Consider the following 54,189-nt stretch of genomic DNA (forward strand, 5'->3'; position numbering starts at 1 on the left):
GCTTTGGGTATCTCCACGATGGCTTTCAACTTGAACGGTTTCAACTTCAACCAATCGATTATCGACTCTCAAGGTCGTGTCATCAATACTTGGGCTGATGTGATCAACCGCGCTAACTTGGGTATGGAAGTAATGCACGAGCGCAATGCTCACAACTTCCCTCTCGACTTGGCTGCTGGTGAAACCACTCCCGTAGCTTTGGTTGCTCCTTCGATCAACGGCTAAGTTTTAGCTTTTGATTGACAAAAAGCGCTCCTAGAAATAGGGGCGCTTTTTGTTTGGGGGAAAATAAAAATATTTTTATCGGCATAAACTCCTCTCAACTATTTTATTAAGGTACATTGCTCTAAGTGACAGTAGAGCATATTATCTGTGTTCGCCCTACCTCCTCGCTGGCTGAAATCCCTGCACAAAACTCACCCAGCGTGGTACTTTATCACCTGTAATATCTAGGATGGGAATGTTGAAACTTCTGACAGCGGGGCGACCTACTTCACCAGCCGAAAAAGTCACATTCGTAGGTTCCGACTTACCTAAACCATAGGCACTAGCTATTTGATTAGCAAGTCGGCAGGTTATTTCAAAACTTCCCATATTAATCCTGCCAGCTCCAGCCGCGTAATTCCAAGTAATACCCGGTGTTAAATTCTCTTGTTGACACATAAAGTGGGTGACTTCAAACATTTTGGCAATGTGAACGTCATATCGCCTTAAGCGTCCTCCATACGCCGATGCTGTGGTATCGCTTTCTGGTACTACAATCGATCCAAATCCTTCGTCAAAACCAAGCTTCATCGGCAGCGCTGTGGAACTTGTAAGCGGTTGACTCGCTTGGGGTTGTACGCGAGTCGATGACATCTCTACTGGTTTGACAAATTGACTATTAGCGCGAACGAAACAACCTTGCGCTGCACCAGCAGGGTAGCTTTTTCCTACAAAAAGCCAAGGTAAACCCCTGGTATCGTTGAAAGTACCAGCAGCATTACTAGGAAAGCTTTCAAAACGCTGTCCCTGTTTTAAGGCACCAACTAAAGACCAATTAAAAAACTCAAATGGAGTGCGGTTGTCAGCACGCATAAGTTCTTCAAAAGAAGAATTTGTCATGCGACAATTTAACCCATTTGGGTCTGGATCTACGACTTCCCAATAAGTATGATAAGCTCTTCCCATATAATCCCCTTGATTATTAGGACTAGGGAGAGGTGCTGTAGAACCCAGCGTAGCTGTTCCTAAGGCCAGAAGAGTGGAAAGAGTAATAGTTTTTAATTTTTTTAACATGAGTATCACTTTTCAAACACTACATCTATTGGTCATCAAATAGCGATCGCACGTCTTCCACAATCTCGACCCTCCTCATGGGATGAAAAGCCGATTCACACCCATATAGGCATTAATATTAAGTACAATCTCAATTAGACGTTCAACACAAAGTTCTCGATATAATCGACAAACATTCCGGTGAGATATAAGAAAACGCTTTCCCTGAATGCGACGCAGGAAGACCCAGGTAGCCCCATGTAATGTTTCTGGTAGCCACAGCTCGTCTGGATAGCGAAATTTATCTACGGTATATCCCTTATAACTCCATTCCTGACCAATGCTTTTGCTATAGTCCCTGACAAAGTGTTCCTGCTTGGTAAACACGTCCACTCCATCAGTCCGAGGATCGGCATCGGCATTATCTACAAATTGCAAGCCCAGCAATCTCCACTGCATTGATCGGCTTGCATTAAACTTCCTCAAGTCGGTTCTTGACCGATTAAAACCGTCAAGACTGACATAATTTTCATTGTTACGCTACCATCGGGAGCCGACACGCTGATTTGTTCCCCTAAAACCGCTTCATCTTGACTGCAATTACGCGCACACTTTTTTGACGTTGGGCAACAGGCTAACCTGATCCCACCACGTCCGTAGTTTTGGCGTTTGAGCCGTAATCACTTCAAATTCTGGAGTTTGGGAAAGGTAGATAAAGATAGGAATCAGATAGAAATCAGCAATGCTCGCTTGGCTGCCGAGCAGATAGGGGCTAGGCGTAGCTAGCGACTCGATCGCCTCTATAGCCTTTTGTGCAGGCGCGATCGCATTTTTGACTTTAGCCTCATCTGTGTTACCCCCCTGACTCGGCACAATCAATCGCTGAATCACAATGGTGGTAATCGCAGGGCCATAGAAATAGCTATCAATAATCGCCATGATTTGACGCATCCGAGCTTGAAGCATTGGATCGGAAAAGCTAAATTTGCGATCGCCTAAAGTGGCATCCAGGTATTCGGTAATAGCAGCCGTTTCATAAAGCAGTTCGCCATTTACTTCTAGGGTGGGAATTTTCCCAAAGGGATTCTTAGCCAGGTACTCTGGGGACTGGCTTTCACCATTGAAGATATCAACGCTTTGGAGGGTATAGTCTGCGCCTATTTCCTCAAGCAGCAGCCGGACGGTACGGACATAGGTACTGACGGGTGTTCCCCAAACAATAAGTTTTGACATGATTTATCGCTCCTGAATCAAAAATTTAGCCGTAGTTAAGAATACTTTACTCGCCCCAATTCCTAACGATTGACGGTACTCATATCGGGGTAGCGATCGCCCACTGCAATGCCTAATGGCAGGGCTTTGGCGAGCTGGTCTAGTTCTGCTGGAGTCAGCGTCACAGCAGCCGCTGCAATGTTTTCTTCTAAATAGGTGCGGCGTTTGGTGCCTGGAATTGGCACAATGTCGTCGCCCTGCGCTAACACCCAAGCCAGGGCTAACTGTCCAGCTTTGATACCCTTAGCGGCGGCCATCTGCTCTATCTGCTCGACTAATTCCAGATTTTGCTGGAGATTATCGCCTTGAAAGCGAGGATATCGCTCGGCCCGATAGTCTCCCTCAGATAATGTGTCGAGGCTCTTGATTTTGCCTGTGAGAAACCCGCGCCCCAGAGGGCTATAAGGCACAAACCCAATCCCTAGCTCTCGGCAGGTGGGCAAAATCTCGGATTCTGGCTCCCGGCTCCACAGCGAATATTCAGTCTGGAGTGCCGAAATAGGATGCACTGCTTGGGCACGGCGGATCGTGGCGCTCGCGGCTTCGGAAAGGCCAAGGTAGCGAACTTTCCCGGCTTGCACTAGCTCTGCCATTGCACCTACGGTTTCTTCGATGGGAGTGTTTGGATCGACTCGGTGCTGATAGTAAAGATCGATCGTATCTACGCCCAGACGCTTGAGGCTGGCATCACAGCAAGAGCGGACATATTCGGGTTTGCCATTCACGCCCTTAAAGCTGCCGTCGCTACCGCGTACATTGCCAAACTTGGTGGCGATAATGACTCGATCTCGATGCCCTTTAATTGCTTTGCCTACCAACTCCTCGTTGTGACCGACACCGTACATATCAGCCGTGTCGAGGAAAGTCACGCCTAGCTCTAAGGCGCGATGAATGGTGGCGATCGATTCTGACTCATCGGCTATGCCGTAGAACTCGGACATACCCATACAGCCCAGTCCTAGTTCCGAAACCACTAATCCTTGATTACCGAGTTTTCGCTGTTTCATGATGTTTTCCTATTACTCTCAATTTCTGGACGTGTCGGACGGACGATCATTTCATTCACATCACAATCACCGGGCTGCTTAATGACAATGGCATCTGTATCAATGGCGATCGCATAAAGTTCATTCATCCTAGAACGTTTGAGATATCTCGGTTCTTAGCGACTGCTGACTCCATCAGTCGTGCGTCCGCTCATTTCACTCGCGTCGATGCGGTAGATTGCGATCACTTCGGAACGTCCCTGAGCATCAATCCAGGTTCGATTGATAGCAGGTGAGAGCGTTGGATTGCGCTCTTTGATCAAGTGCATTGCCCGATCGATGTCTTCCTGAACTGTGAGGCGCGAGGCTCGACCATTCACAATCACGCTGCGCCAATGAAGCGGATCGTGTATTTCTTCAACCTGTAGGCAGATTTCTGGATTCGCCTCTATGTCATGAGTCTTCATGCCTTCGGTTGTAAACAGGTAGATGTCCGAACCTTCGAGATAATAATTCATTGGCATCACGTAGGGTTTGCCTTCGTGTATGCAGCCCAGATGACCGTATCCTACTTGGTGTAGCAGCTCGTGTATTTCTTTTGAGCTCATTTCATCAATATCTAACATTACTTTTCTCTTAAAAATTCAGTTGATTGCTAGTATTTAACACAAATAGTTTTCGCTTTACATCTGTCGTTAGATGGTATCGATATGTGAAAGTCAATGATTGGAGTTAGCAGCCTGTTCAGAAAGCGCTCGCCTCACAAATCTTCTGCCCGCTTAATTGATGCTTTTTTACCCGCAGCTACGCTAGCAACAACCAAACAGGCCGTGACTAGGGCGATCGGCTCCAGGGTTTCACCAAGCAAAATTGCCGAAGCCAGGAGCGTCAAAAATGGTTGCAATAACTGAATTTGACCTACCCGAGCAACTCCACCCATTGCCATACCATGATACCAGGCAAAAAATGCGATAAATTGACTAATAACACTTACATAAGCAAAACCGAACCAGGCTATCGGTGAAGCTATCAACCCTTGTTTAAAGACCACAAATATTGTTGGCAAAACCTCGAAAGGAGCTACAATCACCAATGCCCAACAGATCACTTGCCATCCACCTAAACTCAAAGCTAATCGCCCACCTTCAGCATAGCCCAAAGCAGCAGCAATTACAGCTCCAAACAAAGCTAAATCTGCGGGATGAAGCTGGCCAGCGCCACTAATAATTCCAAAAACAACAACGGTTGTACTACCGACAATGCTCGCAATCCAAAAGCTGAAATCAGGGCGATCGCCAGCTCGCAAAAACCCTGCTATCGCTGTTGCTAAAGGCAACAATCCTAACACCACAGCACCGTGCGCGGCAGGTACTTGCTGCATTGCCCAAGCCGATAGTACCGGAAATCCCAAAACAACTCCCAATCCGACAACTAATAAACTCCCAAGTTGCTGTTTTGAGGGAATGGGTTGATGCGTTATCCGCAGAGTAAATGCTGCTAGTATAGCTGCTACTAATCCGCGTCCTAAACCTACAAAAAGCGGGTCTAAATCTATCACAGCGGCTCTGGTTGCTGGTAATGTCAAGCTAAATCCAACTACGCCCAAAAAACCGTAGATTAAGCCGATATTTTCTGAATTTAAGTGAAGATTTTCCCAGTAGGATTTCATTGACTCTCCAATATAGAGCGAGTTAAAAGTTCTTTACCTCCTTTATGAAAGAGGTGGTTGAAACCGCTCTGCAAGTCAAACTCTCGTCCGCATGAGCCGGCTAATAAATAAAGGAAGTATTCGAGGACTTACGCACTCCTTAGCGCCACATTTTGCCCGGTTTCGCTCGATCGCCTCGCAGCGTCTGCCACTTTCAAAGCGTACAAGCTACTAGCATTATTCACGTACAAAGGCGTACCGTTTGACAAATATTCCAACACCATATCGGTGTCTTTGGCAAACAAACCGCGCCGCGTCCCTACTTTGATGTTGTGCCGATTTTCTCCCTGAATTAATTGACCGGATTCAGGAGTAAAAACCAGCGTTCCTGCTTCTCCGTAGATGGTAAAAATGTTTTCCGACTGCCAAAAAGTCTCTCCTTTTCCATAAACAGCTTCAGCCACAATGCCATTGGCAAAGCGCAACTGTGCGTTGCACAAACAAGCTTTGTAGAAATCCGGCTGGGTGTCCCAAAATTGAGCTTGACAGTTAACGCTTGCCACTTCCCCGAACAAATCAGTAAATCGGTGCAGTCGCGAAATTGCACCAACTAACGGAAAGCCAAAGAGGGAATGTTGATAAGTCCACCGCTGCGGGGCTGGATGTTGAGGAGTAATAGTAAGGTAGCGGGCGTAAAAAACTTTACCGATTAATGGCAAAGATTCTTTGATTGCTTGGTGCAAACCGCCTAACAGTTCGATGTGTTCGATGTGGAGGAGTTTTTGCTTTTGGGCGGCAAGTTCGATCGCCCTTTCTGCTTCAGATACGTCTAAAGATAGAGGATATTCGACCACAACGTGCTTGTCATTTTCTAGCGCGGCCAGGACGATCGCCCCGTGATCCCGGTTCACCGTACAGACAATAACCAAATCTAAATCGTCTCTTTCTACCAGCTTGCGCCAAGAAACCGCAGCTTCTGCCCCGAACCCTTGACAAAATGCTGCGGTTTTCTCTGGGCTGTGGCCGGCAACCGCTACCAAGTGCGATCGCCCATCAGCTTGAATTGTCTCGGCCCTCAACTTAGCGGCAAAACCAGTACCCACAATCCCCACGCGAATTGGAGAATTAACCGAAAAACCAAAGCGAGTATCAATATTAGTCATGGGATTTGAGATTTAAGATTTTAGATAGTTACAGACTTGCGGTGCAGGGCTTTAGGGTTCTATCGCCCCGATTTTAAGCTGTGGTTGTGGTGCGATTTATTCGATCGAGCCTTCAACACCCAAGTCTTGATGCGATCTAACTATACATTTCACCGCCTGCAGGGACTTGCCTTGTAGCAAGTTTTGCTGAAACTCGATCGACACACCGCATACCAACAACCCGGTTTTTGTACTGTAGGGCTCAAAACAGGATTTTTCCTAGAAACCGGATTATTTAGCGCAAGTCTTGCGGCAACAGTATCACAAGGCTGAACCCAAGATAGGTATAAGTAATCAAGATGAAATTAGAAAAAGTTATAACTAATCCCATTCAAATGTTTTGTAAATAAGTGTGTCAACCTCCCTTCTATCCCCTACTATCATAGAGGGAACGAACCTAAGACCTAACCTCAAAGCTAATAGAGCCTTGAAGTTTGCATTAGGAAAAATTATCAATCTTGTTGAATTTTTGAGAGGATTTAGTGCATGGCAACTTACAAAGTTACCCTCATCAGCGAAGCCGAAGGAATTAACCAGACCATTGACGTTGATGACGATACTTACATTCTTGATGCTGCTGAAGAAGCAGGACTCGACCTCCCCTACTCTTGCCGCGCTGGAGCTTGCTCCACCTGCGCCGGCAAAATCACCAAAGGCGAAGTTGACCAATCCGACCAATCTTTCTTGGACGATGACCAAATCGAGGCCGGATTTGTCCTCACCTGCGTCGCCTATCCCAAGTCTGACTGTACGATCGAAACTCACCAAGAAGAAGCGCTCTACTAAGAAAGGACGCTCTGCGTGATACCCTAAGAAACCCGGTTTCTCGTTTCCAGAATTAAGCTGAAATACGGCAATTATGTTAAGAAACCGGGTTTCTGTGTCTAACATTGCAACAAAGCCGCCAGCAGTCTGTCACTCCCAGCTATGAATTCATAGCTGTTGGAGCAGATAGCTGACCAAATAATTTTAGATTTTAGATGGCAGATTTTAGATTAACTGTGAAACCAATCTAGAATCCAAAGTCTAAAATCTAAAAGTTTTACGGCTGATATTTAGTCCGCAAAGGCGGGCTTTGTTTGTGTAGTGGCGATGATTTAAATCGCCGACTCTTAGGCCGACTGCGATCGACTATTCGCGCCAAAATGTAATGTTATCGCTGAGCGGCACAACTTGAGCGCCGGGAAAATAAAACCCCAGAATTTGAGATCCATTCCAGCCCAAATTAGCCAAATTGTAAGAACCAGTCTGACTCATTCCCACCCCGTGCCCGAAACCGCCTCCGACAAAAGCATAACCGTTGAGAGTTTTGTCTGGATTGTAAATGGGTTCTAGGTAAAAAAGCGTGCTGATCGGGGGGTAAAAAGCATTGCGAATCTCGTCTTTGTCGATATCGATGGGGCCCAAGTCAGTTTGAACCTTCATTTTCAAAACTCGACCTGCAGGCGACCTTTCCACCACTTCCACTTGAGTGACAGTTTTAAGATTAGCCAGCGGGTGCTGTTTCTTCTGAAGATACTGTTTGAGAAATCCACCAATAGCTGTCAAAGAAGCTGGTTCGCGCCACCGAAAAGTATCTTCTTTTTCCTCATTAAACCCTTTTTCCAAACTGAGAAAGCGGCGGAGGTTGTTTTCGTCAGACAAACTCTGCTTGGACAAATCCCAAATATTATTAGGGGAATCGACGATCGATCGCAAATATGGACGTTCCGCGCCCTGCCACACATCGTTAAAAGAGGCTGTCACGCCGCCGCTAGAAGCGGAATAGAGCGCGTCTACTAGCTGATTTTCGTAAGTTAGCACCAAACCGCTCGTTTGGGCGATCGCCTTATCACTTTGCGGGTAAACCTCAGTTAAACCGTGATAAACTTGGCAGTTAACATCAGCGCACAACTCATAATTATCCACAGCAAAACGGCGCAAATTTCTCAGGGCGTAGGTTCTCGCCAAAATAGTTTGAGCGACAATCGCAGCGTAAGGCGAAAAAGCCCCAATTTCGTGAGGAACAACACCACGCAAATAAGTTTCCGTCAGCACTTTATTCACCAAAGTATAAGTGCCGTAAGCATTTTTTTGCAGGTGCAAACTGCCGCCATAACGGCGAGTTTGTTGAATAGCTTTTTCGGGTTCAGTAGCTGTCGCCTCTTGGGTGGTTTGTTCCAATACCTCAATCACATTTTTCCCGGCCGTCACATCCAACTCATGGCGGTTGAAACGAAAGCCGTTTAAAACCCAAAATGCCTGGGGTACTTGTTTAAAAACTTTGGAATCCAAAAAAGCTGTTGTGTTCCCTTGAGCTTGCAAACTTTGCAACAGCCAGCGCCGCACCAAAGGAGAGTTGTAAGTATCTCTTTTCGCCCAAACTTGCCAGCGAAAAGGTTGAGCAATTTCTACATCAATTCCCTGGGCGCGCCACTGATTGGCGCTATCTTCTGCACTCTCGAAACTGCGGTGGGAGCTCAGAACAACTCGTTCTTCTACTAATGGCGCTTCCAGCGGTTTCGGGGCTATTTCTAACTTGACGCTAGCAGCCGTTTTGGTTTCTATGCCTTGAGGAGTTTTGTAACTCAATGTTAAGCTGTCGCCCGGTAATGCTTTCAGCGTCAGTTTGTCGGTTGCTTTGGTGCCAAACCGCTGCACCACGCCGATTTTGATGGGTCTATTTTGGGGAGTTTGGGCGTATCCCGCAGCGCTGAAAATGGGCAACAGGCACAATGCGGTGAAAACAGTCCTAGAAATGCAGCTAAACCATTTGTAATTGGGAGTTGGAGGTGCTTGAGCGAACACGGTTATCTGTCTCGCGATAGTTGAAGATGGGGGATTTTTGATTGTACGTTAGCACATTTGGCCGCTGCTATAGGGGAATTGCGGAAGATTAGGTGGTTTGGTTCGTTAAACCGATAGTCCGACAGGGGTTGAAACCCCTGCCTCAAAGCGAAAGTCCTCTAAAAGAGGACTGAATAATTCATTAGTCCTCTTTTAGAGGACTTTCGCTATTAGACAGGGAATTCATTCCCTGGCGGACTGCCGGGTGGGCGGGAGGAATGGCGGACAAAAAGCTTAAGTTGACACGCCTTGGGCACTGGCGGTTTTCTGGCTGTGGGTAATATTAATTCCGATGCTACCGGATTTGAGATGAAACGCAGTAATCGCAAAAGTTGCGATCGCTTTACATCCTGTTACACGCTAAAGTTTATTTGCACCTACCGACTGATTGGCTAATCATTTTTTCTGAGCACTAATCTCATCGCAGAGGTGTTTATCGCTTTCATCAGCATTATTCTGCAAATAGTCGCGCAGCCAATCGCAGCCTTGCACCAGCATTTCATCTAAACTTCTGATTTGCCACAACCGGGCTGTATTGTCCGATGATGCCGTAGCGATGTATTTGCCGTCAGGACTAAAACTGACACTATTTACCCCCTCCTGATGTCCTTTAAATTCTTGTATCAGCTTGCCTGTTAAATCCCACAACCGGGCTGTTTTGTCCCCTGATGCCGTAGCGATGTATTTGCCGCCATGACTAAAACTGACACTATTTACCCTACCTTGATGTCCTTTAAATTCTTGTATCAGCTTGCCTCTTAAATCCCACAACCGGGCTGTTTTGTCATCTGATGCCGTAGCGATGTATTTGCCGTCAGGACTAAAACTGACACTCGATACCGAACCTTTATCTCCTTTCAACCGATTTTGTTCTCGGATGTTGTCGAGAATCTGGTTGAGGGCAATCTGGGGAGTAGATATCGGGTAATCTGCAAGGGAACGAACGTCTTTGATTGTAGCTTTCAGTTCTTTCCCAGTCTTCACGGCTGAGATTAAAGCATCTATTTGGTTATTGTGGAACTCAAACAGTCTCAAAGCATCACTTGCCGATCGCTCTAATTCTGTCAATTTCTGTGCTGTTGCTAACAACTGTTCTGCTTCCTGCCGCGCCTCTGCTAATATCTGATTTTCAGTTTCAGTCTGCTTGAGCTTTTGGCGTAAGTCTAGTAATTCCGCACCGCGGTGTTTGCGGATAAAAGGCACTAAATAATCGTGGACAAGTTGGTAACGTTCAATCGGAGTTGCTGGCACTTCTAACACCAATCCCGATTTAACGACAATCTCTAAAACCAAATCTAATCTTTTTGACTCTGTTCCTAAATCTGCTGCTAACTCAGCCAGAGTTTTCTGAGGACGAGTGTTGTTTTCATCCGTCAGCAAGTACAAGACAAGTTCGGCAATATCTTTATTCTCCTGGCCGCAGTCGGCGATAACTTCTGCTAAAAATTCCTCAACCAGTTTGACCTTAGCCTGACTGCCTAGTTGCTGATATTCAGTCAGTCGAGTAATCTGCCGTTTTTCTAGTTGCGTTCCCACAATTTGGAACTCAATCGGCCGCACTTCGCGCACTTCACCTGCTAAATCTTCTACCAGCGCGTTTACCAAATCTTCGGATAAGTCAAGTTGAGAGCGTTTTGTTAAGGTTTGGAGAACAACTTTCGCATCGGGAATCGAAAATTTACCTAAGTAATAGCAGATTTTTTTATTGAGAATGTCGTTATCAATAATTGACAAATTGCTGGCGCGATTCCATTCTAACAAGTAGAAAAGATAATCTTCCCGCAGCGACAGGATAATTTTGAGTTCACCAATCTCATTTAAACATTCAGCCAAAAAATCATAGAACTCTCTCCTGCTAGTTTGGTCTGGATAAGCAAAGAAAAATTCCTCAAACTGGTCAAAAATTAGTACCGTCAATAAATTGCGATTTTGATTCAGTCGCAACTGTTCCAGAATAGCTGTCGGCGTGTCAATAGGAGTAGATAAACTCTCACCTTTTATTTTTTTAATTCCCGCTCGCAAACACTGACCGCAATCCCTCGCCCAATCGTGATAAGACTGCAATAAAACAGGCAATACGTCCCGCGCGTCAAAAGTGGTAAGTTGCAGGGCTGGAACTAACCCGGCTTGAATAATCGAACTTTTTCCTACTCCCGACTGTCCATGAATAATTGTCAGCTTGGAAGCAGGTGTACCTATCCGCTGAATTATCCGTTTAATATCCTGCGCCCGCCCGGAAGCGGCTTCAATTTCCTCAACAATTTCAGCTTGTGAGTGACCTGATTCTAAACCGATATCAATTATTTGTTGCGGAGGCTGCAAGCGATCGGCACCAATAAAAGCTTGCAATCCATATTTGCTTTTAACTGCTTGTTGTTCGAGTTTGATATCAAATGCTTTTAAATATTCGCCTTGCTCAAAATAGAGAGTTCTCAACTCTTCTAAAATTCTTAGATAAAGCTGCACATCCTCTTCAGGTTGGGTAATTACTTTCGCTTGTGTTAAAATTTCTATAATCTCAATTGGGGAAAATACACACTCACTCCCGCCCTTAGCAAGGGGGGGGTTAACTGTCGAACAGGGGATAAGATTTCGCTGCCCTTTTGCCAAAAGTAGCAGATACAAACCAGTCTCTTTTTTATTTATTCCTGCTTGTGCCAAAACCGACAATGCTAATTTAGCCGATTCGCAAGCTTTTTCCCACTGAGATTGTTGCAGCGCCACCTCAGCCAAAAAGCCGTAATCTTCAGCTACTTGACTCGGAGTGCCGTAAATTTCGTGCATTTCTAAGGCTTTTTTAGCTAAACTTTGCAACTCTTCCCAAGCTGCTAAACGCCGTAGCACTTCGCCAAGTTCGCTAATACATTTCGCACCTAAATCAGGTAGCTGTGCTTGCTCAAAACTCTCCAGAGATTGTTGTAAATACTTTCTAGCTTCTTGCCAATAATCTTGATTTCCTGCCCGGTGCAATTCAGCTTTGCGGTTGTAAGCTTGAGCAATTTTATGGCAAACAATTCCTTGTCTTTCTAAGTGGCGAGTTTCCTGCCAAAATGTCCAACTTTGCTGATAATGTTCGAGGGCTAAATCTATTTGATTTTTCTGAAATTCAACTAAACCGCGAATAAATTGCCAACTAGCTTGTAATTCCTGGTCTAATGCTGCATTTAGCAAATCATTCTCCAGCAACTCCATTTCGCAGTCATCTAATTTGAAATTATCAACATCAGCAAAAGCTTGACTGGTTTGTTGTTGTAACAAATTCATCAAATCATCGGGCGGCATGGTAAACTGAATTGGAGGAGGAGACCAAGACTTCAAATCATTCGCCGATCGACTGAATTTAGACAGTACCGGATCCGTCACCCATAATATCAACGGAAAAGCAAAATCTTGCTTGAATTGATCTCGCGCTCTATTAGCCCCCGCTAACAGGTCATCAAGAGCAACCACCGATTCTATGCCCACAACTATTAAAGCTTTCGGTGGTTGCTGCTGGACGGCATTGAGAATAGTTTGATGAAGTATTTTAGTAGCAGGCTCAAGGACTAATTCTTGATATTCAACTGTCGAGCGAGCGCGCAGTTTTTCCAGCATTGCAGAACGCAAGCTAGCATAATTGCAGCGCACTATAGTTAAAGAAAACTTTCCTTGAAAGCGGGCGATAGTCCGTACCAATGTAGAGAGCGACCGCTCATTTTCGGCTGCAATATCTTCGGCTAGATTTGAGTTTACCATAATCTTAATAATTTTGCTGCTGCCACAGCTTAAATTTGTCAGTTTCCATCAACAGCGGATTCAACGCAAACCAATTTCCTTGAGGGTCTACATATTCAAAAACCCACAGGTTTCGCAGCAAATATTGGTATTCTTTATCTCCATTAATGCTTTGTTCTTTTACCACCTTAAAGAGTAATTCCCACAGATCATTATCAATGCCATTCTTCAGAGTGTCGCGGGAACTGCGAATCACTGATTTCAACACATTTGGCGAAATTGGAGGGTCATCTTGCTGCAAGCAACCAAACAGCATCCCCATCAAGTTTCGCAGATGACCTCCGCTGACTCGGCACAATTCATCTAAAGTTTCAGGACTGTCAAAAACTTCGGCAATTAATGTGATATATTTCTCTGGCGACACATCAGGGAAAGCCCGCGACATCACCATGCGCCGCAGCAAATTCATCCCCTCAACACATTCGCTGCCGTCTCTATTTTTTACTGGTACCATCGGCAAAACTTGCGGGCCAACTCCCCCTCCCAATCGATTTTTCAAAATTTCACTTTCATTGCCAAAAATCAATCCCAGCGGTACGGTATAAACTAAATGGCAATTCAGTTGCCGCAACTGATCGCCCCGGTCAATAAAGATATATTCTGGCAACAGTCGCCCGGCTGCATTGGGTCGAAAAACTATCCGGTCTAAGTTGTCAACAATCACCACTAATCCTTTTTTACCCCGCTGCTTTAACTGATTAATTGCTACATCAATTATTTCTTGATTAATCAGTTCTAACATTTTATTAGCTTGCGGTTCCATGTACTGTCTCAGTTTAGATCGCAAGTCGGGATTACTTTTGGTTTTGGCAGTAATTTGGGCAATACCTAAAGGCAGAGAGACTTCCAGGTTTCCGTCTGTATTGCCCTTGAATTTGTTGCCAAAAAGTTCTCCTTCAGCTTCTAAAGTCACAGGAGTCTGTAAAAAATTCCAACTGTTTTTTAAGAATTCTTTAAAGCCCTGGGGCTGCAAGGAAATGTTGCCCTCTTCCAAGCTTTGGGTGACTCGCCGCGCGATCGCCAACATGATATCTGTCAAATCGAGATCCATTTCATCGAGGTCTTGTGTTGACTCGAAGTAAACTACATAAAACCCCTCATCTGTCAACTCTTTTTGCAGTCGCGACAATTCAGTAGACTTACCGCAACCAATGTGTCCGGTAAATAATTGGCAAGTTGGTTTATCTGATGACGGACGGGTAATTGTCCGTTTGAGTAGGTTAATAATTTTCCCGCCACGCACCTCAGAAAAATCAATGTAATACCGCCGATCTTCGGCATTGCCTAATTTTAGGGACTCACTGGGGTTGCAGGCATTCCAGAATTTATCGAAATCTAGGTTCATAAAATTTTTTAAATTAGTTTTTGTAGTTATTGTAGGGTGGGTCAGGGCTGAATGTTATTACCAGAGACAAAACAATTTTCCGGGTAAGCACCCTACGGTTAGTTAGCTGACCACCCATACGTCGAAGACTATTAGTGTGAACCTGGATGCTGTTTCCAATATTGGTAGGCGGCATAGGCCAAGGTGACAGCGCCGGTCACGATCGCCGCTTCATCAACCTCAAATTGCGGGTGATGGAGGGGATAGTTCGGTTTCTCAGTCAGTCCCACTCCTAAGCGAAACATGGTTCCCGGTGCGTGTTCTAAGTACATCGAAAAATCTTCCGCGCCGAGGGATGGTTCTGGTAAAATTTGGACGCGCGATCGACCTAAAGCTTCTAAAGCAGCAGTTTCGACTAATTGCGTGAGTTTTGGGTCGTTTTGGACTCCCGGCACGCCGCGCTTGTAGGTGAGTTCGTACTTAGCGCCGTAAGTCGCGCAGACGCTAGAAACAATTTGTTCGATCCAAGCCGGCAGTTTTTCGTGGGTTTCTGGATGCAGCGATCGCACAGTTCCCAATAATTTTACTCGATCGGCAATCACGTTCGGCGCTCGTCCGCCGTTAATTTGCCCGATCGTCAAAACCAGTGGCCTCAAAGGATTTTGCGTGCGGCTAATGGCCTGCTGCAAGGTGGTAATTATCTGAGAAGCAATCCAAATTGCGTCGATCGCCTCGTGGGGACGCGCACCGTGGCCGGATTCGCCCATCACAATCAATTCTATGTCATCTGCCGCCGCCGTCAGTGCCCCGTGGCGGATACCGATGCAACCGCCGGGAATCGTCGGAAAAACGTGCACTCCGAGGATGCCGTCAACATCTTCCATCGCGCCGTCTTTAATCATCCATTGAGCACCTTGGGCAATCTCTTCCGCCGGCTGAAACAAGAAGCGGACGTGACCGGGCAATTTTTCCCCTAGCTGAGACAATATCATGGCTGCGCCCAAACCGACGGTGGTGTGGATGTCGTGGCCGCAGGCGTGCATGACTCCCTCGTTGCGGGAAGCAAATTCTAAGTTAGTGCGTTCTTGAATCGGCAAAGCATCCATATCGGTGCGAATTGCCAGCCACCGGGACTCGTTGCTGTGGCCTTTGAGTTCGCCGAGCACTCCTGTTTTGCCGATTCCTTCGATCGCGCGGACTCCGCTGGAAGCGAGAACTCCGGCTACGTAGGCGGCGGTTTGATATTCTTGGCCGCTGAGTTCGGGGTGGGAGTGGATGTGGCGGCGAATTTCGATTAAGCGGGGTGCTAGGGTGGCGGCTAATTCTTTGATGCGGGGAAGCATGAATTTAGTTGGGGAGTGCGGTACAAGTTGTAGTCAACTAGGTTAACGCATATGTTTGGGGTGAACCCACATCAAGCACCATTCTCCTGAACAGGCATCCTGCCTGTTCCAGCGGCTTAATCGTCTTTGGATTCATTGAACCTCCCTTCCTTCTGCGCTCTTTCGAGCCCTTCCTCCACCAAAAGTAATGCCATTTGGGACATCGAACGACGCTCAATGCTCGCCAGCTTCTCTAATTTCTCCTTAATTTCGGGCGGCGGGTAAAAGGCAACTCTGGGAGATTTTGCAGGACTCACATTGTTTGGGGGTAGCGTGTTCACCATGTCATTTTACTCGTCGCTATCGCTTTTCTGTTGCTGCGATCGCTCTTCGCTTTGAATTCTCCCCTCAGATTTAGCCTCATCTACTGCTTCTTGAATTAATGTCAACACCATATTCGAGACCGGCCGATAATGCGATTTGGCTAACCGCTCTAGGTCTGCTTTAAGTTCTTCTGGAAGATATACAACTATTCTGGGGAGTTTTGCTGGCAAGGCTGTTATTTGTGCTTTTACTGCCCTATTGTACCTTTTTTTGACCTCTACAGTATCAATTTCACCCTCAAGGGTTGACTCGGAGTGCATACCGTGATACTTTAGAGTGAACACAAAACAAAACCCCCACCGCTCAGAGTTGCAATCGTTCGGTGGGGGCTTGAACTCCCATATTCAGGAGGAATACCTATGATATCACAGCCAAAATCTGTTCCCGAACTACTTCGGGAAGAAATTCCTGACGTACCTCAAGGTAAACAACCGATTCGTTTGCTGTTGTGTGGCGTTCCCAAAGCGGTAGACAGCATTGTTAATCTGTTGCACGTTTTAGGTTTTGCAGAAGTTGGGGAATGGAGCCCGCCTCTACCATCGCCGATAGCGGGTGAGGTAATTCGGATTTTAACCCGTTACTGGAAAGAGTAATCTTTGAGGGCGATCGCACGAATTGAAAAAGTGCGATCGTCCTTTCTGTCTCATTTAGGGCTTACCCATAAATACCAAAGAAACCGGGTTTTTCACGACAGTTAAAGGCCCGGATGCAGTATTTCCGTAAAAAACCCGGTTTCTGCCTCCAGGAGTACGATCGTCAGAATCTTTTAATTGGCGATCGCCAGCGCATCCAAAAACAATATAACAGAGTCAATCCCAACCAGGCCGACACACAGCAAAACCCAGGAAGCGCAACATCAATATTGGGTGAAGACTGCGCGTTAACTTCAATCAATTGATTAACATAGGGTTGAACAAAATTGTCATGAGCATCTTCTAATGCTTCGCGTTGTTTGATTCTGTCTTCTTGGTCGTTCATAATTCACCTCGTTTTGTGCTTATGAGGTAAATTGTTTTTTTGGGCTTTTGCCCAATCAAGCAAAAACCAAAAATTCTGAAACCCTTGTATAATCGGGGTTAAGCGCTTGGGCAAACCAACTGGTTTGGGCAAACTTGCCCAAGCGACGATGAATTTTATTCAAAAGGTAGCGATGGCACGAAAATACGGGAAAAACGCCACCACAAAAAACAACGTTTTCAAACTGGTTGAGGCCTTACTCGCCCTCGCGGATGAGAAAATTGCCGTGCCGGGGGATAAGCTGAAAGCTACGTTTAACCTGGAATGGGTACAAAATGGAAAGGAGTTGCGGGTATCCGGGAAAATTCAGCAAAAATGCAACAAACAAACCAAAATCGTTGACAAAGGAATCACTAAAGAAGATTTATGGACGTTGGTGGAATGTTTCGGAAAAGCGTTAGAACTCTCTCAACCCAAGGATGAAAAGAATGTCGATAACGCCCAGAGAAGAGGAGAGGCAATCCAAGATGTTTTCGACTGTCTGAAAGACTTAGGTATACTTGTCCTTGAACCTAGTGCAAGAAATCAAGGTTTTTGGAAATTTTCCCTCAAACTATATCATCAAACTAAGCATAAAAAAAATTTAGAAGTAATTGAGAAGCAATGGCAGGATAAAATTGGCTCTGTCACAGTCGAAAAAGCTGAAAATTCGGGAGGTGCAAAAAACTCCCTAAACTGGCAAGAAATCTGTCGCCAAAACCTCGCCCAACAACAGCAACTCACCACCAATCTATTCACCAACGCCAACGGGATGACTCCGCAACTGGATGGGGTTTATGTTCCCTTAGCCATTGTTGAACGCCAAAAACCCAAACCTCAGCCAAGGAATCAGCAGGAAGAAAAGGAAAAAGAAGCAGAAAAACTCATTCCCATTGCGGAAGAACGCTTTTTTGAGGATGTGTTGCGACAAGGGAAAAGCGACATCAGTCAAGGGCGGAAAATTGCGATTATTGGCGAACCGGGTGCGGGGAAAACCACGCGGTTGCAGAAGATTGCCGATTGGATTTTAGAGCAAGAATTGGGGTTGCCGATTTGGATAGATTTAGCTGAATTAGGGGAGCAAGATATCTGTCAGTATTTGGAAAAGGTGTGGTTGTCTCGGTGTCCAGGAGAAGTGACGCGCGGTGATTTAGAGCCGCAAATCGGTCGGGTTTGGTTGTTGCTGGATGGTGTGGATGAAATGACGCACACTCAAGGAATGCAGCAGTTAGCGAAAGATTTGTTAAGGACATGGGTGCAGGCGGCGCGGGTGGTGGTGACTTGTCGGGTGAATGTTTGGGAGGCGGATAAAAATGCTTTTTCGGGGTTTGATGTGTTTCGCAATTTGCAGTTTAATTCGGAACAGGTGACGGAGTATATTCGCCGTTGGTTTGCGGGGATGGGGGATGCTGCGACGGGGGAGAGTTTGGAGTTGGCGTTGGCAGAATCGGAAAATTCCCGTCTCAAGGAGTTGATTCAAAATCCGTTGCGGTTGTGGATGTTGTGTCAAATTTGGAGTTCGAGAAAGGGAATTTTACCGGATACTCAGGCAAAATTATATGCAATTTTTATTAAGTATATCTATCGCTGGAAAGAGCAATTTATCAAAGCCTACGCAAAGCTATGTGGAAAAACTCAGAGTGAGTGTCAGAAACTTTTACATGAAGCGTTAGGAGAATTAGCAAAAGCTGCAATTGATGGCAAATCAGGTCGTTTTCGCTTGTCCTATCAGTTAGTTAGTGAGTATTTAGGAGAACGCAGCGATGAAACTTCTTTATTATCATTGGCGTTATATCTAGGATGGTTGAATCGGGTAGGCATCGATTTTGATGAACCTGAAGAATATGTTTATGCGTTTTATCATGCGACTTTTCAGGAGTATTTTGCGGCGTTGGCGGTGGATGATTGGGATTATTTTTTACCTCGGAATCATGTTGATTTTCCGGTGGTGGGGAAGGAATATCGGATTTTTGAAGTGCAGTGGAAGCAGGTGATTTTGCTGTGGTTGGGGCTGGAGGGTGTGAATCGGAATCAGAAGGAGGAGTTTATTGAGGCATTGATTGGGTTTGATGATGGGTGTGATAAATTTTATCGATATGGAGCCTATTTTTTAGCTGCTGCGGGGATAGGTGAGTTTAAAGATTGTTCGCGGGCTGATGAAATAGTAGCAACAATCATTAAGTGGGGCTGCGGTTATTTCAACATTGAAGAAGAAGAATGGCAGACATTTATATATCCACTTGCAGAGGGAGCAAGAGCAGCACTATTACAGACCAACTATAATATAGCGGTCAACCCACTCATTGATTTACTGAAAACTACTGAAGATGAGAAGGTTCGTAGTAGTGTTGCTGATATTTTGAGTAAAATTGACCCAGGCAACTCAGATGCGATCGCTGCTTTAATCGCAATTCTGTCAACGACTAATGATGATTATACCCGTAGGAGAGTCGCTGATATTTTGGGTAAAATTGCTACAGGCAACCCAGAGGCGATCGCTGCTTTAATCGCACTTCTCTCAGCGACTAATGATCACGATACTCTTACCAAAGTCACTACCAGTTTGAATAAAATTGCCGTAGGCAACCCAGAAGCGATCGCTGCTTTAATCGGGATTTTGTCAGATACTAATGATGATGAGTATACCCGTTGGAGAGTCGCTGACAGTTTGGGTGAAATTGCCGTAGGCAACCCAGAGGTGATCGCTTCTTTAATCGCAATTCTCTCAACAACTAATGATGAGTATACCCGTTGGATAGTCGCTGAGAGTTTGGGTAAAATTGCCGTAGGCAACCCAGAGGCGATCGCTACTTTAACCGCACTTCTCTCAGTGACTAATGATCAGGATACCCGTGCAAAGGTCGCTGAGAGTTTGGGTAAAATTGCCGTAGGCAACCCAGAGACGATCGCTACTTTAACCGCACTTCTCTCAACGACTAATGATCGGGATACCTGTCAAAGTGTTGCTGAGAGTTTGGGTAAAATTGATCCAGGCAACCCAGAGGCGATCGCTACTTTAACCGCACTTCTCTCAGCGACTAATGATCGGGATACCTGTCAAAGTGTTGCTGAGAGTTTGGGTAAAATTGATCCAGGCAACCCAGAGGCGATAGCTGCTTTAATCGGAATTCTCTCAGCTACTACTAATGATGAGTATACCCGTTGGACAGTCGCTTATAGTTTGGGTGAAATTATTGTCACAGGCAATCCAGAGGCGATCGATGCTTTAATCGGAATTTTCTCAACTACTAATGATGAGGATATCTGTCAGAAGGTCGCTAAAATTTTGGGTAAAATTGACCCATGTAACCCAGAGGCGATCGCTGCTTTAATCACAATTCTCTCAACGACTAATGATAAGTCTACCCGTCGGGAAGTCGCTGAAAGTTTGATTGAAATTGATCCAGGGAATCCAGAGGCGATCGCTGCTTTAATCGGAATTCTCTCAGCTACTAATGATTATTACACTCGTTGGGGAGTCGCTAACATTTTGAATAAAATTGTGCAAAATGACCAAATGCCTTCAGTTGTCTCGGCTTTGCAGCAATTTCTGTGCGATCAGACCCATGAAACTAATTTTCACCTCTACGAAAAATGCTTTGAAATCATCGGGAACTGCGCCCAAAATCTGCCTTACCCAACTTTCTATCAAGCATGGCACCATCAACTCACCACACCCCATCCAGAAGTCCCAGAAACAACAGGAGTCGGTTCTACCCCCTTCACCCAAAGCCTCAATTTAGCAGACTTACCCAAAATCCTTGATGCCAGACTTGTAGAAACACAATTAATCGAATCCGTACAGCTAATTTGCATCGACACCAGCAAATTCATCCACACAGATAACCCCGCCCTCGAAATCTACGAACAATTCCTCGACCAAAACTGTCCCCAACGCCCCAACGGCGAACCCGAAACCCTCCCCCAACTCAAATCCTACTGGAATCAACTCCGCCGCCACAGCGACAAACACCCCATCCTCATCTTCTACCAAGACCCCACATCCCCCGCCACCCAAGGTTTTAGCCCTACTTTCCTCGATGCCCTTACCCGCTTCGAGGGTACAATCTGTCTCATCACCGACACACCTCATCCACCCCTGCAAACCTTCTCCCCCCATGACCCCGATTTACTTCAAACTGTCGTAAACTGGCTCAAACGACTTCATCTAGAGTCCTAAGTTTTGACAGTCGGGAGTTACGCATAGATACCAAAGAAACCGGGTTTTTCACTTTAGTTAAAGGTCGGGATGCAGTATTCTCGAAAAAAAACCCGGTTTCTGACCACCCGCAAACCAAAGAAACCAGGTTTTTGGCCGCTTCTACAAGGTGTAGCGAAGTATTCTCGGAAAAAACCCGGTTTCTAGCCACCTGTGCCTCCAGCACTATTAAAGCCATCCTCAATCCAAAAAATTGAGATAAAATATCGACAAGCCCTAAACATAACGAACAATGACTCTAGCCAACTATCAACTTTCCCTAAACTTTGAGCAAATTTTAGCCCTAGTCAAACAACTGCCATATCCCGAAAAATTGCAGTTAAGTCAAGAGCTGGAAAAAGAAGTATTAAACAGTAAATTAACAGCTCTTTTGGAATCATTTAGAACCGATGAGCTTTCTTTAGAAACTATCACCCAAGAAGTAGAAGCAGTCCGAAGCGAAATTCATGCCAGAAAAACCAGCCCTTAAAGTAATTAACTATGATTCCAAACAATATTCATTAATTGTCAGGCTGGAAGCGCAAGCAATTGAGCGATCGCACTCTCTGAATAGTTTCAAAATCGCGATCGTTATGAACTAAAATAAGTTGGTGTTCGATCGCGAGTTGGGCAATGCAGCAGTCGATACTACTTCTAACCGTTAGCCCCTGTCGTTGCAAATCGTAGTAAATCCGAGCAGCCGCTACCCAAGTATTAGGCGTAGACTCGATGTAGTCTTGTTCTTGGAGATAAGTTTCTAATAGTATCCACTCGCGATCGTCTCGGCAACCTTGCAAAAGCTCCATCTGAGTAAATCGGTTCAAAAAAATACTTTCATCATTAATTATTGCTTCCAAGGATTGGCGTACTACACCTGTCCTGTCGCGGAAAACGCTGATCCAGACTGAGGTATCAATCAGAAACATTTCGGTTTTCCCGCAAAGCTTTGTAGTCGTAGTCACTCGAAAATTGAATTTGTCCGCTTAAATCGAGTAAATTCCGCTTTTTACGGGTGCGAATTAATTCTTGCAAAGCAAAGTCAATCAATTCTTTTTCTGTTTTGAAATTGGTTAAGCGAAAGGCTTCTTTAACCAATTCTTCGTTAAGTTCAACGGTGGTTGTCATGGTTAATGGTTGATTTCATTCTCTCATTCATTATGGCATAGCCACACCCAAGCCTTAACCTAACCCAACTTCCCCAACTCACCTCAACCAACCTCAACCAAACTCTCCAACTCCTCTGCATCAACGACACCAAACTCAAACTACCCAGATTCCCGACTTCTCAAAGAAGTCAGGAATTTACAAATCGTTAAATTGTCAAGGCGTTTTATACCCTTATGACTTGGGGGTATAAGTCGATCGCACTTGCAACTCCTTCAACTGCTTCTCATCCACAGCAGACGGCGCATTTGTCAGCAAACAACCCGGCTGCTGCGTCTTCGGAAACGCAATCACATCGATTCACTGTAATGATACTTACAAGCCACGATCGCAATTTCTGGCTCCGTAACTTGGTAAACTAAACGATGTTCGTTATCAATGCGCCCTTACCGGGACACTTAACTCGTATTTCAGAGGTTCAGGTTTTCCCAATCCTTCAAAAGGTGAGCGGTCTATATCTTTAATCAATTCTACAATTTTGCGATAAATCTTTTTGTCTAATTTTGCCCATTCATTAAAATCCGCAAAAGCAGAAGATTCAAAAACAATTCTTCTGCTCATTGCAAATTCTGTAAGTTAAATTCAACTAAATTTTGCCCCTCTTTAACATTTTCAATAGCTTTTAAAAGTCTATTTTTGTTGACTTCGGATTTCAAAAGATATTCGGTTTCATCACACTCAGAAACAATTATTTCAATCTCTTTATCTCCAAAAGTCGCCTTGATTTGTTCTAAAAAATGATGATTGAGTTCGCTGGCTTTTAAACGATAAACTGTTGACATCGTTTTTACCTATTTTCGATTATGCTAATTATAGCGTTTTTAGTCTAAAGACCTGGAATGTAATTAGAGCATACAGTATCAGCCAAAGTTTTGACTCAATCACAGTCCAGGACGCAGAATCGTGTCTGTCATGCTGAACAAAACGCAGTGTAGCGAAGCATCGATTGAGATGCTTCCATTCTCTCAGCATGACACATAGGCTTTGCCTAAGTCCCCATCCGCTTATGACTTCGGCGTATAAGTCGATCGCACTTGCAACTCCTTCAACTGCTTCTCATCCACCGCAGCCGGCGCATTCGTCAGCAAACAACCAGCCTGCTGCGTCTTCGGAAACGCAATCACATCGCGAATCGATTCCTCGCCAGCCAACAGCATCACCAACCGATCCAAACCGTAAGCAATGCCTCCGTGGGGCGGAGTTCCATACTCAAACGCATCCAACAAAAAGCCAAACTTATTGTAAGCTTCCTCCGTCGATAAGCCGATCGCCTCAAACACTTTTTCCTGAACATCCCGCTGATAAATCCGCAGAGAACCGCCGCCGACTTCTGTACCGTTTAACACCAAATCGTAAGCTTGAGCTCTCGCAGTTTTCAAATCATTAATATCGTCAGGATGCGGCGCAGTAAACGGGTGGTGCAAAGCTTCCAAACGCTTCTCATCAGCGTTCCATTCAAACATCGGGAAATCTGTCACCCACAGCAGATTCATCTTGTCTTTGTCTATCAATCCCAATTCATTACCGACAAACAAACGCAATCTATCCAAAGTCTTATTGACAGTTGTCGCGTCAGCCGCTGCAAATAACAACAAATGACCGGGTTGCGCGCCCGTGCGATCGAGCAATTCCTGTTTTTGCGCTTCCGTCAAATTATCCTTAATTGCGCCGATCGTATCAATTTCGCCGTTATCGCGCACCCGAATGTAAGCCAATCCCTTCGCACCGGCTTCGCTGGCTTCCTTAAACAAATCGCCACCCGGTTTAATCCGCACGTTAGAAATCGCATCATTCCCGCCCGGAATCGGCAAAACTTTCACAATTCCGCCCGCAGCAACCGCCCCGGAAAATACCTTAAATCCCGAATCTTTCATCAAATCGGAAACATCAACTAATTCCATACCGAAGCGAGTGTCTGGTTTGTCGCTACCGTAGCGATCCATGGCTTCCGCGTAAGTCAAGCGCGGAAAAGGACGAGGCAATTCTACGCCTTTGACACTTTGGAAAATCTGGGAGACTAAACCTTCGTTTAATTCGATAATTTCTTCTAAAGACATGAAACTCATTTCCATGTCTAATTGTGTAAATTCCGGCTGTCTGTCGGCGCGCAAATCTTCATCGCGGAAACAGCGGGCAATTTGATAATATCTGTCCAAACCCGAAACCATTAACAATTGTTTGAACAACTGCGGCGACTGCGGCAAAGCGTACCAATCGCCCAAATTGACGCGGCTGGGCACTAAATAATCTCTCGCACCTTCAGGAGTCGATCGCGTTAAAATCGGGGTTTCAACTTCAATAAAACCTCCCACATCTTCCAGGTGGCGGCGCATAGCTTTGACAACTTGGTGGCGAAGCTGCAAATTGCGACTCATACGATCGCGCCGCAAGTCCAAATAGCGATATTTCAGCCGCAAATCTTCCCGCACGCTTTCATTTTCCGCCGTCGCCACCTGAAACGGTAACTGTTTGCGAACCGCATTTAACAACTCAATTTCGTCAGCATAAATTTCCACCTCACCCGTAGGCAATTTCGGGTTGAGGGAATCTGCGGGGCGGCCGGTGACTCGCCCGGTAATTTTAAGCACGTATTCGCTGCGTAAAGCCTCAGCCCCGTGATAGGAATCGGGGGTGCGTTCAGGATCGCTGACAATTTGCACGATACCCGATCGATCGCGCACATCCAGAAAAATCACCCCGCCATGATCGCGGCGGCGATCCACCCAGCCGTAAAGGGTGACAGTCTCTCCGATGTGTTCGCTTCGCAGTTCGCCGCAGTAGTAACTTCTCATAATTCGGGGTTGTGGACTAAAAATAAAGCTTTTTAATTATGCAGTATGCCTGAAACTTCTGCTGAATGCAAATGCACCCACGATCGCCATTAGCTTTGGAATTAATTCCAAAGCTAGCTAGCCTAACAACCCGCTGGGAGTTCCCAACCCCCGGCTGGCCCTTCTAGGAATCTCCGCGATCGCTGTGAGACTTGTCAAAAAACGCCGTCAGCGAGTTCCATGCAGACTTAGCCGCATCCGTCAAGCGAGTGCCGATCGACTCAATTTGCTTCACAATAACGTGCCAATTCTTTTCAGCTTCCGTGTGAATATGGTCAACAGCTTGTTCGATGCGATCGCGTTCGATCAATTTATTTTGTTCCACCGCTTCTCGCGCTTGTCGCACAGCTTTCAAATAAGTCTCGCGACTGACTTCGCCGGCCTCTTGAACCTGCGCTTGCGCCCGCGTTTTAATCGCATCTACCACCAGCCAATTTTTCTCAGATTCTTTTTTAATCAGCCTGACTGCTGCTGTGACTCTCTCGTGGGCGAGATCCTTATTTTCTTCGATCGCCCCGGAGGCCTTATTCACAGCTTTTAAATAAGCTTCGCGGGTGAGTTCGCCCGCTGCTTGCACTTCGGCGGTGGCGCGTTTTTTAATTGCTTCAAACAGCGCCGCAGTTTCTGCGATCGCCTCATCAGTCGCGTCGGGCATCTCTTTTTTGACGATCGCCGTCGTTTCGAGAGTTGCCTCTAAAATTGGTTCCTCGGTTACTTTTGGATCTGTCATATCAATCTTCTCCTGTGGTAGTAAACATTTTCAAAAAATCTCACAGTCCCTGGATGCAGACTTTGTAGGTGTAGCGCCCGAAGGAATTGTGGTCTTTTATACCGACTTTGTAGGTTTAGCGCCCGAAGGAATTGTGGCATTTAATAAAAACTAGGCAATTCTTGTTCCAGCTTTATCAATTTTTGTATCCGCGCTTACCTAGTTGGAATGACCTCAGTTTTATTACATTATATCTACTAAAGTTGCTCTCGTGTGTAGGGTACCGCCAAGTTGCAGGTACGGTTTAGCGCACTTAAATTTGTGATAACTCTCTCTACCTCAAAACACACACACTAATAAACTTGGTTTCTCAACACAATAAAACGGGTCACTTTAATAGTTTCACTTTTCCAACTGCAAATCTTCGTTTTCGTCCGTATATAACAAGTGGTGACATCTTTGAGCGTGCAGTAAAGATTGAGGAAATTCGTACTGAGATAAGAGTACCTCTTCGAGCGCAACTTTCATTTGATTGGCGCAGATATGTGGCGGCACTTTGCCCATTCCCGTACCCATGCCGGGAATAGCGATAGTTTCAATGATATGTTTGACTGGCGTTCCATCGGGGACTGAGCCAAATTTTACCAGCGTCAAAATAGCGCGGGTTGCTAGATAAACATTTACTGTTTCTCTTAAAACTGTGGGAACGCGCATAATTGGTGCAGCTATTAAATAGGGAATTTCATCATGATCTGTGTCTAAAACTTCTGCCATTCCTACTAATAGTTCACCGTAATGTCGAGCCTGAATTAGTTTTTGCAAGCGTTGAAGAACCTGCCCTCCAAAATATTCCGAAATTTCTAAATCTAAGCCGTCGTCCATGAAACCAAAACTATTCCCAGGACTAACAATAGCATCGCATTTCACATCAAAGATTGAGCCGTGGTATATCTTGACATTTTCCATATTGCCGCAAGTGCTTTGCCACGCTCTAACTAAGTCATCGTCTAAGGTAGCCAGCACAATTTGCATAAATACTCTCTCTTAATTTTAATTGCGAACAGCTAGAGCGATCGCCAATTTAATCCTACAATACTTTACATAAGTCGGCTGAATTTAAAATTCATCTCGATTTCAACTAGCAAATGTTCAATAGCTACGACATTTTTTGAGCGCACACACCCTTAACCTAATACAGAGAGAGCTTTTAAGCCGGTTGCTACCCTCTCAGGTTTAGGTGTGATGATGTGTACTGCATCGTGTTTTCCGGCTGAGGGGCTAAAGTCTGCAAGCTGTTTCCCTATGTTGTTTTCAGTTTACTCTTTCTCGCTTGAACTCACGTTTAATAAATAATGCTTATGGCGCTCCTATATCGCTGTTCTCAAAAGAACGGTTGAGGATTTAAACAGCGTTTGGTGCGTTTATGCTCGTACATTAGTTTGTCAGCCTTTGCCAGCAATTGTTCTAATAAAACTTCATTGTTTAAATCCCCAAACTCCACACCAAGACTTATTGATATATAAGCTCGCTCGGACTGTTGATTAAAGCGATCTATATTTTCTTGCAGCCGACCATGAAAATTACTAGATGAATCACCCGAAAAGTTAGGAATAAATAAAGCAAATTCATCTCCTCCCAGTCGAGCCACAATATCCGCCTCACGAAAGGTTTGCTTCAATATTTGAGCTGCGTCAACGATTACTCTATCTCCCATTTCGTGTCCTAAAGTGTCGTTAATCTTTTTCAAACCATCTAAATCAGCGAACAAAATAAAATAGGATGTTTGCGTGCGTCGAGCAATTCTTAATTGTTGATTGGCTAGTAAAAAGAAGCCTCGTCGGTTATATAATCCAGTTAATTCATCGGTCACGGATAGCTGCCTTACTTCTGCTTCTGCTCTCAGACGTTCTTGGATTTCGTGTTCTAAACGTTGGTTTTGTTCGAGCAGTTGTTGGCGTTGCTGTTGGATGAGTAATTGATTTTTTACTCGCATCAGCACTTCCTGGTCTTGAAACGGTTTGGTAATATAGTCTACACCACCCAGTTCAAAGGCTAGTACCTTGTTTTCCACTCGTTCAAGCGCACTGATAAAAATAACTGGTATCTGAGCACTGGCTTCCGATGCTTTTAACTTTTGGCAGACTTCGTACCCATTCATCTCCGGCATATTGATGTCAAGTAAAATCAGACTCGGTGGGTCGCGATGAACACCTTGGAGTGCCATTCTGCCGTTGAGCGCTTTACGCACAATATAGCCCTGTGACTCTAGAATTTTGGCTAACAAGCGCAGATTGTCTGGGGTATCATCCACGATGAGAATATTCGTTTGGGCCGCAAGTTTGAATAAAGCTGTCATGGTCTTATTCCTAAATCTGGGTGAGAGTTGCGATCGCTTCAAGCTGAAAGTTATCGACCAGAGATGTCATCGCCGCGATGAAATCTTGTTTCTCCTTGGGAATTTGAGCGATAAGTTCATAAAGCTTATTATCACTAAGATCTAATGCTGCTTCATGAACTTCTGCAATCCACTTGGTTGGCATGGTTTTTAAGTCTGGAGTAAATATCTTTGGTGGCGAAGCTGATGAGTCTGGCGGAAGTTTTTCGGCGTAGCAGTAGCGGACGCCCAAGTGATGAGCTATTTTGTCGAAAAGTGTGTCTTCATTAAACGGCTTGGCAATGTAGTCATCGCAACCGACTTGCAGGCTGGCGATACGATCTTCTTCAAAAGCATAGGCAGTGAGGGCAATGATGCGTGTAATTTGTCTTTTGTTCTGTGACATTTGCCCTGAGTTATCTGCTGATGACCCAGGACTAATGACTAATGACTGTTGCGCTCGAATCTGTCTCGTCGCTTCATAACCATCCATGACAGGCATTTGAATGTCCATCAAAATCAGGTCAGGGTGCCATGTTTGCCAACGAGCGATCGCCTCTACCCCATTTTCCACCGCACACACATCAAAGCCAACTGACTCCAGCAGCGTCACCAGCAGTTGCCGATTTTCTGGAACGTCTTCTACTACTAGAATTCGGTAGATAGGTTGCCCAGGTGCGAGCCCGATAATCCGATCGCTAATTTCAGGTTCCCTTAAATCAACGGACTCTGGTAGTTCCAAAACCACATGGCAGGTAAAAGTCGAGCCTCGATTCAGGGTGCTTCGCACGGTGATATCCCCTCCCATCAGACGCGCAAACTCACGACTGATAGACAGTCCTAAACCTGTTCCCCGACCGTGACGACCGCGATTGGTTTGCATGAAAGCGTCAAAAATTGATTCTAAATCGGAGGGAGAAATGCCAGATCCGGTATCCTCAACTTCGAGACACAGCGTAATAGTTGGTTTAATATCGGGTGGATTAGTGGCGCGATCGCTAATTGTACCGGATGGCATATCATCTGATGAAAAAGCTCGTCCGCGCAGCACGATCGTTCCTGTTGTTGTAAATTTGATCGCGTTCCCCACCAGATTAATCAAGATTTGGCGAAGTTTTGCTTGATCGCCACAGACATAACGGGGGACAGTAGCATCCCACTCGCTGCTCAAATGTAACCCTTTCTCAGGCGCTTTGATGCTGAACATCTCGTTAATAGAACCCAGCAGTCGATGCAGATTAAAACAGCTTGTACTCAGTACCATTTGCCCTGCTTCAATCCTAGACATTTGCAAAACATCGTCGATCAATGTCAGCAAGTGTTCTCCACTACGGGTAATGATCCCTAAATGCTCTTGAAATTCTTCTGCGATATAGGGGCTGCGGTTCATAAGCTGGGTAAATCCCAGAATGGCGTTGAGTGGCGTTCTGAGCTCGTGGCTCATGTTGGCAAGGAACTGGCTTTTGGCACGGTTGGCTATTGCTGCCCTTTCTGCAGCGTGTTCTAGGGCAGCTTGCGAAAATTCTAACACCGCCAGCATGAGGATATGTCTCATTTCGGCGGCAGCTTCTAACTCTGCAATCTCCCACGGATAAGACATCTCCCGCACTGTCTCTTGCCACAGTTCAAAGGATTTGCGGGGACACAGGTGCATTTTTCCAATTTCGTCGATCGACACAGCATCATGTGGATTACCTGCCCAGTTTATAGTTTGAATTTGTTCGGGTCGGAACCAAAGGATATGGTATGACTTTTGTTTGGTGTAGGATAGAAAGATTGAGATTGCTAAAACACCGCTAGCTCGATCTTTGAATTGCTTCGCTTGGGGATACAACTGAGACAAAGAAGCGGTTGCAAACACTCGTTCTTTGTTTTGTTGCAGCAACCACTCCATGAGAGCGCCAACCTCAGCTTCAGATGGTGTTTTACCCACCAATGTCAGACCACCATCGAGCAGAATTGCAGCTCCCTGAGCATGAACTAAATCTAGCAGTTGAGAAGCATTTTCGGTCAATACCTGTTCGATAAAATTAGAATCTCGCCGGAATGCCTGCTGAAGTTGATCCTGAATATTTTTCGCCTGCGATCGGTAAACGTTCAATTCTCGCTCTTGCTGATGTACCAGTTCGATCGAGGCAAATTGTCCTAAAAATTCACAGGTTTTGCGAGTTTCGTAATCTACCAATCGCGGGCTGTAATGGTGACAGGCAATTAATCCCCAGAGGCGGCGATCGTCAATTAACGAAATCGTCAGTGTCCCAGCAACTCCCATATTCTGCAAATATTCAATGTGGTAGGGAGATACTCCCCTTAACACACAAGCACTTAGATCCTGGGGTGTATTGGTTAGGGGATGGTTGGTAGGAATTAGGCGGGCCGGAGTGTAATTGATATTGGGAATTTGGCGTATCCAATTGCGGTAAAACAATTTGCGGGCGGGTACGGGAATATCGATCGCCGGGTAATGCAATCCCAGGTAGCTTTCTAGATAGCTTTCTTTCTCTTCAGCAATCACCACCCCATGCTCATCTGCTTCAAAACGATAGATCATCACGCGATCGAACCCGGTCAGGGCTTTCACTTCTCTAGCAATGGTTTGAGCTAAATCCGAAATATCGATCGCACTGCGAAAGTTGAGGATAACTGCTTGCAGACGCTGATAAAAATTGATTGAACGATCATTTTCAATAGTCAATTGGGGTTCTAGCTCCAGAATCAACTCATCTGGTAGTTGATTCAGTGTGCTTCTAAATGTTTGAATTTTGCCATTTTTTAGAGGTATTTTTATATCAAAAGTATTATGAATGTTGAGTTGTTCTTCATTGAGCTGCCTGACAATTTCTTGTACTCGCTCGCGACCCCATAAATCTGGCAATGGCTGACCTAGCAATTCTTGGGCAGAAATGCCAAAAAACTCTTCTACATTTTCGCTAGCTTGTAAAATATTGAGGCTGTTTCCTTGCATCAATAAAACGATTCCGTGGGGCTGAATATGACCGGGAGCATACACGGATTCTTCAGTGCATTCCTCTAAATTTGTTAAATTTAAAGGAGTAATTTGGGAAGATTGGGTAATTTTATGAGGCATTTTAGAGCAGTAATTATTAATATAAATTAAGGAGGTTTTGTTCAAAAATTACGAATAACTAGATTGTATTCTTGTGTGCTGTTCCTAATTCCATAGTCCTAATCAAACGTTTAACTGCACAACAGCTTATAAATCCAATGGAGGAATTCCACTGGGGAAATTACCTTGAATTAGATTAATGATTTTCTCAAATTGATACTGGTTGGCGAGTTCCGTCAGATGAGTACCGAATTGAGCGAGGTCTGAGGAAAGTTGAGCTACCAGTTCAACGATCGCAACATCATCCCCACATAAAGCAGCATCTTCCAACTGAACCACCCATACTTTTGGTAATGTCGCCAGAAGCGTTGGATCGAGGGAATCTGAAACCCCAGGGGAAACAGAACAGAGGTAAGAAGGAAAACAATCTGTTCCCCGTTCCCCCTTTTCTGTTTCCTCTTCCTCATATACATATTCTAAACTTAGGTATTCCGCCATCTTAAGAAATAGGGTCTGTTCCCGGAAGGGCTTGCTGATGTAGTCGTTGCAGCCAGCAGCTAAGGCGAGGGCGCGATCGCTCTGGGAAGCCTGGGCCGTAAGTGCAATAATGATACTGTTGTGTCCGTCTTCCATTGCCCGAATTTGCTTCGTAGCCTCGTATCCATCTAACACGGGCATCCGAATGTCCATCCAGGTTAGGTCGGGTTGCCATTGTTGCCAAATCTGCACCGCTTGCTGTCCGTTGGTAGCTTCTTTTACCTCTAATCCTAATTGTGTCAGTAATCTGACCATTAGCAAGCGATTTTCTGCTTGATCGTCAACCACCAAAATGCGATGCTCCAGTTGACTCGGAGCCAGCCCAATCACGAGGCGGTTATTCTCTTCGGGTGTAACGTTAACTCCACTGATGGGGCTGACGGGAAGGGTAAAGGTGAAGGTACTCCCCTGTCCCACAGTGCTGCTGACAGAAATTTTTCCGCCCATGAGTTCCAACAATTTGCGGCTGATGGTTAGACCTAACCCGGTACCGCCGATCGATCGCTTCCCAGCTTGGGCTTGCACAAACGCATCGAAGATAGTATTGAGTTCGACCGATGCAATCCCTACACCTGTGTCAGCGACTACAAACTGGAGAATCGGCCGAGGTGTGGTTAATGCCCCTGTACCGTCCGCCTTAATGCTGACTTGCAAACTAATGCTTCCCCGATCGGTAAATTTGATGGCATTACTCAGCAGATTGAGCAAAACTTGGCGCAGTTTTTGAGCATCGGCAATAATAAATTGGGGAACTTCTGGCGCAATCTCGAAACAAAGGTCAAGTCCTTTAGAACTTGCTCGTTCCCCCAACATATTTCGGAGGGAATGCAGCAGCGAAATTAAGTCAAATCCGCTTTCTTCCACTGTGAAGTGTCCCGATTCAATTTTGGAAAGATCTAACACATCATTAATCAAACTCAAGAGGTGTTCCCCACTCCGCCGAATTGTTTGCAGGTCTTCTTTTTGCTTGCAAGTTAAAGAGGGGTCATGGGTCATCACCTGGGCAAATCCTAGAATTACGTTGAGAGGAGTGCGTAATTCATGGCTCATATTGGCTAGGAAGGTACTTTTTGCCAAGTTCGCGGCTTCTGCTGCTTCCATTGCGTGCAGCAGTGCCAGTTCTTTCCGTTTGCGATTGCTGATGTCTTTGTGCGTTCCAATCATTCGTAAAGGCTTACCATCTTCATTGTAGGCAACGACTTTCCCGTAGTTAGCGATCCACTTCCACTCACCTGACTTGCAACGCACACGATAGTCAAAGGCATACTTAACTGAGCTATCTTGCAAGTGACTATTCAGAGACTCCAAAACCCAGAATTTATCATCAGGATGAATGATCTGGTTCCAGACGTTCACATCCATCACCAATTCACCCGGCTTGTAACCCAGCATTTCCTGGTAGTAGGAATTAATGTAAACTTCTCCAGTTTCAATTTTCCAATCCCATAGTCCATCTCCAGAGGCTTCTAGTGCCAGCATTAAGCGTTCCTCACTCCGTTGTAAAGCGGTTTCCGCTTGATGCTGTCGCGTCACATCGATCGCCACACCACCTACTAGCATTTGCCCTGATAAGTCGGGGATGAGAAATTTGTAAACCAGAAACTCACCCAGGGTTCCATCTCGACGGGACGCAATCTCAATCGTTTCCATTAGCTCGTTGGTTTGAGCAACCGTTTGGATATTGTCTAAAAATTGTTGGGCAATGGCGACGGGGTAAAGTTCAAAAATCGATTTTCCAATCAGATCCTCAGTGGGTAACTCGAAGGTATTGAGATAAGTCTGGCTGGCATAGAGCATTACACCATTTCCATCGGTAATCCAGGCAGGGGCAGGGCTGTGATTCATAAAGGCTTGGAAGCGAGTTTCACTCTCTCGGAGTGCGTGTTCTGCTTGTTGGCGTTCCGCTTCGTTCCGTTTGCGATCGCTGATATCCCGGCAAATACAGAAGTGCATCATCTGACCTTCTAATTCCACCCGGCTCCAGCTAATTTCCACGTCATACTCCGAACCATCCTTACGCCGATGTCGCGTCTCAAACAGAGGAAGATTTTTCTCTTTTGTTAACATAACTTGTAGTTCTTCCTTCGTCCATTGAGCATCCCAATCAAAGACATTAAGATTCATGGTTTCTTCCAGGGTGTAGCCCAGCATCCGCGCAAAACTCGGGCTAAAATCGACTATGTTTCCGAGCCGATCCATGATAACAACACCGTCCAGGGAAGTGTTGAAAAAGCCTTTACTTCGCCGAAGTTCCTGTTCGAGTGCAACTTCGGCTTTTTTGCGATCGCTAATATCTTTCATGAAGCAGTAATGCCCCAAAAATTGCTGCTGTTCGTCGTAAGTTGAAATCATCACCATTTGTTTGTAAAAAACCGAACCGTCTTTACGAATTCCTTTCATTTCAACTTCCACTCTGCCCTCTTTCACCATCGGCCAATAGAGGGTAATCAGTTTTTTCAATTCGTCGGGATGTATCGTATTTTCCCAGGACATCCCGATCATTTCTTCTGGCTGATAGCCTGTCATGTCAGCATAAGCTTTATTCACATAGAGATAACGCCCTTGTATATCCAGTTTGGAAATGCCGGACACCGCATTTTTCATCACCTCACTCATTTCTCTAAGCTCTGCTTCTGCGTGTTTGCGATCGGTGATATCTTCTGAAAAACAAAGTAGGTACTGGGGGTGATGCTGCTCGTCGTAAATGGGAATCTTCACAGTATGCAGCCAACGTTGACCCAGACTATGACTGTCAATAACTTCTTCGAGAATATCCTCAGTTTTACCTTTCTCAAAGGCTTCTCTATCCTTTTGGTCAAAAAATATAGCCTGTTCTATTGGGAAAAAATCATAACAGCTTTTGCCGATCGCTTGTTCGGATGAGATGCCAAATAACCGTTCGCTGGTTTTATTCCAAAACTGAAATAGGCCAAATCGTTTAGGCTCTGCGTCCTTAACAAAAATTGCCACCGGTAGATGATCCAACAGTGCTTGTAAGAAATTGCGAGTTGTTTGGATTTCCTGCTCTACTTTTTTGCGCTTAGTAATATCAATAAAGGTAACTACAACTTGTGTAATTTGACCGTTTTTATCGATCTCGGGGTAGGCATTAACTAATACCCAAACACAACTATCAATGTCTTTTTTAATTCCTAAGAGATAATTTTTCCGGGAACTTCCAGTGGATAAAACCTGATTGACCGGATATTCCTGTAGGGGCAGAACGCTGCCATCTTCCCGCACAAAATGCCAGGCCGGAGATATCGCGGTTTTTCCCAGCATTTGATCCATTGAAAGCCCTAGTAATTCACCCGCCGTTTCATTACATAATTGGATGCTGGTATCTGTCGCATGAATCACAAAACCCGCATTTAAGTTATCGATCAATTGCCGATATCTGGCTTCGCTTACCTGTAAAGCAACTTCAGCTTGCTTGCGCTCCGTAATGTCGCTGTGAGAGCCAGCCATCCGAATTACCTTACCTGCATTATCCCAAAGTGCCTGACCGCGATCGAGAATCCATTTGTAGGAACCATCTTTGCAGCGAATACGATGTTCTGTGAGATAGAAAGGAGTTTTCTTGGCAAAATGGTCTTGAACGGCTTGCATTACCCATCCCAAATCATCGGGATGTACCCGATTTCTCCATTCATCTACACTATTTTGAATTTCCTTCTCTTCATAGCCCAAGATTTCCTTCGAGCGACTAGAGAAGAAGACTTCGTTGGTTTGAACATTCCAATCCCAAATGCCGTCGTTATTACCGCGTACAGCCAGTTCCCAGCGTTCTTCACTTTGACGTAGTGCTGCTTCTGCTTGTTTGCGGTCAGCAATATTCCGAGCAATCTTTGAGGCTCCAATGATATTCCCTGTTTCATCTTTAATGGGGGAGACACTCATCGAGACATCGATTAATGTTCCATCTTTCCTCAGCCTCTTTGTATCGTAGTGTTCGATGCGTTCTCCTCGCTGGATTTTGGTGAGAACTTCGTTTTCCTCATCTCGATAGTCTGCGGGAATCAGTTTGGTCCCTGATTGCCCTACTATTTCGACGGCTGTATAGCCAAAAATTGTTTCTGCTCCTACATTCCAACTTGTAACTACACCCTCTAAATCTTTACTGAGAATGGCATCTTCCGAGGATTCAACGATTGCAGCTAGTCGAGCGATCGCCATTTCTGCCTGTTGTCGCTGGTGAATTTCCCATTGCAACTGGCGATTGGCTTTTTTGAATTTATCGACTTCGGAATAACTAACTTGTGCGAGATACACGACCAACATAAGCAACCCAACTAAAATTAAGCCACCTATTAACACAACTATTGGCAAATAAAAGTTTCTTTCTAGTAACTCTAAAGTTGGATAAACATCTATTCGCCAGTCTACACTATAGGCTTTCACTACAACTGTTTTAGGCTGTAAATAGTGAGATAAAATCTCTTGACCGTAGATCAAATTTGTGCCAGCATAGATAGCCACCTTGTACCCGTGTGACACTTTTAAAATACTGTCAAATAGAGTTTTAAACTGAAAAACTCCGACAATAAACCCCTCAAATTGATTACCTACAAATAAAGGAAAAGTTGCTAGAAACCCTTCACCCCCTTGAACAAGTGAAATATTGCGACTTAAGATAGGTTGACGCAAATCACGAGCTACTTGCAAAGTAATTTTGCAACGCAGTTCCCGATTAAAATCTAGGTTTTGCGCTGCCTCATTCCCTGCCAGGGGCGCAACCCATCGCACTTTAAATGATGGATCGACTAATGCGATCGCCTGATAACCGTAGAAATCCTTTACATAAGCCTCAGCATCGGCTTCCCAAAGAGCCTTTGGTGTACCGCCATTAGCTTCCCAGCGATTCGCCATTTGACGAAGTGTCAACACCCGAATTGATAATCCTTCGCTCAGTTGGGACTGAATCGCATTGGCTTCCTGCTGAATTAACTGCTCGATGTGGATTTGTCCGTTGATGGTTAGCTGTTGCCACGTAAATAAAACAGCAACAGAGGCCACCACACCCAGCAAAAGAGGTAGCAATCGTTTAAGTGGTGTTTGGCCTAAACTTATAATTACGTTGCGTCGAGGGATTACCATAAATTAAGCGATAGATGAATAGAGCTTTCTTCAATCTTTTGGGATATACTTGGGTAATTTAATGATGCAATAAAACTAAGGTTTTACCTGAAAGCCAGTTAATAATAAAGCCATCTATAAACTTTATACCCCCTAAGTTGAGCTGTTAAATTGCATCGGTAAAGAATGTTGTTTCTTAACCCCTAGCCCTTTAACTATATTTATATAGGGCGATGAGCTAGATCTGTTCAGATTGTAAATAGGTATTGTTTGCCAACATTGGCGACAAAACCAGTAGATTTGATGCTGGCCAACGTGACGCAGCATTTGATTCGAGCAGCAGGGGCAGTGGGTCATACAGAGCTATTTTTATAACTAAGGGTATTTCACTCTTGTTGCAAAGTGCTGTAAGTTCGCTTGAAGCAACCATAACAAGACCCTAGAGAAAAAAATAAATATTTGGTAAATAATATAAAAGGGTTAAGAAAAAGATACAAATTTAAACATTCCGTAATAAAAGTAAGAGCGCCAAGAATGTTTATCCCACAAGAGGCACATTGTTACACACCTTGTAATGTCACCTCTGTTTTTTGAGAATTCTACACTATTCGGAGGCAATTTATGAAGGTATCACGGGCCGACAGTCGGGTGTAAAAGATGCGGTATGCGGCACAACCGATGCCTTCGCTAGCGACAGGATGCTGTTAGTCCCAGAAGCGCTGAGACAGGGTGTAACTCAAAGCCAATATTCTATTATACAGCAGCAGCCTTTAACCTGCATTTCCTACGGCATAATCTTGCCAGTAAGCGACACTGAATGGAAAGAAACAGTCAATAATTTTATTCGCAATCAAAGTTCGACGAACCTGTTGGAAAAAGTGAGCGGGCGCAATTCTCCTTTCCTACCAATGAGTGTCGCCGATGGAGATAAATGTATTTAATACCCACTCGGCTAAGGTGCTTCGCGCGCACCCGATGGAGAGGGGTAATACTAAATCCGCGTTAAAAACCTTTTGCTCCGACTCGACGATGGAAATCGCTCAAAAGTCCAACTTTCGTCCTCGCTGAGAGCGACTAAGAAACAAAGGGGTATTTAAGCCGGATTTCATATAAGCTGCGGATATTGTCAGGGCAAGTGCGATGACCACTGCAACCAGTGGCGTCAATAGGCTCTAAACTGGATTCAGGAAGGCGCGCAGCACAGGTTTAGGAGGGTCATCAGTGACAACAGAAAAAAATTATCAATCGTCTTCTCTACCCACCTACGCGCGAAAAGAACTCCGGGAATTAGTTCGATCGCAGTTAAGGGCCCTGTTGGAAGAAGGAGACTTTAAAGGAGCAAAAGCGATTTTGCACCCGGTGCAGGAAGCAGACATAGCTGAAGCTATCGAAGGCCTGCCAGAAACCATGCAAGTAATAGCTTTCCGCTTGCTTTCCAAAGACGAAGCCATCGCAGTTTACGAATATCTCGACTCCAGCGTTCAGCAGTCCCTCTGCGAAAAATTCAAACGCCAAGAAGTCATTGATATTGTAGACAAAATGTCCCCGGACGATCGAGCTAAACTGTTTGACGAACTGCCGGCAATATTAGTCCGTCGCCTGTTGGGTGAATTGAGCCCGACGGAACGGGAAGCTACGGCTCAACTTTTGGGTTACGAAGCCAGTACCGCCGGTCGGATCATGACCCCGGAATATATTTCTCTGAAAGAAAGCTTTACCGTCGCCCAAGCTTTAGACCGAATTCGCTCTTTGGCTAGAACTACCGAAACAATTTATTCTCTTTACGTCACCGACGCCGGACGCAGCTTGACTGGCATTTTATCCTTGCGGGATTTAGTCACTTCGCCCCTCGACAAAACTGTCGGCGAAATTATGACCCGCGACGTAGTTTCTGTTCAAACAGGAACGGATCAAGAAGAAGTAGCTAGGCTGATCCAGCGTTACGATTTTTTAGCTGTGCCCGTTGTAGACCGCGAACAGCGGCTGGTCGGCATCATTACAGTTGACGACGCGATCGACATCTTAGAACAAGAAGCAGCCAAAGATATTTATACCTTGGGCGGCGTCCAGTCCGGCGGCGACAATTATTTTCAGACCGATTTAATTACCGTTGCTCGCAAAAGAGTCGTGTGGCTGTTTGTTCTGCTTTTAACTAATACTGTCACCGGCGCAATTATTAGAGCTCAAGAAGATATTTTGAACCAAGTAGTCGCCTTAGCAGCCTTTATTCCCTTGCTGACTGGCACTGGAGGCAATGTCGGAGCTCAGTCCTCAACTGTTGTAATTCGCGGTTTGAACACTGACGAAATTACAGCAATGGGCCCGTTTCAAGTAATTGTTCGGGAGGGGATGGCGGGAGCGCTGCTAGGAGGTATATTGGGGACTGTAGCGACGGGCTGGGCTTATACTCTGCAAGGGAGTTTAGCAGTGGCACTCGCGGTGGGAGTGAGTTTGTTTGCGATCGCAATTTTAGCTTCTATTGCCGGTTCAGCTCTGCCGTTTCTATTTCGTTCTTTGGGTTTAGACCCCGCTTTAATGTCTGCTCCCTTTATTACCACCGCAGTTGATGTCCTCGGGGTCTTGATTTATTTCACTTTAGCTCGACTAATTTTGCAGCTTTAATATATTTAATTACATGGCTGTCAATAAAAAACTTAATTGGTTTTTCACCATTACTCAATTCGACGCCTGCGTGCGATTCCCTACCGGATAGCTGCGCTCGCGTACTTTATTGTTATCCGCATACTTGTACCTGTTGAAAAAAATAATGCAACTATAGGCCCGCGATCCAAACTCCGAGCTTCATCAGTCATTCCACATCTAAAATCTAAAATCTAAAATCTAAAATGGTATTAGCCTATGTCATCATCCAATTCACCAACGAAAATCCAAAATCCCACGTCCAGCAATTTGTTAGAAACTGCTGAATTGGTTTTTCTTGCTGCCTCTGCTGTGGGATTGGCTGCTAGTTTGGTTTGGGGGCAGAGCGTTTATGCTCAAGTGCCTGTAGTGATTTCGTTGGTGTTGAATTTTGTGAACCGGCAGAAGCTGCACGGGCAAGTTAAAGCAAGTACGGCGGCCACGTTCGATCGCGTAAATCAACAAGCAGCTACTACCGATCGCGCGATCGAGGAATTGCAACTTGCTGTAAATGCTTTAGACGAAGCTGTTGCTCAAACATCTCGCGAAAATCTCAATGTTGGGGCTGGAGAAAACGTACACTCTCTCATTTCCGCAATTGAGAACCTGCGCCAGCGACTAATAATTTTAGAAAAAACTATTAAAATGATTCAAAGCGAGATCGAACTAACCAGCCGCCAATTCAAACAGCGGCCGGAGTTGCAACAAGTCGAAACTTTGACCACAATAATTCTGGACTTGCAGCAGTTTATCAACGAACTGCCGCAGTGGGGGAGTTTGCAGCAGCGGCAGCTAACAGAACTTCAGCAAAAAGTAGACAATGCTTTGGCTCAGCTATCTGAAGAAATTGCTGTGATTCCCAACCGCGTGCAGGAGGCGGTAGCTAGTCGGGGTGGAGAAATTAACCCACAGTTTGGTTCTGGTTTGAATGGCGAGCAAAAGAATGGTTATCGACCTAAAACCCCGAATGAGAAAATTCGCCAGAAATATCCCAGAGCTTATGTCAAGTGGAGTCAGGATGAAGACGAAAATTTGAAGAAAGAATATGCTAGCGGTCAACAAATTGACGAATTAGCTCAGAGATTTCAGCGACAGCCTAGTGCCATTCGTTTGCGCTTACAAAAATTAGGATTAATCGAATAAGGGGAAGGGTATAGACAAAAATGAGTAAATCTAAAATCTAAAATCTAAAATCGGCAATAACAAAGCGATCGCCCTTTTTTTTCAAAAGAGCGATCGCTTTGTTTCTGTATTCAGTACCGGCTGCCAACAGCGGGCCACTAACATTACATCTCCAGACTTTTTAGCCTGGGTCTACCTCATTTTAGAAATCTTGGGGTAACAAAGAACTTAAACGCTCCAACAAAGGATCGGAATTCCGAGGAGGAGCAACTTCAGCATCAGACACTACATTATCATCCGCCACAGATTCAGACTCAATCGGGCCAGGCTCTACTACTTTTGAAACTTGGGCAAAAGAAACTTGAGCAAACTTACTGTTAACAGTCCCATGCAACTGCTCCAACTGCGCGCTGAGTTGACTCAGGTGATGTTCCAGTCCCTCCAAACGGCTTAATTCCTCTGCCGAAACATTGTGTTCAAACTCAGCAAATTTGACCGCAAGTTCAGCAATGCGCTGTTCCAACCGCTGAAAGCTCTGTGTAGAGCTAGCAGACTCAGATACAGACAAAAACTGCCACAAAGCTTGCTTGCAGAGATTGCTGAAAGTCTGATACTTCGTGAAAGCCAACTCTTTTTCAATAGCGGCCAGCAAAGTTTGATCCGCAGCATCTTCCGTAAACGCCACCGAGAAATTCGCCTTATTTTTTGCCCACAGTGCCATAGGGTTCAAGCCTTAATGCGTTACTTTATCGTGGCTAGCTGAGCCTCAGCATAAATAAACTGTCCCAAAGCATTAGCTTTCCGGGAAGGCTGAGCCAAGTGAGCCTTAAGATTGGCGTCTTTAAGCAAAGGTTGCAAAACCTCCCAGAAAAACTCGCCGCCCCCGCCAGTCAGAACCACATCCGTCACACGTTCCGGCAGCCACTGCACCAAACGTTCGGACAGTTCGTTAGCGAAAGCCTCCCGCAAATCCTTAATAATCGGATCTAAATTAGTCGGCTTAGTCGCTCCTCTGGGACGGTAAAAACGCTGGCCCTCGGGTTTATTCACCGCTTCCAGTAAAGACAGCGATTGAGGGTCTGCTCCCGGAATCTTTGAGGCAACTTGTTCGTAGAACTTGTTCATTGCGAAGGAATCGCTCTTAGAAGCCGCCCGGGCGAACCGGAAACGATCGACCATTAACAAATCGGTAGTTTGGTGTCCGATATCAACAACCGCCACCGACAGTTCGGGCAACTCCGGCGTAAACTCCTTGTTATCTTGAGCCTCGCACCAAATTAGGCTGCCGAACCCTTCCGGCATCACCCAAACGTGACTGATGTTAATATCCACACGCTCGCCCCGGTACACCACAACGTGGGGAGAGCGCAGTTGGCTGATAATCTCTTCCTTTTCCTTCTCAAACTGATCCTGCGAATAAAACGGCAAACCCAGCACAACTGCTACTTCGCCCTTCATCTGGAAATATCCAGCACAGGAAAAGACCTTAACCAAAGCATCTACTACTTTCGACTGGTCGGCGCCACCGAGATTAGCGCCAAAATCTGCCGCCAGTTGACCGATCGCGTACCCCTTGCCCTGGTACTCCAGCCACATATCCAACAGAGGGTCTGTTGCTTTCGACTCAAAGCTGCCACCCCGCACCTTTTCCACGGGCATAGTAGCCACGTTGGCAGGGATGAAAACAACGCTACTCGGGTTGCGACTCACGCAAGCTTTAGTTGCCGTCCGACCCAAATCAGCACTAATAATCGATTTGTTAGAAGCGACTTTAGTCTGCTGGGTCAGCATAGCCGAATTAGGAACAAGCTGTCTAGTTGTCATTGAAATGTGTTACCTCACTGAGCCTCACCATTATCATGCCTTATCCCTTGACACTGCCACGCTTAAAGACAGTGGGTTTTGCGGCGATTCTTCTAACTCTACCTAGATCGGTATCGAAATCAGCACCAAACATTATATTCGGGACGATCGCCCTTACCGTAACTAACCTAACTTTTTCTGGAGCGATCGTGGTCGAAGCTCTGTTGCCTGAGAGTGCATTGTTAAGTTAAATTTAGTTAAGATTCTGAGTGTAAACTTTTGTCGCACTTCTCCGACACCGCGATCTTACCCGATCTGTCCCCCATTCAAGGCATCCGCATTTATGAAAATTTCTTGGCGAACTATACTACTTTGGACTTTACCCGCCTTAGTCATCGGCTTTTTCTTGTGGCAGGGGGCCTTTGCCCCATCCCCGGCAGAAATGAGCAAGAACACCGCCAGCACCCGCCTGAGCTACGGTCGATTCTTAGATTACTTAAACGCCGGTCGAGTGACCAGCGTTGACCTTTACGACGGAGGTCGGACGGCTATTGTCCTAGCAGTCGATCCCGAACTGGACAATCACGAGCAGCGGTGGCGGGTAGACTTGCCCTCAAATGCCCCGGAACTGGTTTCTAGGCTCAGAGACTCCAAAATCAGCTTCGACACTCACCCACTACGCAACGACGGTGCTGTCTGGGGACTTTTAGGCAATCTAGTATTTCCCCTGTTGTTAGTAGGAGGCCTGTTTTTCCTCTTCCGCCGCGGTGGCAACGTTCCCGGCGGCCCGGGCCAAGCCATGAATTTTGGCAAATCCAAAGCTCGCTTTCAAATGGAAGCTAAAACAGGCGTACTGTTCGACGACGTAGCAGGCGTTGAGGAAGCCAAAGAAGAACTACAAGAAGTAGTGACATTCCTCAAAAAACCCGAACGCTTCACCGCAGTCGGGGCGAAGATTCCCAAAGGCGTGCTGCTAGTGGGCCCTCCCGGAACCGGTAAAACCCTGCTGGCAAAAGCGATCGCAGGCGAAGCCGGCGTGCCTTTCTTCAGCATCTCCGGTTCGGAATTTGTTGAAATGTTCGTCGGTGTCGGCGCTTCCCGCGTTCGGGACTTGTTCAAGAAAGCTAAAGAAAATGCTCCTTGCATCATCTTCATCGATGAAATCGATGCAGTCGGCCGCCAACGGGGCGCCGGTATCGGCGGCGGTAACGACGAACGGGAACAAACCCTGAACCAGTTGCTGACGGAAATGGACGGTTTTGAGGGCAATACTGGCATTATCATCATTGCTGCCACGAACCGCCCCGACGTGCTCGACTCAGCGTTGCTGCGTCCGGGACGTTTTGACCGCCAAGTTACCGTAGATACGCCGGATATTAAAGGCCGCTTGGAAATTTTGGAAGTTCACGCGCGCAACAAGAAGCTGTCTGCGGAAATTTCTTTGGACGCCATCGCCCGCCGCACTCCTGGTTTTACCGGCGCTGATTTGGCTAACTTGCTCAACGAAGCGGCTATTTTAACCGCCCGCCGCCGCAAAGAAGCGATTACGATGCTCGAAGTTGACGATGCAGTCGATCGCGTGGTAGCAGGTATGGAAGGCACTCCCTTGGTGGACAGCAAGAGCAAGCGCTTGATTGCTTACCACGAAATCGGCCACGCGATCGTCGGTACAATCATTCAAGCCCACGATCCCGTTCAGAAAGTTACCTTAGTTCCTCGCGGACAGGCCCGCGGCTTGACTTGGTTCATGCCCAGCGAAGACCAAGGTTTGATTTCTCGATCGCAAATTTTAGCCCGGATTAGCGGTGCTTTGGGCGGTCGCGCGGCCGAAGAAGTAGTTTTCGGCGATGCCGAAGTAACCACCGGTGCCGGCAACGACTTGCAGCAAGTAAGCGGCATGGCGCGGCAAATGGTGACTCGCTATGGGATGTCTACCTTGGGCCCGATCGCCCTGGAAGCTCAACAAAGCGAAATTTTCCTCGGCCGGGACTATACAGCGCGATCGGAATATTCCGAAGAAATAGCCTCTCGGATTGACGGACAAGTTCGATCGATTGTCGATCACTGCTACGACGACGCCCGCCGAATTATTCGCGAAAATCGCACCGTGATCGATCGTTTAGTCGATTTGTTGATCGAAAAAGAAACCATCGACGGCGAAGAGTTGCGCCTAATCGTCTCTGAATACACTTTTGTTCCTGAAAAAGAACAATACGTTCCTCAGCTTTAAGACTTGTTTAAAGATTACGGACACGGCACTGCCGTGTCTTTAAAAAGTAGGGACGTGGCACTATTGCCACGTCCCTACTTTTTTATTAAACTGTCAATAATATTAAACCGCCCCTAAACGCCAATTAACGCAGATGAATACTAAATTTGCCATACATACTAATAATTCGTCATTTTTTTTAATAGCAACTTTTATTTTTGTTTGTGTCAATACTTTGAGCGCCCGCGCTGAAAAATTAAGATGTTTTGTAGATATTTGCATCGACCCCAGCAGCGTTGAATTAAACAAATCGGATATTCCCGGTGCTCCTTCTTATCCAGTCAGAACTATTTTAGGAACTCAACAGTTTAGTAACGAGAAATTGTTGGCGCAAATGGAAGTTAACTGCCAGCAGCGACAGTTTAGAACTGTTAGAGTTAGCGAAGATGGCGAAAATTGGTCTAATTTCGATCCGAGATGGACTTTAGTCGATCGCAACTCATCTTTATCTCGGCTGGTTGACTATACTTGTAAATTGGCGATCGCAGAACAATAGAATAAATAAGTATACCCCGAAAAAAAACCGCTCGCCTATATCTTCAACCTTGGGCTTGCGGGTGCAAGTCGGACAAGCAGCGATTTCAACCGCCGAGTGTTAATATTACACTCACTCTAAAATCTAAAATCTAAAATCTAAAATCGGATGACAAACCCCACCGAATACCGGCAAAGACGCGAACAATTAATGGCAAAAATTGGCAGCGGGACGGCGATATTTCGCAGCGCCCCCGCTGCTGTCATGCACAACGATGTAGAATATGCCTACCGACAAGATAGCGACTTTTTCTACTTGACCGGTTTCAACGAAGCTGCGGCGGTAGCAGTGCTCGCGCCGCACCACGAAGAACACAAATTTGTGTTGTTTGTGCAGCCAAAAGACTTGGAAAAAGAAACTTGGCACGGTTATCGCGCCGGAGTAGAAGGCGCTAAGGAATTGTACGGCGCGGATGAAGCTTTCCCCATCGCCGAACTTGCGGAAAAATTGCCGAAATATTTAGAAAAAGCCGATCGCATATACTATCACTTCGGGCGCGATCGTACTTTCGACCAAACAGTCCTCAATCACTGGCAGCGCTTGATGGCAACCTACCCGAAACGCGGCACAGGGCCGACAGCAATCGAAGATTCCAACATTATTTTACACCCGATGCGGCTGGTGAAAAGCGAAACAGAATTAGCATTAATGCGAAAAGCGGCTAATATCTCAGTTGCAGCGCACAACCGCGCCCAAGAATTCGCCAAACCGGGCAGATACGAATATGAAATTCAAGCTGAAATAGAACATACTTTTGGCTTAAATGGCTGCACTCCGGCTTACCCTTCAATTGTTGCATCAGGTTACAATGCCTGCGTCCTCCACTACATCGAAAACAACAGGCAAATGCAGGAAAACGATTTGCTGCTAATAGATGCCGGTTGTGCTTGCGGCTACTACAACGCCGATATTACTCGCACTTTTCCTGTTAGCGGCAAATTTACAGCCGAACAACAGATAATTTATGACTTAGTTTTGCAAGCACAATTGCAGGCAATTAGTCAAGTCTATCCCGGAAATCCTTACAGCAAAATTCACGAAACAGCGGTGCGCGTTTTGGTGGAAGGCTTAATGGATTTAAAACTTTTGGTGGGGGACATTGAAGAGATAATTAAAGAAGAGAAATACAAGCCATTTTATATGCACCGCACTGGTCATTGGCTGGGATTGGACGTGCACGATGTGGGTGTTTATCAGTACGGCGAAAATCCGCAAGTTTTGCAGGCAGGACAAGTGCTGACTGTGGAACCGGGGATTTATATTTCTCCTTATATTAAGCCTGTTGAAGGACAGCCGGAGGTTCCTGAAAAATGGCGCGGTATTGGCGTGAGAATTGAAGATGATGTTTTGGTGACAGCGGATTGTCATGAAGTCTTGACGGCTGGAGTTCCTAAATGAAGGAAGAAGGAAGGAAGAAGTTAAGAAAAACTTTGGCTAATTAACTTAGCAGGGAAGGCTTGAGCTTTGTTAGTATTGGCTTGAAAAAGCTCAAGTCCGCAACTGCAAAACATAAAGCATTATGTGTATTGATCCTACAAAGGGCGATCGACCTCTCGAAACCTGCGAAGCATTAGTAGCAGAGCAAAAAGCAAAAATTCGGCAACTAGAAGAGGATTTGCAGCAGCAGAGAGAATTGTGCCAGAAATTAGAAGCACAACTCAAAGCCGTCGAAAATGCTGGCTTTTCTGGTTCCGCAACTGAATCCGATATCACCGAGGGCGATCGCATTCAGTTAATCGCATCTCTGGAAAAAAGCCAGGAAATGTACCGAATTCTCATCAAACATTATCCAAATGGCTCGGTGTTGTTGTTCGATCGCGATTTGCGCTATACTCTGGTTGACGGTCAAGGTTTGGCAGCAGTTGGTTTGTCTAAAGAACTGTTGGAAGGCAAAACCTTGTGGGAAGTATCCCCACCTGAAGATTGGCAACTTTTTGAGACTAAATATCGTGCGGCTTTGGCGGGAAAAGAGAATACTTTTGAATATAAATACGGAAATCGCGTTTATTTAATAACAGTTGCTCCCGTCGAAAATGACCGGGAAGAAATTTTTGCAGGAATGCTCGTTACTCAAGATATTACCGAAAAAAAACAGGCAGAAATAGCGCTCGAAGAAATCAAAAATCAGCTAGAAATTAAATATCAAAAGCGCACTGAAGACTTGAAAACCGCAAACGATCAATTGCAGGAAGAAATTCTCTCTCGCTGGCGCGCCGAAAAAGCTCTGCGGGAAAGCCAGGAACAGCTAGAACTGTTTTTTTCTCAATCTTTAGATGGCTTTTTCTTTGTGATGCTGGACGAACCCGTGCACTGGGACGATACAGTTGACAAAAAAAAAGTTTTGGATTACGTGTTTGCTAACGGGCGGGTAACCAAGGCGAATGATGCTTTGATAGCTCAATACGGAGGTATTAGGGAACAGTTTATTGGCCGCACGCTTGACTCTTTATTCTCCCACAACTTTACTGGCTGCAGAGAGATAATCAAGCAATTTTTTGATGAAGGCCGAATTCATATCGAAAATGACAATCGCAAGTTTGACGGGGATATAATTTGGGTGGAAGGCGACTATATTTGCATTTACGATTCCCACGGCCGAATCGTCGGGTATTTTGGCGTCCAGCGCGATATTAGCGATCGCAAAAAAACCGAAGCAGCGCTGAAAGAAAGCGAAGAAAGGTTCCGACAGCTAGCAGAAAACATTGAAAGCGTGTTTTGGATGGTAAACGTTCAACCCCAGGAAATTATTTATATCAGTCCGGGTTACGAAAAGATTTGGGGCAGAAGCTGCGCTGATTTGTATGCTAACGGGCGCTTTTTTGCAGATTCCCTCCATCCAGAAGATCGCGAGCGCGTTATTGCTAATTTAACTAGACGAATTGCGTCGGAAGACGAGATAGAATATAGAATTGTCAGGCCGGACGGCAAAATCCGCTGGATTCGCGATCGGGCTTTTCCGATTAGAAATCAAGCTGGTCAAGTTTACCGGATCGTTGGCATTGCAGAAGATATAAGTGAAGGCAAACAGGCCGAAAAAACCATCCGCGAAAGTGAAGAACGCTTCCGCCAGTTAGCAGAAAATAGCCAAGATTGCTTCTGGCTAATTTCTGCTGAGTTCACCGATTTATTGTATCTGAGTCCAGCTTACGACCAAATCTGGGCGCGCAGTCGCGAAGGATTGTATGCCGAGCCCTTAAAATTCATGGAGTGGGTGTATCCCGAGGATAAACCTTTGTTGCAAGAGGCAATTAGGAGAGTGTTACAGGGCGAATCCACCAGTACCGAATATCGGTTTTTTCGGTCAGACGGCACAATGCGCTGGTTATGCGATCGAGCTTTTCCCATTTACGACGAATCGGGCAAAATTTACCGCATCGCGGGTATTGCTGAAGATATCAGCGATCGCAAATTTACCGAGGCCCGCATTCAAGCAGCACTCCGCGAAAAAGAAGTATTGCTCAAAGAAATTCACCACCGAGTCAAAAATAATATGCAGATAATTTCTAGCCTGCTGCAACTTCAAGCTCAATACATTGAAGACGAAGCTACGCTAACTTTATTTGAAGAAAGCCAGACCCGCATCCATTCAATGGCTCTGATTCATGAGCAACTTTATCAATCCGAAAATCTCGATCAGATCGCCCTTTCCCCCTACGTCGAAAATTTGGTTGCTAATTTGTATCAATCTTTTGGTTGTGGGAACACTCCCATCCAATTTAACCTCAAAGTTGACCCAATTTATTTAAACATAGAAACAGCCATTCCGTGCGGCTTAATTATTAACGAGCTGGTTTCTAACTCTTTAAAATATGCCTTTGTTTTAAGTTTAGAAGGTGAAATTGCTATTAAATTTCATGAAATCAATGACCACCAATTTCATTTAACTATTCAAGATAACGGTCGCGGATTTCCGGCAGATTTAGATATAGAAAATAGTGAAACTTTAGGATTGCGATTAGTAAAAATGTTGGCGTACCAATTAGAGGGAACGCTTGCCATTGACAGTCAGTGTGGCATCTGCTATAATCTAATTTTTAAAGAGTTAAATTATCGGCGGCGCATTTAAGTAAAAATGAACTCTATAAAAGTTTTGGTTGTAGAAGACGAAGTTATTGTAGCCCAAGACATAGCAGGTCGATTAAAAAAACTGGGATATGCAGTAACAGCTACAGTTTCTTCAGGAGAAGAAGCCATTCAAAAAGCAATAGAAAACCCCCCAGATTTAGTGTTGATGGATATCGTGCTTAAAGGTGACATGGACGGGGTGACAGCGGCCGAGAAAATCCGAATTAATAGGGATGTGCCGACAGTATTTTTAACAGCTTATGCCGACGATCAAACGCTGCAAAGAGCGAAACTTACAGACCCATTCGGTTATATTATCAAACCATTTCAACAAAATGATTTGCGGGTGGCGATCGAGATTGCCCTGCACAGACACGAAATCGAAACCAAGATGCGAGAAGCTCTCAAAGCTGCGGAAGCAGCCAGAGAGTCGATGGAAGAAAAATCGCACCGCCAAAACCAGTATATTTCAATGGCCGCTCACGAATTGCGGAACCCGCTCAACGCGATTTTAATCTCTGCGGAACTGCTAAAGCTCGAGCGAACTCGCAGCAGTGACGAATCCCAAGTGAGAACCCTGCGGCTGGTGCACTCAGCTACCCAAAAGATGAACCAGCTAATCGACGATATGCTGTTCATGGGTCGAGCAGAAGCAGGCCAACTCAAATGCAATCCATTACCGATAAATTTAGTCGAATTTTGTCAAGACTTGCTCGATCAATTGCAGTTAGGAAATGAAGCCAAACACAAACTAACATTAATCCCGTCCGATGTTACCAGCGCGATGTTAGATCAACAATTGCTGCACGGCATTATTTCTAACTTAATCGTCAACGCCATCAAGTATTCCCCCAACGGCGGGCAAGTCACCTTGGAATTGGAATGCCGTCCAGCAAGCGAAGGAGACAAAGAAGCTATTTTCTGCTTGTCTCCTCACTCTTTCTTTTCCAATTCATACTTTACCAATATTAACTCTCCCTTACTAATTATCCGCATCCGAGACGAAGGTATCGGCATCCCAGAAACTGAAGTAGGGAAAATATTTGAAATGTTTTACCGATGCAAGAATACTGGGAAGATTAAAGGTAACGGTTTGGGATTAACAATTGTTAAAAAAGCTGTGGAATTGCAAGGAGGTGCGATCGCCTGCGAAAGCAAAATGGGCATCGGTACAACCTTCACAGTCGCGCTTCCTTACGTAGCACTTTCCTGTAAGACTCAACGGCCCACAACTTAAATGCCACTACAAATACTAATCAAAGTGTTGCAAAATCCACTCCACCGCCGCGGCTAAATTTGCTGCAATAAAATCCGGTTTAGTATGGTGCTGATACTCCCCACTCAACACGCTTTCTCCGTAACCAGTCTGCACCAAAATACCAGTACAGCCGGCATTGTGAGCCATATCAACATCAGTGGCTTTATCTCCGACCATAAAACTATTTCGCAAATCTAAATCCTGTTCCCAAGCCGCCGCTACCAACATCCCTGTATTTGGTTTTCGCCACGTTGTATACCGCGTAAATTCTGGGTTGGTTCCGCCTTCGGCTTCGCTTAAATAAGGACAGTAATAAAGAGCATCTAACTTGGCTGCTGCTTCATTTTCTAATAGCTGACAGAGGCGTTTGTGCAAAGCTTCTACGTGGCTAACCGGATAATAACCCCTCGCCGGGCCGGATTGATTGGAAACCAAACAGCAAAATATTTGTTGGTCATTTAAACGGCGTACAGCTTGGGCGACTCCGGGGATTAAATGCAAATCTTCTACTTTGTGAATGTAACCGGCTTCGATATTGAGAACGCCATCTCTGTCAAGAAATACTGCTCGTTTCATGGTTGTATTGTTGCTTGAAAATTGGGTTTAGGGTGAGGATGCGGCAGTGTTCGTTGGTGTTAACTTAAGCCTAAAAACCTTTGTATCTATCGTTTATAGTCGAGTCTAGATCCCCCTAAATCCCCCTTAATAAGGGGGACTTTGAGTGTTCCAGTCCTCCTCTTTTTCCGCTTGGGACTTTGACTACTCTTGTCCCCCCCTTATTAAGGGGGGTTAGGGGGGATCGGGAAGACTGGACAAGGAAGACTATAGGCTGGCACAGCGAAAATCTAGGTACGATCATCATTCTAAAATAGATTGTTTGCCTAACCATTCGCGGAAACTATTATGATACAAGCTATAGCAAATTTCTCCTCCAATTTCTTGTTTAGTTAAGAACTCGATCCAATTGTCTAACGCTTTTTCAACATCGTATTCATCCTCATCAATTATATTGGATATCGCACTTACAGATAAACTTGCTGTTGATTGTACCAAAACATTCAGCACAGACAACTCGATCGCCGATAAGCCATCACCTCTCATCCGCAGCCAGTGGTTTTGATAATACGCTGCTAAACCGGGAGGGAGTTCAGAGACAACTGAGGATTCCCCCAGATTAGCATCGGGGTGTGAATTCTCGTTAATGGCAGGTAACATCTGACTCAGATACATGAAATTGTCTTCGCTGACAGTTGCGAGTTGTTGATCCAATTCCGGTGCAGTTAAATCCGGTGCGGTTGATAGGTATTGCTGAATGTAGTTCAGCGCATCCTCCCGATTTTGGGCGGGATAATCTCTTAAATCGAGGGTTTGAGAGGGCGTTTCAATTAACAAACCGGATTTCTCTCTCAAAAACGGGCGGCGGGCGAGGATAAAATAAGTACGATCGCCCAAATATCTCGGCAGATAAAACAGATTTGTGCTGGGAGGCTGACTGGTGCGGGCGATCGCGTCTACAGAATCAATGACTATTATCAACTTTTGGCGATCGGCTAATTTATCGCTAATTTGCTGAAGCAACAAAGACAGAAACCAACTCCCATCATCGGATTCAAGATTTTGAAGTTGAGATTTGAGCTTTAGGATTTCGGATGTTTCCCCATTAGCGGCAAGGTATTTGTCAATCAGTTGAGTGCAGACAGAAGCGAGAAAATCTTCAGCTCGATTTTTGCCTTCAACTGCAGCGTTGTAATAGATACTGCGAGGATGGGCCCTGACATATTGAGCGAGGATGGAACTTTTGCCGCAGCCGGGAGTGCCGACAATTGTGAAATAACCGCGGCTGTGGGAGTTGAGAAAGTCGGAAATGGCAGAAAAAACAAACTTGCGGCCTGCAAAATTCTCGGTTTTTTCTCGCAGGAGTTGCTGAAATTCTTTTGGGTAAGCAGTGGTAGAGATGGGAGTTGAGAGAGGTGAAGAATTCATGTTAGTTCCTCCACCCCTTCTAGCCGCAGGAAATATACGCGGCCGGATGTGTCGCCTGCGACAATTGTGACTCCATCGGGTGCGATGGTGCAAGAGGCGATCGGGCTTTCAGCCGTGAAACTGGCAATAACCTTTCCACTCGACAAATCCCAGAGTTTGATAGTATTGTTTGAACCAAAAATCACACGCTTGCCATCAGCATTGATGGCTACTGCTTTTACCGAATTGCTGTGACTTTTGAGAGTAAACAGTTGCTTTCCGGTTGTTAAATCCCAGACTTTGAAGATATTATCTAAGGAACCAGAAATTGCCCGCTTGCCATAACTGCTGATGGCTACTACTTTTACCGAGTAGGTGTGACCTTTTAAAGTAAATAGTTCCTTTCCAGTGGTTAAATCCCAGACTTTGAGGGTTTTATCATCTGAACCAGAAATCGCCCGCTTGCCATCAGGAGTGACAGCTACTGTTTTTATCCAACTCCTATCACCTTCTTCGGGAGGAAATAGTTCCTTTCCAGTGGTTAAATCCCAGACTTTGAGTATATTGTCTAAGGAAACAGAAATCGCCCGCTTGCCATCAGGAGTCACGGCTACTGCTGTTACCCAATTGCTGTGACCTTTGAGAGTAAACTGTTCCTTTCCAGTGGTTAAATCCCAGATTTTGAGGGTTTTATCATCGGAACCAGAAATCGCCCGCTTGCCATCAGGAGTCACGGCTATTGCATTTACCGAGTAGCTGTGACCTTTAAGAGTAAACAGTTCTTTTCCAGTTGTTAAATCCCAGACTTTGAGGGTTTTGTCATCTAAACCATAAATCGCCCGCTTGCCATCAGGAGTCACGGCGACTGCATTTACCGAGTAGCTGTGACCTTTGAGAGTAAACTGTTCCTTTCGAGTGGTTAAATCCCAGACTTTGAGGGTTTTGTCATCTGAACCAGAAATCGCCTGCTTGCCATCAGGAGTGACGGCTACTAAATTTACCGAGTCGCTATGACCGTTGAGAGTAAACAGTTCTTGTCCAGGGGTTAAATCCCACACTTTGAGATTTTTGTCCCAGGAACCAGAAATCGCCCGCTTGCCATCAGGAGTCACGGCTATTGCATTTACCGAGTAGCTGTGGCCTTTAAGAGTAAACAGTTCCTTTCCAGTTGTTAAATCCCAGACTTTGAGGGTTTTGTCCCAGGAACCAGAAATTACCCGTTTCCCATCAGTAGTGACGACTATTGCATTTACTGAGTAGCTGTGGCCTTTAAGAGTAAACAGTTCCTTTCCAGTTGTTAAATCCCAAACTTTGATGCTGTTACTCCACGAACCAGAAATCGCCCGCTTGCCATCAGGAGTCACGGCTACTGTATTTACCGAGTCGCTGTGACCTTTGAGAGTAAACTGTTCCTTTCCAGTGGTTAAATCCCAGATTTTGAGCGTTTCGTCATTTGAACCAGAAATCGCCCGCTTGCCATCAGGAGTCACGGCGACTGCATTTACCGATTTGCTGTGACCTTTGAGAGTAAACTGTTCCTTTCCAGTGGTTAAATCCCAGATTTTGAGCGTTTCGTCATTTGAACCAG

General features: G+C 45.4%; 42 protein-coding genes and 1 pseudogene. 13 read left to right on the forward strand and 30 right to left on the reverse strand.

Annotation, left to right across the window (positions count from 1 at the left end; all coding sequences use genetic code 11):
• Window positions 1-225, forward strand: a pseudogene (locus QUA47_RS14545) (photosystem II q(b) protein); the annotation flags it as partial.
• A gap of 156 nt (window positions 226-381) precedes the next feature.
• Here the strand turns inward: QUA47_RS14545 and QUA47_RS14550 are convergent.
• From QUA47_RS14550 to QUA47_RS14580, 7 genes are all read right to left on the reverse strand, one after another.
• Complete coding sequence (locus QUA47_RS14550; RefSeq protein WP_333431246.1) at window positions 382-1,278, reverse strand: hypothetical protein; 897 nt, start codon at window positions 1,276-1,278, stop codon at window positions 382-384.
• 75 nt (window positions 1,279-1,353) lie between these two features.
• On the reverse strand, window positions 1,354-1,716 hold the full coding sequence (locus tag QUA47_RS14555; RefSeq protein WP_333431247.1) for a hypothetical protein: 363 nt from the start codon (window positions 1,714-1,716) through the stop codon (window positions 1,354-1,356).
• A gap of 141 nt (window positions 1,717-1,857) precedes the next feature.
• Window positions 1,858-2,490 (reverse strand): glutathione S-transferase family protein, encoded by a 633-nt coding sequence (locus QUA47_RS14560; protein WP_333431248.1) that lies wholly within the window; start codon window positions 2,488-2,490, stop codon window positions 1,858-1,860.
• Window positions 2,491-2,552: 62 nt separating this feature from the next.
• Window positions 2,553-3,536 (reverse strand): aldo/keto reductase, encoded by a 984-nt coding sequence (locus QUA47_RS14565; protein WP_333431249.1) that lies wholly within the window; start codon window positions 3,534-3,536, stop codon window positions 2,553-2,555.
• A 155-nt stretch (window positions 3,537-3,691) separates the two neighbouring features.
• Window positions 3,692-4,141 (reverse strand): pyridoxamine 5'-phosphate oxidase family protein, encoded by a 450-nt coding sequence (locus tag QUA47_RS14570; protein WP_333431250.1) that lies wholly within the window; start codon window positions 4,139-4,141, stop codon window positions 3,692-3,694.
• A 134-nt stretch (window positions 4,142-4,275) separates the two neighbouring features.
• Window positions 4,276-5,184, reverse strand: coding sequence for a DMT family transporter (locus QUA47_RS14575; RefSeq protein WP_333431251.1), 909 nt, complete (start codon window positions 5,182-5,184; stop codon window positions 4,276-4,278).
• Window positions 5,185-5,312: 128 nt separating this feature from the next.
• Window positions 5,313-6,326 carry a Gfo/Idh/MocA family oxidoreductase gene (locus QUA47_RS14580; RefSeq protein WP_333431252.1) on the reverse strand — a complete coding sequence of 338 codons (1,014 nt, stop codon included), beginning with the start codon at window positions 6,324-6,326 and terminating at the stop codon, window positions 5,313-5,315.
• A gap of 525 nt (window positions 6,327-6,851) precedes the next feature.
• On the opposite strand from QUA47_RS14580, the gene QUA47_RS14585 reads away from it, so the two are divergent.
• Window positions 6,852-7,151: a ferredoxin gene (locus QUA47_RS14585; protein ID WP_190663602.1), complete on the forward strand. Its 300-nt coding sequence runs from the start codon at window positions 6,852-6,854 to the stop codon at window positions 7,149-7,151.
• 345 nt (window positions 7,152-7,496) lie between these two features.
• Here QUA47_RS14585 and QUA47_RS14590 read toward each other — a convergent pair whose 3' ends face one another.
• The 6 genes from QUA47_RS14590 to QUA47_RS14615 form a co-directional block, all read right to left on the reverse strand.
• Complete coding sequence (locus tag QUA47_RS14590) at window positions 7,497-9,152, reverse strand: SpoIID/LytB domain-containing protein (RefSeq protein WP_333431253.1); 1,656 nt, start codon at window positions 9,150-9,152, stop codon at window positions 7,497-7,499.
• Window positions 9,153-9,587: 435 nt separating this feature from the next.
• Window positions 9,588-12,926, reverse strand: a complete 3,339-nt coding sequence (locus tag QUA47_RS14595) for an nSTAND1 domain-containing NTPase (protein WP_333431254.1) — start codon at window positions 12,924-12,926, stop codon at window positions 9,588-9,590.
• A 4-nt stretch (window positions 12,927-12,930) separates the two neighbouring features.
• Window positions 12,931-14,310 carry an ATP-binding protein gene (locus QUA47_RS14600; RefSeq protein ID WP_333431255.1) on the reverse strand — a complete coding sequence of 460 codons (1,380 nt, stop codon included), beginning with the start codon at window positions 14,308-14,310 and terminating at the stop codon, window positions 12,931-12,933.
• Window positions 14,311-14,441: 131 nt separating this feature from the next.
• Window positions 14,442-15,632, reverse strand: a complete 1,191-nt coding sequence (locus tag QUA47_RS14605; protein WP_333431256.1) for a M20 family metallopeptidase — start codon at window positions 15,630-15,632, stop codon at window positions 14,442-14,444.
• Window positions 15,633-15,748: 116 nt separating this feature from the next.
• Window positions 15,749-15,955, reverse strand: a complete 207-nt coding sequence (locus QUA47_RS14610; protein ID WP_006633396.1) for a ribbon-helix-helix domain-containing protein — start codon at window positions 15,953-15,955, stop codon at window positions 15,749-15,751.
• A gap of 6 nt (window positions 15,956-15,961) precedes the next feature.
• Window positions 15,962-16,279 (reverse strand): ribbon-helix-helix domain-containing protein, encoded by a 318-nt coding sequence (locus tag QUA47_RS14615; RefSeq protein ID WP_333431257.1) that lies wholly within the window; start codon window positions 16,277-16,279, stop codon window positions 15,962-15,964.
• 75 nt (window positions 16,280-16,354) lie between these two features.
• Between QUA47_RS14615 and QUA47_RS14620 the strand changes: the two genes are divergently transcribed.
• A complete protein-coding gene (locus tag QUA47_RS14620) occupies window positions 16,355-16,588 on the forward strand; it encodes a hypothetical protein (RefSeq protein ID WP_190663608.1) in 234 nt (77 codons plus the stop codon).
• Window positions 16,589-16,751: 163 nt separating this feature from the next.
• On the opposite strand, the gene QUA47_RS14625 is transcribed toward QUA47_RS14620, so the two are convergent.
• Window positions 16,752-16,973, reverse strand: a complete 222-nt coding sequence (locus tag QUA47_RS14625; protein WP_333431258.1) for a hypothetical protein — start codon at window positions 16,971-16,973, stop codon at window positions 16,752-16,754.
• Window positions 16,974-17,079: 106 nt separating this feature from the next.
• On the opposite strand from QUA47_RS14625, the gene QUA47_RS14630 reads away from it, so the two are divergent.
• Both QUA47_RS14630 and vap15 read left to right on the forward strand, forming a co-directional pair.
• Window positions 17,080-21,171: a HEAT repeat domain-containing protein gene (locus tag QUA47_RS14630; protein WP_333431259.1), complete on the forward strand. Its 4,092-nt coding sequence runs from the start codon at window positions 17,080-17,082 to the stop codon at window positions 21,169-21,171.
• Between the two features lie 271 nt (window positions 21,172-21,442).
• Window positions 21,443-21,679: a type II toxin-antitoxin system VapB15 family antitoxin gene (gene vap15, locus QUA47_RS14635; RefSeq protein WP_190655710.1), complete on the forward strand. Its 237-nt coding sequence runs from the start codon at window positions 21,443-21,445 to the stop codon at window positions 21,677-21,679.
• A 31-nt stretch (window positions 21,680-21,710) separates the two neighbouring features.
• Here the strand turns inward: vap15 and vapC are convergent, their stop codons facing one another.
• The 11 genes from vapC to QUA47_RS14690 all read right to left on the reverse strand — a co-directional run bounded on the left by vapC (window position 21,711) and on the right by QUA47_RS14690 (window position 36,968).
• The gene (gene vapC, locus QUA47_RS14640; RefSeq protein WP_333431260.1) at window positions 21,711-22,115 is read right to left on the reverse strand and encodes a type II toxin-antitoxin system VapC family toxin; all 405 of its coding nucleotides are present in this window, start codon (window positions 22,113-22,115) and stop codon (window positions 21,711-21,713) included.
• Window positions 22,102-22,314 carry a type II toxin-antitoxin system VapB family antitoxin gene (locus QUA47_RS14645; RefSeq protein ID WP_333431261.1) on the reverse strand — a complete coding sequence of 71 codons (213 nt, stop codon included), beginning with the start codon at window positions 22,312-22,314 and terminating at the stop codon, window positions 22,102-22,104. Before QUA47_RS14645 ends, vapC begins: the two co-directional genes overlap by 14 nt.
• A 329-nt stretch (window positions 22,315-22,643) precedes the next feature.
• Window positions 22,644-22,733: a type II toxin-antitoxin system YoeB family toxin gene (locus tag QUA47_RS14650; RefSeq protein ID WP_333431291.1), complete on the reverse strand. Its 90-nt coding sequence runs from the start codon at window positions 22,731-22,733 to the stop codon at window positions 22,644-22,646.
• On the reverse strand, window positions 22,729-22,914 hold the full coding sequence (locus tag QUA47_RS14655; RefSeq protein ID WP_333431262.1) for a type II toxin-antitoxin system YoeB family toxin: 186 nt from the start codon (window positions 22,912-22,914) through the stop codon (window positions 22,729-22,731). Before QUA47_RS14655 ends, QUA47_RS14650 begins: the two co-directional genes overlap by 5 nt.
• Window positions 22,911-23,135, reverse strand: coding sequence for a hypothetical protein (locus QUA47_RS14660; protein WP_333431263.1), 225 nt, complete (start codon window positions 23,133-23,135; stop codon window positions 22,911-22,913). Before QUA47_RS14660 ends, QUA47_RS14655 begins: the two co-directional genes overlap by 4 nt.
• A 222-nt stretch (window positions 23,136-23,357) precedes the next feature.
• Window positions 23,358-25,145, reverse strand: coding sequence for an aspartate--tRNA ligase (gene aspS / locus QUA47_RS14665; RefSeq protein ID WP_333431264.1), 1,788 nt, complete (start codon window positions 25,143-25,145; stop codon window positions 23,358-23,360).
• 163 nt (window positions 25,146-25,308) lie between these two features.
• Window positions 25,309-25,914: a hypothetical protein gene (locus tag QUA47_RS14670; protein ID WP_333431265.1), complete on the reverse strand. Its 606-nt coding sequence runs from the start codon at window positions 25,912-25,914 to the stop codon at window positions 25,309-25,311.
• A gap of 381 nt (window positions 25,915-26,295) precedes the next feature.
• On the reverse strand, window positions 26,296-26,925 hold the full coding sequence (locus tag QUA47_RS14675) for a macro domain-containing protein (protein WP_333431266.1): 630 nt from the start codon (window positions 26,923-26,925) through the stop codon (window positions 26,296-26,298).
• 349 nt (window positions 26,926-27,274) lie between these two features.
• On the reverse strand, window positions 27,275-28,249 hold the full coding sequence (locus QUA47_RS14680) for a diguanylate cyclase (RefSeq protein ID WP_333431267.1): 975 nt from the start codon (window positions 28,247-28,249) through the stop codon (window positions 27,275-27,277).
• A gap of 10 nt (window positions 28,250-28,259) precedes the next feature.
• Window positions 28,260-31,355 (reverse strand): response regulator, encoded by a 3,096-nt coding sequence (locus QUA47_RS14685; RefSeq protein ID WP_333431268.1) that lies wholly within the window; start codon window positions 31,353-31,355, stop codon window positions 28,260-28,262.
• A gap of 126 nt (window positions 31,356-31,481) precedes the next feature.
• Window positions 31,482-36,968 carry a PAS domain S-box protein gene (locus QUA47_RS14690; protein WP_333431269.1) on the reverse strand — a complete coding sequence of 1,829 codons (5,487 nt, stop codon included), beginning with the start codon at window positions 36,966-36,968 and terminating at the stop codon, window positions 31,482-31,484.
• 569 nt (window positions 36,969-37,537) lie between these two features.
• On the opposite strand from QUA47_RS14690, the gene QUA47_RS14695 reads away from it, so the two are divergent.
• The 3 genes from QUA47_RS14695 (at window position 37,538) to QUA47_RS14705 (ending at window position 40,730) form a co-directional block, all read left to right on the forward strand.
• Window positions 37,538-37,888, forward strand: a complete 351-nt coding sequence (locus QUA47_RS14695; protein WP_333431270.1) for a hypothetical protein — start codon at window positions 37,538-37,540, stop codon at window positions 37,886-37,888.
• 280 nt (window positions 37,889-38,168) lie between these two features.
• The gene (mgtE, locus tag QUA47_RS14700) at window positions 38,169-39,569 is read left to right on the forward strand and encodes a magnesium transporter (protein WP_190655688.1); all 1,401 of its coding nucleotides are present in this window, start codon (window positions 38,169-38,171) and stop codon (window positions 39,567-39,569) included.
• Window positions 39,570-39,806: 237 nt separating this feature from the next.
• Window positions 39,807-40,730: a hypothetical protein gene (locus tag QUA47_RS14705; RefSeq protein ID WP_333431271.1), complete on the forward strand. Its 924-nt coding sequence runs from the start codon at window positions 39,807-39,809 to the stop codon at window positions 40,728-40,730.
• A gap of 181 nt (window positions 40,731-40,911) precedes the next feature.
• Here the strand turns inward: QUA47_RS14705 and QUA47_RS14710 are convergent, their stop codons facing one another.
• Both QUA47_RS14710 and QUA47_RS14715 read right to left on the reverse strand, forming a co-directional pair.
• Entirely contained in the window at window positions 40,912-41,430 is a 519-nt protein-coding gene (locus QUA47_RS14710) for a hypothetical protein (protein WP_333431272.1), read from the reverse strand.
• A 20-nt stretch (window positions 41,431-41,450) separates the two neighbouring features.
• Complete coding sequence (locus QUA47_RS14715; protein WP_190655682.1) at window positions 41,451-42,533, reverse strand: ParM/StbA family protein; 1,083 nt, start codon at window positions 42,531-42,533, stop codon at window positions 41,451-41,453.
• Between the two features lie 322 nt (window positions 42,534-42,855).
• Between QUA47_RS14715 and ftsH2 the strand changes: the two genes are divergently transcribed.
• The 5 genes from ftsH2 to QUA47_RS14740 all read left to right on the forward strand — a co-directional run bounded on the left by ftsH2 (window position 42,856) and on the right by QUA47_RS14740 (window position 50,618).
• Entirely contained in the window at window positions 42,856-44,742 is a 1,887-nt protein-coding gene (gene ftsH2 / locus QUA47_RS14720) for an ATP-dependent zinc metalloprotease FtsH2 (RefSeq protein WP_333078184.1), read from the forward strand.
• Window positions 44,743-44,875: 133 nt separating this feature from the next.
• Window positions 44,876-45,277 carry a hypothetical protein gene (locus tag QUA47_RS14725; RefSeq protein ID WP_333431273.1) on the forward strand — a complete coding sequence of 134 codons (402 nt, stop codon included), beginning with the start codon at window positions 44,876-44,878 and terminating at the stop codon, window positions 45,275-45,277.
• A 147-nt stretch (window positions 45,278-45,424) separates the two neighbouring features.
• Entirely contained in the window at window positions 45,425-46,714 is a 1,290-nt protein-coding gene (locus QUA47_RS14730) for an aminopeptidase P N-terminal domain-containing protein (protein ID WP_333431274.1), read from the forward strand.
• Window positions 46,715-46,835: 121 nt separating this feature from the next.
• Window positions 46,836-49,382, forward strand: coding sequence for a PAS domain S-box protein (locus tag QUA47_RS14735; RefSeq protein WP_333431275.1), 2,547 nt, complete (start codon window positions 46,836-46,838; stop codon window positions 49,380-49,382).
• A gap of 6 nt (window positions 49,383-49,388) precedes the next feature.
• Entirely contained in the window at window positions 49,389-50,618 is a 1,230-nt protein-coding gene (locus tag QUA47_RS14740) for an ATP-binding protein (RefSeq protein ID WP_333431276.1), read from the forward strand.
• Window positions 50,619-50,633: 15 nt separating this feature from the next.
• Here the strand turns inward: QUA47_RS14740 and QUA47_RS14745 are convergent, their stop codons facing one another.
• From QUA47_RS14745 to QUA47_RS14755, 3 genes are all read right to left on the reverse strand, one after another.
• On the reverse strand, window positions 50,634-51,215 hold the full coding sequence (locus QUA47_RS14745) for an HAD family hydrolase (protein WP_333431277.1): 582 nt from the start codon (window positions 51,213-51,215) through the stop codon (window positions 50,634-50,636).
• 282 nt (window positions 51,216-51,497) lie between these two features.
• Window positions 51,498-52,622: an ATP-binding protein gene (locus QUA47_RS14750; RefSeq protein ID WP_333431278.1), complete on the reverse strand. Its 1,125-nt coding sequence runs from the start codon at window positions 52,620-52,622 to the stop codon at window positions 51,498-51,500.
• On the reverse strand, window positions 52,619-54,189 hold a 1,571-nt coding region (locus QUA47_RS14755; protein WP_333431279.1), incomplete at its 5' end, for a WD40 repeat domain-containing protein. The genes QUA47_RS14755 and QUA47_RS14750, both read right to left, overlap by 4 nt.

The organism is Microcoleus sp. MON2_D5 (assembly GCF_036701905.1).
GTDB lineage: Bacteria > Cyanobacteriota > Cyanobacteriia > Cyanobacteriales > Microcoleaceae > Microcoleus.

Excerpts from the sequence above, each read along its gene's own strand:
- QUA47_RS14550 (WP_333431246.1), bottom strand. The coding sequence starts at position 1,278 with ATGTTAAAAAAATTAAAAACTATTACTCTTTCCACTCTTCTGGCCTTA.
- QUA47_RS14555 (WP_333431247.1), bottom strand. The coding sequence starts at position 1,716 with ATGCAGTGGAGATTGCTGGGCTTGCAATTTGTAGATAATGCCGATGCC.
- QUA47_RS14560 (WP_333431248.1), bottom strand. The coding sequence starts at position 2,490 with ATGTCAAAACTTATTGTTTGGGGAACACCCGTCAGTACCTATGTCCGT.
- QUA47_RS14565 (WP_333431249.1), bottom strand. The coding sequence starts at position 3,536 with ATGAAACAGCGAAAACTCGGTAATCAAGGATTAGTGGTTTCGGAACTA.
- QUA47_RS14570 (WP_333431250.1), bottom strand. The coding sequence starts at position 4,141 with ATGTTAGATATTGATGAAATGAGCTCAAAAGAAATACACGAGCTGCTA.
- QUA47_RS14575 (WP_333431251.1), bottom strand. The coding sequence starts at position 5,184 with ATGAAATCCTACTGGGAAAATCTTCACTTAAATTCAGAAAATATCGGC.
- QUA47_RS14580 (WP_333431252.1), bottom strand. The coding sequence starts at position 6,326 with ATGACTAATATTGATACTCGCTTTGGTTTTTCGGTTAATTCTCCAATT.
- QUA47_RS14585 (WP_190663602.1), top strand. The coding sequence starts at position 6,852 with ATGGCAACTTACAAAGTTACCCTCATCAGCGAAGCCGAAGGAATTAAC.
- QUA47_RS14595 (WP_333431254.1), bottom strand. The coding sequence starts at position 12,926 with ATGGTAAACTCAAATCTAGCCGAAGATATTGCAGCCGAAAATGAGCGG.
- QUA47_RS14600 (WP_333431255.1), bottom strand. The coding sequence starts at position 14,310 with ATGAACCTAGATTTCGATAAATTCTGGAATGCCTGCAACCCCAGTGAG.
- QUA47_RS14605 (WP_333431256.1), bottom strand. The coding sequence starts at position 15,632 with ATGCTTCCCCGCATCAAAGAATTAGCCGCCACCCTAGCACCCCGCTTA.
- QUA47_RS14610 (WP_006633396.1), bottom strand. The coding sequence starts at position 15,955 with ATGGTGAACACGCTACCCCCAAACAATGTGAGTCCTGCAAAATCTCCC.
- QUA47_RS14620 (WP_190663608.1), top strand. The coding sequence starts at position 16,355 with ATGATATCACAGCCAAAATCTGTTCCCGAACTACTTCGGGAAGAAATT.
- QUA47_RS14625 (WP_333431258.1), bottom strand. The coding sequence starts at position 16,973 with ATGAACGACCAAGAAGACAGAATCAAACAACGCGAAGCATTAGAAGAT.
- vap15 (WP_190655710.1), top strand. The coding sequence starts at position 21,443 with ATGACTCTAGCCAACTATCAACTTTCCCTAAACTTTGAGCAAATTTTA.
- vapC (WP_333431260.1), bottom strand. The coding sequence starts at position 22,115 with ATGTTTCTGATTGATACCTCAGTCTGGATCAGCGTTTTCCGCGACAGG.
- QUA47_RS14645 (WP_333431261.1), bottom strand. The coding sequence starts at position 22,314 with ATGACAACCACCGTTGAACTTAACGAAGAATTGGTTAAAGAAGCCTTT.
- QUA47_RS14655 (WP_333431262.1), bottom strand. The coding sequence starts at position 22,914 with ATGAGCAGAAGAATTGTTTTTGAATCTTCTGCTTTTGCGGATTTTAAT.
- QUA47_RS14660 (WP_333431263.1), bottom strand. The coding sequence starts at position 23,135 with ATGTCAACAGTTTATCGTTTAAAAGCCAGCGAACTCAATCATCATTTT.
- aspS (WP_333431264.1), bottom strand. The coding sequence starts at position 25,145 with ATGAGAAGTTACTACTGCGGCGAACTGCGAAGCGAACACATCGGAGAG.
- QUA47_RS14670 (WP_333431265.1), bottom strand. The coding sequence starts at position 25,914 with ATGACAGATCCAAAAGTAACCGAGGAACCAATTTTAGAGGCAACTCTC.
- QUA47_RS14675 (WP_333431266.1), bottom strand. The coding sequence starts at position 26,925 with ATGCAAATTGTGCTGGCTACCTTAGACGATGACTTAGTTAGAGCGTGG.
- QUA47_RS14680 (WP_333431267.1), bottom strand. The coding sequence starts at position 28,249 with ATGACAGCTTTATTCAAACTTGCGGCCCAAACGAATATTCTCATCGTG.
- QUA47_RS14685 (WP_333431268.1), bottom strand. The coding sequence starts at position 31,355 with ATGCCTCATAAAATTACCCAATCTTCCCAAATTACTCCTTTAAATTTA.
- QUA47_RS14690 (WP_333431269.1), bottom strand. The coding sequence starts at position 36,968 with ATGGTAATCCCTCGACGCAACGTAATTATAAGTTTAGGCCAAACACCA.
- QUA47_RS14705 (WP_333431271.1), top strand. The coding sequence starts at position 39,807 with ATGTCATCATCCAATTCACCAACGAAAATCCAAAATCCCACGTCCAGC.
- QUA47_RS14710 (WP_333431272.1), bottom strand. The coding sequence starts at position 41,430 with ATGGCACTGTGGGCAAAAAATAAGGCGAATTTCTCGGTGGCGTTTACG.
- QUA47_RS14715 (WP_190655682.1), bottom strand. The coding sequence starts at position 42,533 with ATGACAACTAGACAGCTTGTTCCTAATTCGGCTATGCTGACCCAGCAG.
- ftsH2 (WP_333078184.1), top strand. The coding sequence starts at position 42,856 with ATGAAAATTTCTTGGCGAACTATACTACTTTGGACTTTACCCGCCTTA.
- QUA47_RS14725 (WP_333431273.1), top strand. The coding sequence starts at position 44,876 with ATGAATACTAAATTTGCCATACATACTAATAATTCGTCATTTTTTTTA.
- QUA47_RS14730 (WP_333431274.1), top strand. The coding sequence starts at position 45,425 with ATGACAAACCCCACCGAATACCGGCAAAGACGCGAACAATTAATGGCA.
- QUA47_RS14735 (WP_333431275.1), top strand. The coding sequence starts at position 46,836 with ATGTGTATTGATCCTACAAAGGGCGATCGACCTCTCGAAACCTGCGAA.
- QUA47_RS14740 (WP_333431276.1), top strand. The coding sequence starts at position 49,389 with ATGAACTCTATAAAAGTTTTGGTTGTAGAAGACGAAGTTATTGTAGCC.
- QUA47_RS14745 (WP_333431277.1), bottom strand. The coding sequence starts at position 51,215 with ATGAAACGAGCAGTATTTCTTGACAGAGATGGCGTTCTCAATATCGAA.
- QUA47_RS14750 (WP_333431278.1), bottom strand. The coding sequence starts at position 52,622 with ATGAATTCTTCACCTCTCTCAACTCCCATCTCTACCACTGCTTACCCA.